The organism is Variovorax sp. NFACC27 (genome assembly GCF_048301545.1).
Lineage (GTDB): Bacteria > Pseudomonadota > Gammaproteobacteria > Burkholderiales > Burkholderiaceae_C > Variovorax > Variovorax gossypii.
The window spans coordinates 8,271,234-8,320,371 of the sequence record NZ_CP157613.1 but is presented as its reverse complement, the minus strand read 5'-3'; the positions used below and the strand labels follow the sequence as shown (position 1 = coordinate 8,320,371).

Annotated in this window: 44 protein-coding genes, 1 pseudogene and 1 riboswitch (1 of these 46 running past the window's edge); of the genes and pseudogenes, 31 read left to right on the top strand and 14 right to left on the bottom strand. The window is 68.3% G+C overall.

The genetic code is table 11. The features are described 5' to 3' along the window. Nucleotides 1–309 precede the first annotated feature (309 nt). From rpmH to ABL840_RS39050, 7 genes are all read left to right on the top strand, one after another. Nucleotides 310–444, top strand: coding sequence for a 50S ribosomal protein L34 (gene rpmH, locus ABL840_RS39080; RefSeq protein ID WP_007834827.1), 135 nt, complete (start codon nt 310–312; stop codon nt 442–444). 101 nt (nt 445–545) lie between these two features. Further along, nucleotides 546–965, top strand: coding sequence for a ribonuclease P protein component (locus ABL840_RS39075; RefSeq protein WP_093300326.1), 420 nt, complete (start codon nt 546–548; stop codon nt 963–965). After that, on the top strand, nt 962–1,249 hold the full coding sequence (yidD, locus tag ABL840_RS39070) for a membrane protein insertion efficiency factor YidD (RefSeq protein WP_093195819.1): 288 nt from the start codon (nt 962–964) through the stop codon (nt 1,247–1,249). The genes ABL840_RS39075 and yidD overlap by 4 nt, the downstream gene beginning before the upstream one ends. Continuing rightward, a complete protein-coding gene (gene yidC, locus ABL840_RS39065; RefSeq protein WP_093300325.1) occupies nt 1,246–2,940 on the top strand; it encodes a membrane protein insertase YidC in 1,695 nt (564 codons plus the stop codon). The genes yidD and yidC overlap by 4 nt, the downstream gene beginning before the upstream one ends. A 72-nt stretch (nt 2,941–3,012) precedes the next feature. After that, a complete protein-coding gene (gene mnmE, locus ABL840_RS39060) occupies nt 3,013–4,419 on the top strand; it encodes a tRNA uridine-5-carboxymethylaminomethyl(34) synthesis GTPase MnmE (RefSeq protein WP_093300324.1) in 1,407 nt (468 codons plus the stop codon). A 100-nt stretch (nt 4,420–4,519) separates the two neighbouring features. Next, a complete protein-coding gene (locus tag ABL840_RS39055; RefSeq protein ID WP_093195822.1) occupies nt 4,520–4,981 on the top strand; it encodes a Crp/Fnr family transcriptional regulator in 462 nt (153 codons plus the stop codon). A gap of 137 nt (nt 4,982–5,118) precedes the next feature. After that, a complete protein-coding gene (locus ABL840_RS39050; protein ID WP_093300323.1) occupies nt 5,119–6,114 on the top strand; it encodes a zinc ribbon domain-containing protein in 996 nt (331 codons plus the stop codon). Between the two features lie 38 nt (nt 6,115–6,152). Here the strand turns inward: ABL840_RS39050 and ABL840_RS39045 are convergent, their stop codons facing one another. After that, nucleotides 6,153–8,138 carry a monovalent cation:proton antiporter family protein gene (locus ABL840_RS39045; RefSeq protein ID WP_093195824.1) on the bottom strand — a complete coding sequence of 662 codons (1,986 nt, stop codon included), beginning with the start codon at nt 8,136–8,138 and terminating at the stop codon, nt 6,153–6,155. 116 nt (nt 8,139–8,254) lie between these two features. On the opposite strand from ABL840_RS39045, the gene ABL840_RS39040 reads away from it, so the two are divergent. The 4 genes from ABL840_RS39040 to ABL840_RS39025 are packed head-to-tail and all read left to right on the top strand — an operon-like array spanning nt 8,255 to nt 11,263. Beyond that, nucleotides 8,255–9,256: a KpsF/GutQ family sugar-phosphate isomerase gene (locus tag ABL840_RS39040; RefSeq protein WP_093195825.1), complete on the top strand. Its 1,002-nt coding sequence runs from the start codon at nt 8,255–8,257 to the stop codon at nt 9,254–9,256. Continuing rightward, the gene (locus tag ABL840_RS39035) at nt 9,256–9,804 is read left to right on the top strand and encodes a KdsC family phosphatase (RefSeq protein WP_093195826.1); all 549 of its coding nucleotides are present in this window, start codon (nt 9,256–9,258) and stop codon (nt 9,802–9,804) included. The genes ABL840_RS39040 and ABL840_RS39035 overlap by 1 nt, the downstream gene beginning before the upstream one ends. Continuing rightward, nucleotides 9,801–10,463, top strand: coding sequence for an LPS export ABC transporter periplasmic protein LptC (gene lptC / locus ABL840_RS39030; protein WP_093195827.1), 663 nt, complete (start codon nt 9,801–9,803; stop codon nt 10,461–10,463). Before ABL840_RS39035 ends, lptC begins: the two co-directional genes overlap by 4 nt. A 14-nt stretch (nt 10,464–10,477) precedes the next feature. Next, nucleotides 10,478–11,263 (top strand): SDR family oxidoreductase, encoded by a 786-nt coding sequence (locus ABL840_RS39025; RefSeq protein WP_093300322.1) that lies wholly within the window; start codon nt 10,478–10,480, stop codon nt 11,261–11,263. An 85-nt stretch (nt 11,264–11,348) separates the two neighbouring features. Here the strand turns inward: ABL840_RS39025 and ABL840_RS39020 are convergent, their stop codons facing one another. Then, nucleotides 11,349–11,885, bottom strand: coding sequence for an RNA recognition motif domain-containing protein (locus ABL840_RS39020; RefSeq protein ID WP_093300321.1), 537 nt, complete (start codon nt 11,883–11,885; stop codon nt 11,349–11,351). Nucleotides 11,886–12,158: 273 nt separating this feature from the next. Next, nucleotides 12,159–12,336: riboswitch (yybP-ykoY riboswitch) on the top strand. Nucleotides 12,337–12,353: 17 nt separating this feature from the next. Between ABL840_RS39020 and ABL840_RS39015 the strand changes: the two genes are divergently transcribed. The 4 genes from ABL840_RS39015 (at nt 12,354) to ABL840_RS39000 (ending at nt 15,504) form a co-directional block, all read left to right on the top strand. After that, nucleotides 12,354–12,917: a TMEM165/GDT1 family protein gene (locus ABL840_RS39015; protein ID WP_093195830.1), complete on the top strand. Its 564-nt coding sequence runs from the start codon at nt 12,354–12,356 to the stop codon at nt 12,915–12,917. 226 nt (nt 12,918–13,143) lie between these two features. Further along, nucleotides 13,144–14,307, top strand: coding sequence for a homoserine O-succinyltransferase MetX (gene metX, locus ABL840_RS39010; protein ID WP_093300319.1), 1,164 nt, complete (start codon nt 13,144–13,146; stop codon nt 14,305–14,307). Then, on the top strand, nt 14,304–14,894 hold the full coding sequence (gene metW / locus ABL840_RS39005) for a methionine biosynthesis protein MetW (protein WP_093195832.1): 591 nt from the start codon (nt 14,304–14,306) through the stop codon (nt 14,892–14,894). The genes metX and metW overlap by 4 nt, the downstream gene beginning before the upstream one ends. 22 nt (nt 14,895–14,916) lie before the next feature. Beyond that, nucleotides 14,917–15,504, top strand: a complete 588-nt coding sequence (locus ABL840_RS39000) for an IMPACT family protein (RefSeq protein WP_093300317.1) — start codon at nt 14,917–14,919, stop codon at nt 15,502–15,504. Here ABL840_RS39000 and ABL840_RS38995 read toward each other — a convergent pair. Beyond that, nucleotides 15,449–16,391: pseudogene (locus ABL840_RS38995) on the bottom strand (ion transporter). The gene ABL840_RS39000 and the pseudogene ABL840_RS38995 overlap by 56 nt on opposite strands. Nucleotides 16,392–16,506: 115 nt before the next feature. On the opposite strand from ABL840_RS38995, the gene ABL840_RS38990 reads away from it, so the two are divergent. Continuing rightward, nucleotides 16,507–17,028, top strand: coding sequence for a bactofilin family protein (locus ABL840_RS38990; RefSeq protein ID WP_093195835.1), 522 nt, complete (start codon nt 16,507–16,509; stop codon nt 17,026–17,028). Nucleotides 17,029–17,138: 110 nt separating this feature from the next. Here the strand turns inward: ABL840_RS38990 and ABL840_RS38985 are convergent, their stop codons facing one another. Further along, complete coding sequence (locus ABL840_RS38985; RefSeq protein WP_093300316.1) at nt 17,139–17,909, bottom strand: DUF72 domain-containing protein; 771 nt, start codon at nt 17,907–17,909, stop codon at nt 17,139–17,141. 95 nt (nt 17,910–18,004) lie between these two features. Between ABL840_RS38985 and ABL840_RS38980 the strand changes: the two genes are divergently transcribed. Then, nucleotides 18,005–19,516: a M20 family metallopeptidase gene (locus tag ABL840_RS38980; protein ID WP_093195837.1), complete on the top strand. Its 1,512-nt coding sequence runs from the start codon at nt 18,005–18,007 to the stop codon at nt 19,514–19,516. Further along, nucleotides 19,513–20,370 (top strand): alpha/beta hydrolase, encoded by an 858-nt coding sequence (locus ABL840_RS38975; protein WP_093300315.1) that lies wholly within the window; start codon nt 19,513–19,515, stop codon nt 20,368–20,370. The genes ABL840_RS38980 and ABL840_RS38975 overlap by 4 nt, the downstream gene beginning before the upstream one ends. On the opposite strand, the gene ABL840_RS38970 is transcribed toward ABL840_RS38975, so the two are convergent. From ABL840_RS38970 to ABL840_RS38945, 6 genes are all read right to left on the bottom strand, one after another. Beyond that, the gene (locus ABL840_RS38970) at nt 20,342–21,526 is read right to left on the bottom strand and encodes an MFS transporter (RefSeq protein ID WP_093300314.1); all 1,185 of its coding nucleotides are present in this window, start codon (nt 21,524–21,526) and stop codon (nt 20,342–20,344) included. The genes ABL840_RS38975 and ABL840_RS38970 overlap by 29 nt on opposite strands. Beyond that, nucleotides 21,523–24,456, bottom strand: a complete 2,934-nt coding sequence (locus ABL840_RS38965) for a DUF4132 domain-containing protein (protein ID WP_093300313.1) — start codon at nt 24,454–24,456, stop codon at nt 21,523–21,525. Before ABL840_RS38965 ends, ABL840_RS38970 begins: the two co-directional genes overlap by 4 nt. Before the next feature lie 102 nt (nt 24,457–24,558). Beyond that, a complete protein-coding gene (locus ABL840_RS38960; RefSeq protein WP_093300312.1) occupies nt 24,559–25,020 on the bottom strand; it encodes a YidB family protein in 462 nt (153 codons plus the stop codon). A 100-nt stretch (nt 25,021–25,120) separates the two neighbouring features. After that, nucleotides 25,121–26,479, bottom strand: a complete 1,359-nt coding sequence (locus ABL840_RS38955; protein WP_093195841.1) for a M20/M25/M40 family metallo-hydrolase — start codon at nt 26,477–26,479, stop codon at nt 25,121–25,123. Nucleotides 26,480–26,595: 116 nt separating this feature from the next. Further along, nucleotides 26,596–27,318, bottom strand: coding sequence for a 16S rRNA (uracil(1498)-N(3))-methyltransferase (locus ABL840_RS38950; protein WP_093300310.1), 723 nt, complete (start codon nt 27,316–27,318; stop codon nt 26,596–26,598). Between the two features lie 69 nt (nt 27,319–27,387). After that, entirely contained in the window at nt 27,388–28,539 is a 1,152-nt protein-coding gene (locus ABL840_RS38945) for a phosphotransferase (protein WP_093300309.1), read from the bottom strand. 234 nt (nt 28,540–28,773) lie between these two features. On the opposite strand from ABL840_RS38945, the gene ABL840_RS38940 reads away from it, so the two are divergent. The 3 genes from ABL840_RS38940 (at nt 28,774) to rsmA (ending at nt 33,699) form a co-directional block, all read left to right on the top strand. Then, nucleotides 28,774–31,359 (top strand): LPS-assembly protein LptD, encoded by a 2,586-nt coding sequence (locus ABL840_RS38940; protein WP_093195844.1) that lies wholly within the window; start codon nt 28,774–28,776, stop codon nt 31,357–31,359. Between the two features lie 21 nt (nt 31,360–31,380). Continuing rightward, nucleotides 31,381–32,790 carry a peptidylprolyl isomerase gene (locus tag ABL840_RS38935; RefSeq protein ID WP_093300307.1) on the top strand — a complete coding sequence of 470 codons (1,410 nt, stop codon included), beginning with the start codon at nt 31,381–31,383 and terminating at the stop codon, nt 32,788–32,790. A gap of 141 nt (nt 32,791–32,931) precedes the next feature. Continuing rightward, entirely contained in the window at nt 32,932–33,699 is a 768-nt protein-coding gene (gene rsmA, locus ABL840_RS38930; protein ID WP_093300306.1) for a 16S rRNA (adenine(1518)-N(6)/adenine(1519)-N(6))-dimethyltransferase RsmA, read from the top strand. An 80-nt stretch (nt 33,700–33,779) separates the two neighbouring features. Here rsmA and ABL840_RS38925 read toward each other — a convergent pair whose 3' ends face one another. From ABL840_RS38925 to ABL840_RS38910, 4 genes are all read right to left on the bottom strand, one after another. After that, nucleotides 33,780–34,022 (bottom strand): hypothetical protein, encoded by a 243-nt coding sequence (locus ABL840_RS38925; RefSeq protein WP_143042914.1) that lies wholly within the window; start codon nt 34,020–34,022, stop codon nt 33,780–33,782. Continuing rightward, nucleotides 34,001–34,426, bottom strand: coding sequence for a barstar family protein (locus ABL840_RS38920; RefSeq protein ID WP_086011111.1), 426 nt, complete (start codon nt 34,424–34,426; stop codon nt 34,001–34,003). The genes ABL840_RS38925 and ABL840_RS38920 overlap by 22 nt, the downstream gene beginning before the upstream one ends. A gap of 50 nt (nt 34,427–34,476) precedes the next feature. Further along, entirely contained in the window at nt 34,477–34,890 is a 414-nt protein-coding gene (locus tag ABL840_RS38915; protein WP_093195847.1) for a ribonuclease domain-containing protein, read from the bottom strand. Nucleotides 34,891–35,071: 181 nt separating this feature from the next. Beyond that, the gene (locus tag ABL840_RS38910) at nt 35,072–37,420 is read right to left on the bottom strand and encodes an NADP-dependent malic enzyme (RefSeq protein ID WP_093195848.1); all 2,349 of its coding nucleotides are present in this window, start codon (nt 37,418–37,420) and stop codon (nt 35,072–35,074) included. 180 nt (nt 37,421–37,600) lie between these two features. Between ABL840_RS38910 and ABL840_RS38905 the strand changes: the two genes are divergently transcribed. The 10 genes from ABL840_RS38905 to ABL840_RS38860 form a co-directional block, all read left to right on the top strand. Further along, nucleotides 37,601–38,653 carry an SPFH domain-containing protein gene (locus ABL840_RS38905; RefSeq protein WP_093195849.1) on the top strand — a complete coding sequence of 351 codons (1,053 nt, stop codon included), beginning with the start codon at nt 37,601–37,603 and terminating at the stop codon, nt 38,651–38,653. A gap of 106 nt (nt 38,654–38,759) precedes the next feature. Continuing rightward, nucleotides 38,760–40,241: a DUF4178 domain-containing protein gene (locus ABL840_RS38900; protein ID WP_093300304.1), complete on the top strand. Its 1,482-nt coding sequence runs from the start codon at nt 38,760–38,762 to the stop codon at nt 40,239–40,241. A gap of 51 nt (nt 40,242–40,292) precedes the next feature. Then, the gene (locus ABL840_RS38895) at nt 40,293–40,511 is read left to right on the top strand and encodes a DUF350 domain-containing protein (RefSeq protein ID WP_019653703.1); all 219 of its coding nucleotides are present in this window, start codon (nt 40,293–40,295) and stop codon (nt 40,509–40,511) included. After that, nucleotides 40,508–42,064 (top strand): polyamine aminopropyltransferase, encoded by a 1,557-nt coding sequence (locus ABL840_RS38890; RefSeq protein WP_371287130.1) that lies wholly within the window; start codon nt 40,508–40,510, stop codon nt 42,062–42,064. Before ABL840_RS38895 ends, ABL840_RS38890 begins: the two co-directional genes overlap by 4 nt. A 128-nt stretch (nt 42,065–42,192) precedes the next feature. After that, entirely contained in the window at nt 42,193–43,839 is a 1,647-nt protein-coding gene (locus tag ABL840_RS38885) for an FAD-dependent oxidoreductase (RefSeq protein WP_093300301.1), read from the top strand. Continuing rightward, entirely contained in the window at nt 43,836–44,981 is a 1,146-nt protein-coding gene (locus tag ABL840_RS38880) for a saccharopine dehydrogenase family protein (RefSeq protein WP_093300300.1), read from the top strand. Before ABL840_RS38885 ends, ABL840_RS38880 begins: the two co-directional genes overlap by 4 nt. Nucleotides 44,982–44,988: 7 nt before the next feature. Continuing rightward, nucleotides 44,989–45,468 carry a hypothetical protein gene (locus tag ABL840_RS38875; protein WP_418116156.1) on the top strand — a complete coding sequence of 160 codons (480 nt, stop codon included), beginning with the start codon at nt 44,989–44,991 and terminating at the stop codon, nt 45,466–45,468. After that, a complete protein-coding gene (locus ABL840_RS38870; RefSeq protein ID WP_093300298.1) occupies nt 45,465–45,842 on the top strand; it encodes a DoxX-like family protein in 378 nt (125 codons plus the stop codon). Before ABL840_RS38875 ends, ABL840_RS38870 begins: the two co-directional genes overlap by 4 nt. Further along, nucleotides 45,839–46,309, top strand: coding sequence for a DUF2269 family protein (locus tag ABL840_RS38865; protein WP_093195855.1), 471 nt, complete (start codon nt 45,839–45,841; stop codon nt 46,307–46,309). The genes ABL840_RS38870 and ABL840_RS38865 overlap by 4 nt, the downstream gene beginning before the upstream one ends. A 135-nt stretch (nt 46,310–46,444) precedes the next feature. After that, on the top strand, nt 46,445–49,138 hold the start of the coding sequence (locus ABL840_RS38860) for an alpha-2-macroglobulin family protein (RefSeq protein WP_093300297.1). Its footprint extends 3,330 nt past the window's final position; the window shows 2,694 of its 6,024 coding nt (coding positions 1–2,694); the start codon lies at nt 46,445–46,447; its stop codon lies beyond the right edge, outside the window.

Sequence of the window (49,138 nt, the reverse complement as noted above, 5' to 3'; positions counted from 1 at the left end):
GGGCGTATGAAAAAGTGATGAAACCCTCGGGCATTTTTTGGTATAGGTATTGTGGATATTCTCTGCTGGAAGGCGCCCGGCATTCTAACTTGTCAAAACCTTATCCACACGCTGCCCGGCACTTCGAAAGGCCCGCAAATCCGCTCGAAGATTGTTCCCGGAGCCAATGTTTGCGATAATTGCGGGTTTCCCTGAAAACCTCTTTGCGTCTTTCGGGGGTCATCCGAAACACGCTCGCCCCGGCGCCCCGCAGGTACTTCATGCTTTCAGCGCGAAGGGCCAGCGCGAACAGGGAAATAGGAAATCACCATGAAACGCACCTACCAAGCATCCAAAGTCCGCCGCGCCCGTACCCACGGCTTCCTGGTCCGCATGAAGACCCGCGGCGGCCGCGCCGTCATCAACGCACGCCGCGCCAAGGGCCGCAAGCGCTTGGCCGTCTGACGGCAACCCACCTGCCGTTGCCAGCAGCCGGCTCGTCAGCGCCCACTCCAACAGCCAGCGTGCCTGGCCCGAACAGGCGCGACGCAAGCGGCCCGGCTTCCATGCAGCGGCTCAAGACCCGCGCGCAATTCCAGGCCGTCCTCGCAGGTGCCACCGTGGCGCGCACTGCTCATTTCGCATTGCATTGCTGTGCGCTCGATCTCGCGTCGAGCGCACAGCCTTTGTTCGCGTCCGACGATGTCTGGCTGGGCGCCATGGTGCCCAAGCGCTGGGCACGCCGCGCGGTCACGCGCAACGCCATCAAGCGCCAGATCTATTCCGTGAGCGCCGAATCGGGCGCCGGGCTGCCTCGTGCAGCGCACGTGGTGCGGCTGCGCGCGGGCTTCGACCGCAAGGAATTCGTGAGCGCCTCCTCGGACAAGCTCAAGGCCGCCGTGCGCGCCGAACTCCAGCAACTGCTGGCCCGCGCCGCGCGCGCTCCCGCGGCGGGCTCGGCAGCGCCCTCTTCTTCCTCGCCATGAAACGCGTGCTGATCGGCCTCGTGAAGGCCTACCGCCTGCTGCTGAGCCCCTGGCTCGGCCAGTCGTGCCGCTTCACGCCGACCTGCTCCGTGTATTCGATCGAGGCGCTGGAAGTGCACGGCGCGCTCAAGGGCAGCTACCTCACCCTGCACCGCATCGCGCGCTGCCAGCCCTGGTGCCAGGGCGGCCACGATCCGGTTCCACCGAAATCGCAGCGTCGCACTGACAGGTCAGGATCGCTGTTTTCGTCTCTTCTCTCTTCCGACAAGAAGTCTTCGTCATGAACGATATCCGCCGCACGATACTGTGGGTGATTTTTGGTTTCTCGCTGGTGCTGCTGTGGGACCAATGGCAGGTCTTCAACGGCAACAAGCCGACCTTCCTGCCGTCGACCAAGCCGGCCGCCACGGCCGCGGCTCCCGCCGGCACCCCGGCGGCCAACAACGGCGTGCCGACCGCGTCCGGCAGCACCGGCGGCAACGCGGGCGCCGTGCCCACGCAGCCCGTTGCGGCCACGCCGCGCGAGCAGGTCAAGGTGACCACCGACCTGTTCAAGGCCACGATCGACAGCGAAGGTGCCACCGTCAACTACCTCGAGCTGCTGAAGTACGACGAGGCCGACCGCACCAAGCACGTGGTGCTGTTCGAGAACGGTTCGCCCGCCACCCGCTACATCGCGCAGACCGGCCTGCTGAACCAGGTCGACACCGGCGAGCGCTTCCCCAACCACCTGACGCAGATGACGCCGAAGGCCGGCCCGCGCGAGATGGCCGACGGCCAGAACACGCTGGAAGTGGGCTTTGAAAGCGCCCCCGTCGGCGGCCTGAAGTACATCAAGACCTATGTGTTCCACCGCGGCGACTACGTCATCGGCGTGCGCCACGAAGTGGTCAACGTGAGCGACCAGCCGCGCGACGCGCAGCTGTACCTGCAGCTGCTGCGTCACGGCACGGTGGCCGCCGGCACCATGTTCGGCACCAACACCTTCACGGGTCCCGCTGCGTACACCAACGAGAAGAAGTTCCACAAGCTCGACTTCAAGGACATTGCCAAGGGCAAGATCGAACCGCCGCCGCCGGCCAACGACGGCTGGATCGCGATGGTGCAGCATTACTTTGCGTCGGCCTGGCTGCTCAAGGGCGACCCGGCCAGCGAACAGCTGCGCCGCGAGTTCCGCGTGAAGGACCTGGGCGACAACCTCTTCACCGTCGCCATGGTGGCCACGCTGCCGAAGATCGCCCCGGGTGCCACGCAGGTCGTGAACAGCGCGTTGTTCGCCGGCCCCGAGGAAGAAAAGAAGCTCGAAGCCATCGCCCCGGGCCTGGACCTGGTGAAGGACTACGGCATCTTCGCGATCATCTCCAAGCCGCTGTACTGGCTGCTCACCCAGCTGCACGGCATCCTGGGCAACTGGGGCTGGTCGATCGTCGCGCTGGTGGTGCTGCTGAAGGCGGCCTTCTACTGGCTCAACGCCAAGGCCTACGCCAGCATGGCCAAGATGAAGGCCATCAACCCGAAGATCATGGAAATGCGCGAGCGGCTGAAGGACAAGCCGCAGGAAATGCAGCAGGAAATGATGCGGATCTACAAGACCGAGAAGGTCAATCCGATGGGCGGCTGCTTCCCGATCCTGATCCAGATCCCGGTGTTCATCGCGCTCTACTGGGTGCTGCTGTCGTCGGTCGAGATGCGCCACGCGCCCTGGATCGGCTGGATCACCGACCTGTCGGCACCCGACCCCTGGTACATCCTGCCGATCGTGATGACGGCCACCTCGCTGTTCCAGACCTGGCTCAACCCGACGCCGCCCGATCCGATGCAGGCCAAGCTGATGTGGATCATGCCGCTCGCGTTCAGTGTGATGTTCATCTTCTTCCCGGCCGGCCTGGTGCTGTACTGGATCACGAACAACGTGCTGTCGATCGCGCAGCAGTGGTTCATCAACAAGCGCCTGGGCGTGCTCGGCACCAAGTAGCCGCACTGCACTCCAGCCATCCTTCAAAGGGCCGCGTCAGCGGCCCTTTTTGCTGAAAGAATCCGCACCACCATGCTCGCCCGCACCTCCGATCCCATCGTCGCCATCGCCACTGCCTCGGGGCGCGGCGCGGTCGGCATCGTGCGCGTGTCGGGCGCGAGGCTGGCGCCGCTGGTCGACGCGATCTGCGGCCGCGCGCTCAAGCCGCGCGAGGCCACCTACCTGCCTTTCCGCGACGCGGACGGCGAACCCGTCGACCACGGCCTGGCCATCCACTTTCCCTCGCCGAACTCCTTCACCGGAGAAGACGTGCTCGAGCTGCAGGCCCATGGCGGCGCGGTGGTGCTGCAGCTGCTGCTGGCGCGCTGCCTCGAGGCGGCGGCGGAGCCCGACCCGATCACCGGCCGCCCCCGCCTGCCCGGCCTGCGCGTGGCCGAGCCCGGGGAGTTCAGCCAGCGGGCCTTCCTCAACGGCAAGATCGACCTGGCACAGGCCGAGGCCATTGCCGACCTGATCGACGCCAGCACCGAAGCCGCAGCGCGCAGCGCAGGGCGCTCGCTGTCGGGGGCCTTCTCGCGCGAGATCCACACGTTGCGCGACGCGCTGATCCACCTGCGCATGCTGGTGGAGGCCACGCTCGACTTTCCCGAGGAGGAAATCGACTTCCTGCAGAAGGCCGATGCGGCCGGGCAGCTGGCGAAGCTGCAGTCGCAACTTGCCGCCGTGCAGCAGCGAGCGCGCCAGGGCGCCTTGCTGCGCGAGGGCATCAAGGTCGTGATCGCGGGGCAGCCCAACGCGGGCAAGAGTTCGCTGCTCAATGCGCTGGCCGGCGCGGAGCTGGCCATCGTGAGCGCGGTGGCGGGCACCACGCGCGACGTGGTCTCGCAGACCATCCAGATCCACGGCGTGCCGCTGCACGTGGCCGACACCGCCGGCCTGCGCGAAAGCAGCGATGAGGTCGAGCAAATTGGCGTGGCGCGCGCCTGGGGGCAGATCGAGAGCGCCGATGCAGTGCTGTTCCTGCACGACCTGACGCGCGCGCACCTCGAAGACTACGCCGCCGCCGACGCGGAGATCCTGGCCGGTCTGCGGCAGAAGCTGCCTACGAGCGTGCCGGTGCTCGACGTCTGGAACAAGCAGGATGCGGCGCTCGCGGCCCATCCCGCACAGGGCATCGCCCTTTCCGCCAAGACCGGCCTGGGCATCGAAGCCCTGCGCGAGCAGCTGCTGGCCATGGCCGGCTGGCAGGCCGTGCCCGAGGGCGTGTACCTCGCGCGGGCGCGCCACGTGCAGGCGCTGGCGCGGGTCGAGACGCACCTGGCGCTGGCCGCCGACCATCTTGCGGCGCAGGCGCAACTGCTCGACCTGCTGGCCGAGGAGCTGCGGCTGGCGCAGAACGCCCTGAACGAGATCACCGGCGAGTTCGGCGCGGACGACCTGCTGGGAGTCATCTTTTCGCGCTTCTGCATTGGCAAATAGCCACAGATAGCGGCAGCGGCGCCGAAAAACGTAATCAGTTGTAGCCGAAGTTCGTGGCCATCGCGGATACTTCGGCACACATGCGGGGGCCGAGAAACACATGTCAATCCAGAACTTGAGCCGCGCCATCGCGGAGAACATCAACACCGACGCGTTCGCGTTGACGTTCAACGTCCAGCAGTGGGAAACGCTGGCGGGTTACCTGCAGCCGATCGAGACCGGCGTGGGCGACGTGCTGATCGAACAGGGCACGCCCGACCGTTCGGTGTTCTTCGTCGAGAGCGGCGCCATCAGCGTGCACCGCGTCAGCAGCAAGGAACAGATGAAGCTCGCCGTGCTCACCTCGGGCGCGGTGGTCGGCGAAGGCTCGTTCTTCTCGCGGCAGCCGCATTCGGCCAACGTGGTGGTCACGGGCGCGGGCCGCGTGTGGCGGCTCACGGCGATCCGCTTCGCCGAGATGAGCAACCGCCAGCCCAACATGGCTCTGGAGATCGCGATGGCGCTGGGCGCCGTGATCGCCAAGCGCATGGCGCATCGCTCCAAACGCGTCGCGGTGACCTGAAGAAAGAGGCACCTCCCGATTTCCCACATCGTCCGCCGCCGGATCGGTCTTCCGGATGCGGCCCGGCAAGCCAGCCAGTCAACCAACCAGTCAGCCGGTTTCCGTTCCGGACCCCGAGAGTAGTCAGTAAGTAAGCCATGGCCTTGATCTGTCCGGTCTGCAGCACGGAGAACCGTGACGGCGCGAATTTCTGCAGAAGTTGCGGCATCAGCCTGTCCGCCGCGGGAGACCGGATTCCGCCGCCGCCGAGCCCCGAGCGCGAATGGGCCACCACTGCGCCCGCACAGCTGCGCGCACCGACCATTCCGGCACCGCTGGACGAGCCCCCCGCCGCGCCGCCGCCGGCACGCCAGTCGTTCTTCAGCAGGTCGCCGGCCTCCGCGCCGCGGCACGACGACGAGGAGCAGACCGTCTTCATGCTCCATGACGACGGCTCGCCGCGCTCGTCCGCGCCGGCCAATTCACCCGATTCGCCTGCCTCGCCGCCCGGACTGGAATCGAGCTGGGCCATGGCGCCCGAAAGAACGAAGCGGCCACGCCGGGTCAGGATGCGGCGGCCCGCGCCGGTCGAACGCTCGCCGCGCTGGCGCGTCATCCTGCTGTGGCTGGGCCTGCTGGTGGTCGCGGTGGCGATGATCGTCGCGGGCTGGTACGGCTACGGAACGAGGAAGGCGCCCGCTACCGTCGAAGAGGCCGCCCCGGCCAGCGCGCCGGCGGCCCCCGCGGTGGTACCGTCGCCGCCGACCGAGCCGCCACCTCCCCCTCCCGAGGCCCCTGCCGCCGCGGCAGATGCCCAGGCGGCCGACCAGGCGACCGCGCCCGCCGCGGAAGCCGCGCCGGCTCCGGCGCCCAAGCCGGCCGCCAAGCCGCGCAAGCAGGCGACTCCCGCCGCGCAGCCTTCACCGGCCGCACCCGACGCCGCGCCCCAGGCAGCCGCCCCTGCTCCGCCGCCGGCACCGGCCGCCCCGGCCGAGCCCGCGGCCATGTGCGGCGACCGCAACTTCATCGCCAGGGCGCAATGCATGGCGGCGCAGTGCCTGAAGCCCGAGTACAAGGCTCACGCGCAGTGCGAAGCGGTGCGCCGCCAGCAGCGTCTCGAAGAGGAAAAGCGCAATCCGACGCTGATCAACTGAGGGCGCGAAAAGAGCGAGAGCGCCCGCCCGCTCGTCGATCAGCCCTTCTGCAGCCGCTCGACCGCCATCGCCAGCGCGGCCGGCTTGCCCGACAGCACCAGCGTGTCGCCGTCCGACAGCACCGTGTCGTCGGCCAGCGCAAGCGGCTGGCCGTCCTGCCGGCGCAGGCTGGCGACGCGCACGCCCAGCGTGTGCAGCGCCAGGCGCTCCAGCGTCTGGCCGACCGCCCTTGCACGGGCATCGAGCGTGAAGCTGTTGAGCCGCTCGTGGTCGATCTCGTCGGCGTTGTCGTCGTCGGCGCCGTGGAAGTAGCCGCGCAGCAGGTTGTAGCGCGCGTCGCGCTGGTCCTGAACCACGCGGATCACGCGTCGCATCGGCACGCCGACCAGCGCCAGCGCATGGCTCGCGAGCATCAGCGAGCCCTCGATGGCCTCGGGCACCACTTCGGTCGCGCCGGCGGCCTGCAGCTTCTCGAGGTCGTGATCGTCCTGCGTGCGCACGATCACCGGCACGTGCGGCGCGTGGGCGCGCGTGTTGGCCAGCACCTTCATCGCGCCGGGCACGTCGAGGTAGGTGACGACCACCGCGCTGGCGCGCGCCAGGCCCGCGGCCATCAGCGCCTGCAGCCGGGCGGCGTCGCCGAACACCACCGAGTCGCCGGCGGCGGCGGCCTGACGAACGCGGTCGGGGTCGAGGTCGAGCGCCATGTACGGAATGCCCTCGCGCTCCAGGATGCGCGCCAGGTTCTGGCCGCAGCGTCCGTAGCCGCAGATGATCACGTGCTGCGCCGTATTGATGGTCTTGCGCGCGATGGTCGTCATCTGCAGCGACTGCTGCAGCCAGTCGCTGGCCACGAGCTTTCGCACGATGGCGTTGCTGTACATGATGATGAAGGGCGTCGCCAGCATCGACAGCACCATCGACGCCAGCACCGGGTTGGCCAGCCATGGCGGCAGCAGGCTGCGTTCCTGCGCCAGCGTCAGCAGCACGAAGCCGAACTCGCCGGCCTGCGCGAGGTAGAGGCCGGTGCGCAGCGACACGCCCGAGGTGGCGCCGAGCACCCGCGCCAGCACCGTCACCAGCCCCAGCTTGAAGGCCAGCGGCACCAGCAGCAGCACGCCTACCAGCAGCCAGCGCTCGACCACGATGTGCCAGTCGAGCGACATGCCCACGGTGATGAAGAACAGCCCCAGCAGCACGTCGTGGAAGGGGCGGATGTCGGTCTCGACCTGGTGCTTGTATTCGGTCTCCGACACCAGCATGCCCGCGATGAAGGCGCCCAGCGCCAGGCTCAGGCCGGCCAGTTCGGTGAGCCAGGCCAGGCCCAGCGTGATCAGCAGCACGTTCAGGATGAAGAGCTCCTCGCTGCGGCGCCGCGCCACCAGCGTGAGCCACCAGCGCATCACGCGCGGGCCGCCGTAGAGCAGCACGCCGATCAGGAAGCTCGCCTTCAGCAGCGCCAGGCCCAGCGCCTTGGCCAGCGCCTCGGGCGGCGCGCCCAAGGCGGGAATCAGCACCAGCAGCGGCACCACCGCCAAGTCTTGAAACAGCAGCACGCCCATCACGCGCTTGCCGTGCTCGCTCTCCAGTTCGAGCCGCTCGGCCATCAGCTTGACCACGATGGCCGTGCTGCTCATGGTGAGGGCGCCCGAGAGCGCCAGCGCGGTCTGCCAGCCCAGGTGCCAGGCGGGCGGCAGCAGCCGGGCCAGCAGCAGCGCGCCGATCGTGGCGAGGGCCATCGTCAGCAGCACCTGCAGCAGGCCGAGGCCGAACACGTGCTTTCGCATCGCGCGCAGCTTGGGCAGGCTGAATTCCAGCCCGATCACGAACATGAGGAACACCACGCCGAATTCGCCCAGGTGCTGGATGCCTTCGGTGTTCTGGGCCAATGCGAAGGCGTGCGGCCCGATCAGCACGCCGGCCGAGAGGTACCCCAGCATCGGCGGCAGCTTGAGGGAGCGGCATGCCACAACGCCGATCACCGCGGCCAGCAAGTACAACAGCGTGAGATCGAACGAAGACATAGGCGCCGATGCTAGAGCAAGAGCCGTGCGCGACGGGCCCGGGAGGACACCGAGTGCCGCCCCGGGCTTGCCCGGAGCCGGGCGTGGGGCCACCCCTATCCCCGTAAAATCCGGCGATGAGCTCCCGTCCCGCCCCGGCCCCCGTGGTCGACCCCGAAGCCATCCTCGCTCGGGCACGCCTCACCTTCGACATCGAAGCCGAAGCCGTCTCCGGCCTGAAGACCCGCGTCGGCCCCAGCTTCGTCGAGGCCGTGCGCAAGATCCTCGAGGTGCGCGGCCGCGTGGTCGTGATGGGCATGGGCAAGAGCGGCCACGTCGGCCGCAAGATCGCCGCCACCCTCGCCTCCACCGGCACGCCCGCGATGTTCGTGCACCCGGCCGAGGCCAGCCACGGCGACCTCGGCATGATCAAGGCGGTCGACCTGGTGCTTGCCATCTCCAACAGCGGCGAGGTCGACGAGCTCACCGTCATCCTGCCGGTCGTCAAGCGCCAGGGCGTTCCCCTGATCGCCATGACCGGCCGCCCCGAATCCACCCTCGCCCGCCATGCCGACATCGTGATCGACGCGGGCGTGTCCAAGGAAGCCTGCCCGCTCAATCTCGCGCCCACCGCCAGCACCACCGCCCAGATGGCGATGGGCGACGCGCTGGCCGTGGCGCTGCTCGACGCGCGCGGCTTCGGCTCGGAAGACTTCGCGCGCTCGCACCCGGGCGGCGCGCTCGGACGCAAGCTGCTCACCCACGTGAGCGACGTCATGCGCTCCGACGAAGACGTTCCTCGCGTGGCGCCCGACGCCGGCATCGGCGAACTGATGCGCGCCATGAGCAACAAGGGCTTCGGCGCCGCGGCGGTGGTCGCGCCCGACGGCCGCGCGCTCGGCATCTTCACCGACGGCGACCTGCGCCGCCTGATCGAGGCCGGCGCCGACCTGCGCAGCCCGAAGGCGGCCGAGGTGATGCACCACAACCCGCGCACCATCCGCGTCGACGCGCTGGCGGTGGAGGCGGCCGAGCTCATGGAGCAATGCGGCATCACCCGCCTGTTCGTGATCGACGGCGAGGGTGTGATCGTCGGCGCCATCAATACCAACGACCTGATGCGCGCGAAGGTCATCTGATGCCGCTCGAGTTCCAGGCCGAGACATTGCTCGCCGCGCAGGACGTGCGCATCGTCTTCTTCGACATCGATGGCGTCCTGACCGACGGCGGCGTGTACTTCACCGAGCACGGCGAGACGCTCAAGCGCTTCAGCATCCTCGACGGCTACGGCCTGAAGCTGCTGCGCAAGGCGGGCATCGTGCCGGCCGTGATCACCGGGCGCGATTCCAAGCCGCTGCGCGTGCGGCTCGAGGCGCTGGGCATCGAGCACGTGCGCTACGGCACCGAAGACAAGCTGCCCGCTGCGCAGGCCATGCTCGACGAACTCGGCTTCACCTGGGCGCAGGCCGCGGCCATCGGCGACGACTGGCCCGACCTGCCGGTGCTCCTGCGCGTGGGCTTTGCCGCGGCGCCGGCCAATGCCCACGCGGAAGTGCGCGGCATCGCGCGCTACGTCACCCGCGCGCGCGGCGGCGAAGGTGCGGCGCGCGAGTTCTGCGACCTGCTGCTCACGGCCTGCGGCCAGTACCGCGTCATGCTCGACGCAGCCAGGGGCCCGAATACATGAACAACGCGAAACGCGCATGGGGCATGGTGCGCGACGTCCTCGACCGCGCCACGATCTACTTGCCGATCATCCTGACGGCCGCCGTTGCGCTCGGCACCTACTGGCTGGTGCGCAACGCGCCCAAGCTGCTGGAGCCCGCTCCCAAGGTCGCGCCCACGCACGAGCCCGACTACTTCATGCGCGACTTCGTCATCAAGAATTTCCTGCCCAACGGCGACCTGCGAAGCGAGTTGCACGGCGTCGAGGGCAGGCACTTCCCCGACACCGACACCATCGAGATCGACAAGGTGCGCATGCGCTCTGTGTCGCCCGAGGGGCTCGTGACGCGCGGCAGCGCCGACCGCGGCCTGTCGAACTCCGACGGCAGCGAAGTCCAGCTGTTCGGCAACGCGATCGTCATCCGCGATCCCTCCGTGACACCGAGTGGCAAGCCGACGCCGCGCCTCGAATTCCGCGGCGAGTTCCTGCACGCCTACGTCGATACCGAACGCGTCACGTCGAACAAGCCGGTCACGCTCATCCGGGGCACCGACCAGTTCACCGGCGACACGCTCGACTACGACAACCTGAGCGGCGTGGCCAACCTCAACGGTCGCGTGCGCGGCGTGCTGATTCCGTCGGCGGCCACGGCTGCTCCCACTCCTGCGAAGAAGCGCTGAGGACGACTTTTCTCATGGCCAACGGCTCCCCGCTCGTCTTCATCACCGGCGCCTCCAGCGGCATCGGCCAGGCGCTGGCCGTGAGCTTCTACGACGCGGGGTACCGCCTGGCGCTGGTCGCTCGGCGCACGGGAGAAATCGAAGCATGGGCGAGCGCCCGCCAGCTGGCCGCGGACCGCTACCGCGTCTACGGCGCCGACGTGGCGCAGACCGACAGCATCGTCGCCGCCGGCAAGGCCTGCATCGAGCAGCAGGGGCTGCCCGACGTGGTGATCGCCAATGCCGGCATCAGCGTGGGCGTCGATACCGCGGAGCGCGAGGACATCGACGTGATGGCGCGCACTTTCGCGACCAACAACGTGGGCTTGATGGCCACCTTTCATCCCTTCGTGCGGGCGATGGTCCAGCGCGGCAGCGGGCGGCTGGTGGGCATCGGCAGCGTGGCTTCGATCCGCGGGCTGCCGGGGCATGGCGCCTACTGCGCCAGCAAGGCCGGCGTGGTGGCGTACTGCGAGAGCCTGCGCGGCGAACTGCACAACAGCGGCGTCAAGGTCGTCACCCTCTGCCCGGGCTACATCGACACGCCGCTCACGCAGGGCAACCGCTATGGCATGCCCTTTCTCATGAAGGCGGAAGATTTCGCCGCCCAGGCGCTGCGTGCCATCGAGGCCGGCACCAGCTATCGCGTGATTCCCTGGCAGATGGGCGTGGTCGCCAAGATCATGCGCATGCTGCCCAACGCCGTGCTCGACCGCGCGGTGCAGGGGCGCGAACGCAAGAAGCGGAGCGGCGAAGCCTGAGCGCCGGCTGCGACTGGATCGACCATTGAAAAAGGCTCCCGAAGGAGCCTTTTCTCTATGTGTGCTTTTCTGGAGTGTGCAGGGTTCAGTAGCCGCTGTTGCCGCCGCCGTAACCACCGCCGCCACCGCCCGAACGGCCGCCGCCGCCGCCACGGGGACCAGCGCCGTAGGGGCTGCGGAAACCGCCATCGCCACCACCGCCGCCGCCGCCACCACTGCGGCCACCGCCGCCGTAGCCGCCACCACCGCCGGAGCGACCGCCACCACCGTAGCCGCCACCACCGCCGCCGCCGCCGTAGCCACCGCCACCACCGCCGCCATAACCACCACCGCCGCCGCCGTAGCCGCCACCACCGCTGCGCGGGGGACGTGCTTCCATCGGGCGTGCTTCGTTGACGACGACGCTGCGGCCACCCAGGGGCTGGCCGTTCATGCCGTTGATTGCGGCCTGTGCTTCCGCGTCACTGCCCATCTCGACGAAGCCGAAGCCCTTCGAGCGGCCGGTGTCACGTTCCATCATGACCTTGGCGCTGGTCACTGCGCCGAACTGCCCGAAGGCTTGTTCGAGATCTCCGTCGCGCACCGAGTAAGGCAGGTTGCCGACGTACAGTTTGTTGCCCATCAAGGGACTCCTATAAACACATCAAGAAAAGCGATGGAGTCCCGAAAGCATCACTCAAACGAGAGCCGTCGAGTCGCGCGAAACTGACCGATCACCGAACTGCCCCCCGACCAAATTGAAGAGGGAGGCTCGTGCATTATGGGTGAAATATCCGAATTGCAAGCGGGAATTTGCTTCTTGAGGTAGCACCTGTCAAAACTATTCGAAAGCTAGTGCCTACTTGCATGATTGAGCGAGGTCCTTCGCCCTACATCCGTGCGTCCATGTAGAATTCCGCTCGTCATTGGGGAGTAGCCGCCTTCCGATCTGCGAGAAGGGCCCGCGTCAACAGACTTGTCCTGTCCCACCAGGATATGGCGCGTGCAGTGAACACACCTGGCGAGACCTTTGACCGTGCAACTTCGGGAATATGGCCGAAGGTGTTGCACGGTCAATTGCGTCCTTCGGCCCAAGGAACCCCACGTCATCATGGAAGCTTTTCTCGTAGCAACGGGCGTCGTCGCGCTCGCGGAAATGGGCGACAAGACCCAGCTCCTGGCCCTCCTGCTCGCCGCCCGCTTCAGGAAACCCTGGCCCATCGTCCTCGGCATCTTCGCCGCCACAGTCATCAACCATGCCCTGGCGGGCGCCGTCGGCAACTACCTCACGCGCTGGCTCGGGCCCGAGGTGCTGCGGTGGATATTGGGCGGCTCGTTCATCGCCATGGCCGTCTGGATGCTCATCCCCGACAAGCTGGACGACGACGATGCCCCCGGCACATCGAAGTTCGGCGTCTTCGGCACCACGGTGATCGCCTTCTTCCTCGCCGAGATGGGCGACAAGACCCAGATCGCCACCGTCATGCTTGCAGCCCGCTTCACGCACGACTACTTCTGGGTGGTCGTGGGCACCACGCTGGGCATGATGCTGGCCAACGCGCCGGTGGTGTGGCTCGGCGAGAAGATCGTGCGGCGCGTGCCGATCAAGCTCGTGCACGGCGTCTCCGCCGCGATCTTCCTCGTGCTTGGCGTCCTCATGATCGTCGGCATATAGAAGAAACCCCGGCCCCTTTCGAGGAACACCGCGGAACCGGCTCCGCCGGGCCGCAGGTGTCGCCCCCTTCCCAAGGGGGTTGGCGAAGCGGCACGCAGTGCGCGCAGCCTGGGGGATATACTTGCCCTGCGCCGATTTGCTTCAGCTTGCGGGCGCTCTATAAATTCAGCTAAAGACAGGCGCGGCAGACCCGGCTCGTTTTTGGCGAGGCCGGGTTTTTTCATTCATGTCGTCGTCACCACCTCTGGTCGTCACTCCGCAGTCGATGCAGTTCGCAGGCCCGCTGGCCCTGCGCAGCGGCGCATCGATCAGCGACTACACGCTCGCCTACGAAACCTACGGCACCCTGAACGCCGAGCGCAGCAACGCCGTGCTCGTGTGCCATGCGCTCAACGCTTCGCACCACGTCGCGGGCGTCTACCAGGGCCAGGCGCGTTCAGAAGGCTGGTGGGACAACATGGTGGGCCCCGGCAAGCCGGTCGACACCGACCGCTTCTTCGTGATCGGCGTCAACAACCTCGGCTCCTGCTTCGGCTCGACCGGCCCGATGCACGTCAACCCCGCCACCGGCCGGGTCTACGGCGCCGACTTCCCCGTGGTGACGGTCGAGGACTGGGTCGACGCACAGGCCGCTCTGCTCGATGCGCTCGGCATCGAGACGCTCGCCGCCGTCATGGGCGGCAGCCTGGGCGGCATGCAGGCCCTCTCGTGGACGCTGCAGTACCCCGAGCGCGTGCGCCACGCCGTCGTGGTGGCCAGCGCCCCCAACCTCACGGCCGAGAACATCGCCTTCAACGAGGTGGCGCGCCGCGCCATCGTGACCGACCCCGACTTCCACGGCGGCCACTTCTACGAGCACGGCGTGGTGCCCAAGCGCGGCCTGCGCATCGCGCGGATGATCGGCCACATCACCTACCTCAGCGACGACGTGATGAACGCCAAGTTCGGCCGCATCCTGCGCAGCGCGGTCGAGGGCGAGGTGGCGGGCGCCGACTACCGCTATTCCACGCAGGACGTCGAGTTCCAGATCGAGAGCTACCTGCGCTACCAGGGCGACAAGTTCAGCGAATACTTCGACGCCAACACCTACCTGCTGATCACCCGCGCGCTCGACTACTTCGACCCTGCGCGCAGCCACGGCGGCAAGCTCAGCACCGCGCTGGCACAGGCCACCGCCAAGTTCCTGCTCGTGAGCTTCAAGACCGACTGGCGCTTCTCCCCCGCGCGCAGTCGCGAACTCGTCAAGGCGCTGCTCGACAACCGCCGCAACGTGAGCTACGCCGAGATCGACGCGCCCCACGGCCACGACGCCTTCCTGCTCGACGACGTGCGCTACATGGGCGTGGTGCGCTCCTATTTCGACCGCGTCGCCAAGGAGTTCCAGCAATGAGCGACCTCGAACACCAAAGACTCATCGCCGAACTGGTGCCCCAGGGTTCGCGCGTGCTCGACCTCGGCTGCGGCGACGGGGCCCTGCTCGACATGCTTCAGCGCGAGCGCGGCTGCACCGGCTACGGCGTGGAGATCGCCGACGGCAACGTGCTGCAGTGCATCCGCCGCGGCGTCGACGTGATCCAGCTCAACCTCGACGAAGGCCTCGCGATGTTCGACGACGCCTCCTTCGACGTGGTGCTTCAGATCGACACGCTGCAGCACCTGCGCAACGCCGAGGTGATGCTGCGCGAGACCGCGCGCGTGGGCCGCATCGGCATCGTCGCCTTTCCCAACTTCGCGCACTGGCCCAACCGCATGAGCGTGGCGCGCGGGCGCATGCCCGTCACCCGCCGCCTGCCCTACCAGTGGTACGACACGCCCAACATCCGCGTGGGCACCTTCAAGGACTTCGAGGTGCTGGCCGGCAAGAACAACCTGCGCATCCTCGACGCCTTCGGCCTGCAGGACGGCCGCGACGTGCGCTGGCTGCCCAACGCGCGCGCCAGCACGGCGGTCTTCAAGTTCGAGCGCGGCGGCGGGTAATCGCCGTGGAGCGCACCGCCGCATGAGCTTCACGCTCGCACAGCCGGTCCACAGCGAGCTCGTCATCAAGAAGAGCCGCTTCATCGGCTGCGTGCAGCCTGTGGCCGATCGCGCCGCGGCACTGGCCGTGGTCGCCTCCCTTCGCGCCGAGCACCCTGCGGCCGCGCACGTGTGCTGGGCCCTCATGGCCGGCGGCCAGTCGGCCGCGAACGACGACGGCGAGCCCGGCGGCACCGCGGGACGGCCGATGCTTGAAGTGCTGCGCCACCAGCAGGTCGAAGGCGCGCTCGCGACCGTGGTGCGCTACTTCGGCGGCGTGAAGCTGGGCGCGGGCGGCCTCGTGCGGGCCTACACGGATGCGGTCGCGCAGGCCCTGCTCGGCGCCACGCTGGTGCCGCTGCTGCGCCAGCGCAGCCTCCGGTGCTCGGTGCCCTACGCGCTCGAAGGACTGGTGCGTCGCGAACTCGCGGCCGCCGGCGCGGTGCTCGAGGCCGTGGAGCACGGCGACGACGTGGCCTTCGCCTTCTCGCTGCCCGAGCCCGATGCCGATGCCTTCATCGCGCGCCTCGGCGATGCTGCGCAAGGGCGCGTCGCCTGGCTGCAGGAGTGAGCCTCTTCGCCGGTACCGCGGGTGCCGGCTCCGCCATCGCGAGAATGCCGCGCGGAGCCAGCGGCACCGCGGCAGATTCGTCGTCGGTGCCGCGTCGTGCCATCTCGGCGGTCACGATGCCGGTCGGCACCGCGAGCACGCCCCAGCCCACGAGCATCATCACCGAGGCGATCGCGCGGCCCAGGTCGGTCTTGGGCACGAGGTCGCCGAAGCCCACGGTGGCCATGGTCGAGATCGCCCAGTAGATCGCCACCGGAATGCTCGTGAAGCCGTGCTGCGGCCCCTCGACCACGTACATCAGCGTGCCCATCACAAGCACCACCAGGATCACGAAGCCGACGAACACGGTGATCTTTCGCCGGCTCGCCGCCACCGGCCGACACCAGCGCGCGGTACTCCGCCGAGTAACGCGATAGTTTGAAGATGCGGAATACGCGCAGCAGACGCAGCACGCGCACGTCGATGAGGTAGCCCAGCCCCATCTCCGGCGCGAAGACCACGAGGAAGGTCGGCAGCAGCGCGAGCAGGTCGATCACGCCGTAGAAGCTCAGCGCATAGCGCAGCGGCTTGTTCACGCAGCACAGCCGTGCGATGTACTCCAGCGTGAAGAGGATGGTGAACACCCATTCGAGCACGTTGAAGACCGAGCGCCACTGCTCGCGTATGGACTGCACGCTGTCCAGGATCACCACCAGCACGCTGGTCACGATCACCGCGATCAGCGCCAGGTCGAACATCAGGCCCGCGCGCGTGTCGGCCTCGAAGATCACCGTGAAGAGAGTGCGCCGCCAGCCGTGCGCGGGCTTGTCGAAGCGCGAGTCCGTGGTGGACGAGATGGCGCGCGAAGCGTGCGTGTCGGAAGGAGATGCGGCGTTCGGACGGGTCATGGCGCCACATTGTCATGTGCGCGATCGACTTATTCAGTTACGCTTATTGCGCAATGAAGTGCCGCAGGCCGTGAGTGCGTTCTTACGATAGTCCCCTTTCTTGAGGAGCTCCCCTTTGGCTACACAGTCCCCCTTCTTCGGCAAGCGTGATCGAGACACCGACTCGTTGACATCGCGCCCCGCGCCGCTCGTCGGCTCGGGCACCAACCTCTCCGGAACCCCCGTCAATCCCTCTTCGCTCACCGCACAGCAAGGCGGCCTGAATGCTGCGGCGGCGAACGCGCCGGCGAAGGAAGGCGGCAGCAAGCTCACCGTCGGCCCGAACATCAAGCTCAAGGGCGTGGAGATCACGGACTGCGACACGCTCGTGGTCGAAGGCCTGGTCGAAGCCACCATGGACTCGCGCCTGATGCAGATCGCCGAACAGGGCGCGTTCAAGGGCTCGGCCGAGATCGACATCGCCGAGATCCGCGGCGTGTTCGACGGCAGCCTCACCGTGCGCGAGAAGCTCGTCATCCACTCGACCGGCAAGGTCACCGGCAAGATCCGCTACGGCAAGATCGTGATCGAGGAAGGCGGCCAGATCTCCGGCGAGATCGGCTTCGGCGCCAAGACCACTCTCCAAGCCGCTGCCTGAAGTCGGCCCCCCGGCTTTTCGCTCCGCTTCGCTGCGTGTAACTCCACCCCCGAGGGGGAGGCGCGGGCCGCCCTGGGAGCGGCCCGGCGGCGCCCGCAGGCGCTCTTTCCTTACACGGCAGGCGGGGTCCAGCCAAGACGCTCCAGCAAGGCACCGGCCGCGGCCGGTGCCTTTTCTTTGGCGCCGTTGATGAAGTAGACGAACACGTCGCGCTTCTTGGGCGACACGGCCCAGCCCTGCGCGCGTTCGGCCCATGTGTCGAGCGCCTTCGGCGCATAGCCCGCCTTCAGCTTGGCGTCGGCCATCATGAGCCGCGCATAGGCGAAATCGCCTTCGGGTTCCTCGAAGGACGGAAACTTGTCGGCGTCTGTGAACACCGTCGACACCTTGTACTTTTTCGCTAGCGCCTTGTAGGCGGGCACGATGAAGCTCTCGTGCCGCACGTCCATCACGTGCCGCAGCACGCGGCTGCCCTCCTTCTTCGGCAGCAGCGCGAGAAAAGCCTCGAAGTCCTCCGCATCGAACTGCTTGGTCGGCATGAACTGCCACACGATCGGCCCCAGCTTGTCGCCCAGCTCGGCCACGCCGCTGTCGATGAAGCGCTTGATGGAATCGCCCGCGCCCGAAAGAAGCTTGCGGTTGGTCGCGAAGCGCGAGGCCTTCATCGAGAACATGAAGTCGTCGGGCGTGTCGTCGTGCCACTTCCGGAAGGTCTCGGGCTTGAAGGTGCTGTAGTAGGTGCCGTTGATCTCGATGGCGCTGACCTTGCGGCTCGCGTAGTTCAGCTCCTTGGCGTGCGCGAGCCCCTTGGGGTAGAAGTTGTCGCGCCAGGGCTCGTAGGTCCAGCCGCCGATGCCCACCTTGATGTTTGCCTTGCTCACGTGGCCCTCCGGGTTGAGATCGCCCGCACTCTACGCGCGGTCGCTCCAAGGCGCAAAATGCGTCCTTTCTTTCGTCACCCGCGGAGAACCCACCGATGAACGCCCCCCTGCACCGCGAAATGCCCGCCGGCACGCTCGACGCCGAGCGCGCCCTGTCCGACGTCACCGCCCGATGGGACGGCGACATCGTCAAGCAACTCACCGACTACATCGGCATCCCGGCCAAGTCGCCCGGCTTCGACAAGGACTGGTCGGCCAACGGCTACCTCGAGACCGTGCTGCGCAACGCCGCCGCCTGGGTCGAGGCGCAGAAGGTCGAGGGCCTGAAGCTCGAGATCGTGCGCCTCGAGGGCCGCACGCCGGTGCTGTTCTTCGAAGTGCCGGCCTCCGGCACCGACATGGGCGAGACCGTGCTGATGTACGGCCACCTCGACAAGCAGCCCGAGTTCACCGGCTGGCGCAACGACCTCGGTCCCTGGACGCCCAAGTACGAGAACGGCCTGCTCTACGGCCGCGGCGGTGCCGACGATGGCTACGCGGTGTACGCCAGCATCGCCGCGCTGCAGGCGCTCAAGAGCCAGGGCGCGGCGCACCCGCGCATCGTGGGCCTGATCGAGACCTGCGAGGAAAGCGGCTCCTACGACCTGCTGCCGTATGTCGACGCGCTGCGTCCGCGCCTGGGCAACGTCGAGCTGGTGATCTGCCTCGACTCCGGTGCCGGCAACTACGACCAGCTGTGGCTCACCACCTCGCTGCGCGGCATGGCCAGCGGCACGCTCAAGGTCGAGGTGCTGACCGAAGGCATCCACTCGGGCGACGCCTCGGGCCTCGTGCCCTCGAGCTTCCGCATCATGCGGCAGGTGCTCGACCGCCTGGAAGACAGCGCCACCGGCCGCCTGCTGCCCGCGAGCTTCCACTGCGAGGTGCCGGCCGACCGGCTGGCGCAGGCCAAGGCCACCGCCGCCATCCTCGGCGAAGAGGTCTACAAGCGCTTCCCGTGGGCGCACTACGACTGCGGCGGCTCGACCGTGTTCGCGCTGCCCACCACCACCGACCCGGTCGAGGCCCTGCTCAACCGCACCTGGAAGCCCACGCTGTCGGTGACCGGCGCCGAAGGCTTCCCGGCGCTGAAGGACGCGGGCAACGTGCTGCGTCCCTACACCGCATTCAAGCTGTCGCTGCGCCTGCCTCCGCTGGTCGACGCGGCCGAGGCCGTGCAGAACCTCAAGACGCTGCTCGAGGACAACGCGCCCTACCAGGCCCGCGTGACCTTCGAGAGCAACGGCGGCGCCACCGGCTGGAACGCACCCACCATCACGCCGTGGTTCGAGGACGCGCTCAACAAGGCTTCGCGCGCGCACTTCGGCGCCTCCTGCGGCTACATCGGCCAGGGCGGCACCATTCCGCTGATGAACATGCTCAGCGCCGGCTTCCCGAAGGCGCAGATGATGGTCTGCGGCGTGCTCGGCCCAAAGAGCAACGCGCACGGCCCCAATGAGTTCCTGCATGTGCCCTACGCCAAGAAGCTCACCGCGGCCGTGGCCGAAGTGATCGCCGCATTGCCGGCCGCGCATCGCGCAGCAGCATCGGAGCCGGTGGCCGCTTGAGCGAGGCGCTGCCTCTGCCGCAGCGCGTGTCGCTGTCCACGCCCGACGGCGAGACGCTCGCACTGCGCCGGCTGCCGGCGCCCGGCCTGGCGCGTGCCGTGGTCGTCGTGGTCCACGGGCTCGGCGAGCACGCGGGCCGCTACCACGGGCTGGCCGAATGCCTGCACGAATGGGGCTTCGCGGTGTGGGCGCACGACCACTATGGGCACGGCGAATCCAGCGGCCCGCGCGGCGGCCTGCCGAGCGAACTGCGGCTGGTGGACGACCTCGCGCTGGTCATCGACGATGCGCGCCGCGAGAACCCCGGCCTGCCGGTGGTGCTGCTGGGCCACAGCCTGGGCGGGCTGGTCGTGGCGAGCCTCGTCGCGCGCGGCGTGCGGCACGTCAACGCGCTGGTGCTGTCCTCGCCGGGGCTCGACCCGGGCCTGAGCGGCTTCCAGAAGACGCTGCTCGCGGTGCTGCCGCGCATCGCGCCCGGCCTTCGCGTGGGCAACGGCCTCGACGACAACTTCCTCTCGCACGATCCGGCCGTGGTGCAGGCCTACCGCGACGATCCGCTCACGCACGACCGCATCGGCGGGCGCCTCGCGCGCTTCCTCGCGTACGAAGGCGAGACCGTGCTGCGACAGGCCCCGAACTGGCCCGTGCCGACGCTGCTGCTCTACGCCGGCGACGACCGCCTCGTGCGGCCCGCCGCGAGCCGTGCCTTCGCCGCGGCCACCGCGCCGGGCGGCAAGGTCGAGGCGCACTGCTTCGACACGCTGTACCACGAGATCTTCAACGAGCTCGAAGCCGATCCGGTCTTCGAAGCCCTGCAGCGCTGGCTCAACCGGCGCTTTCCGCCGCTGGCCTGACGGCGCGCATGCGGCGCGCCAGCCAGAGCAGCGCAGCGCCCGTCAGCACCACTGGCACCAGCGAGCCGAAGTTCAGAAGCCGCCAGCCCTGCGTGGTCACCAGCACGCCCGAGGCGAACGAGGTCAGCGCCAGCGTGGCGAACACGCAGAAGTTGAGCGCGCCCTGCGCGCGGTCGCGCTCCTCGGGCGCGTAGGCCGTGAGCGAAAGCGTGGTGCTGCCGGTGAAGAGGAAGTTCCAGCCCACGCCCAGCAGGAACAGCGCCACGATGAAGTGATGCAGTTCCACGCCCGAGAGCGCGATGGCGATGCAGCCGAGGTTGAGCAGCAGCCCCGCGCCCATCACCGGCAGCACGCCGAAGCGGCGGATCAGGTGGCCGGTGAAGAAGCCCGGCGCGAACATGCCGATCACGTGCCATTCGAGCACCAGCGCGGCGTCGGAGAACGGCAGGCTGCAGATCTGCATCGCGATCGGCGTCGCGGCCATCAGCAGGTTCATCACGCCGTAGCCCAGCGCGCCCGCCGCGGCCGCCACGATGAACACCGGCTGCCGCGCGATCTCCGCCAGCGAGCGCCCGCCGCCCGATTCCTTGCGCGAGGGCGCGGGCGGGAATGCGATGAAGTGCATCACCGCCATCGACAGCAGCGCCACCGCGGCCAGCGCGATGTAGGCGCCGGCGAAGGGCACGGCGAAGGCCTCGCGCGTGGCCTTCGCGAGGTTGGGCCCGGCCACGGCGCCGATCAGCCCGCCGGCCATCACCATCGACACCGCCTTCTCGCGCCACTCCGGCGCCGCCAGCTCGGCCGCGGCGAAGCGGTAGAGCCCGGCGTTGGCGTTGTAATAGCCCGCGATGACCGTGGCGAAGCACAGCAGCCAGAAGTTCCTCGTGACTGCGGCGAAGCAGCACAGCAGGGCCGACACCAGCGCCACCGCCAGCCCGGTCTGGAACGAGCCGCGCCGGCCGAAGCGCTGCTGCGTGCGCGCCACCAGCCCGGTGGAGAGCGCGCCGCCGATCACGTAGCTCATCACCGGCAGCGTGGCCATCCAGCCGTGCGGCGCGATGGCCAGGCCCACCAGCCCGTTGATGGCGATGAAGGTGACGTTGTTCGTCAGCAGCAGGCCCTGGCAGATGGCGAGCAGCCACAGGTTGCGGTTCATGGCGCTGTCTCCCGTATCGCGCGCTGCAGGTCGCGCTCGATCTCGCTGAAGGCGATGGGCGGCAGCTCGCCGAGCGTGCCTTCCTTGCCGTCGAGCACTACCCCGCGCACGGTCTGCAGTTCCTTGCCGTCGGGGCTGTCCTGCACGAACCAGCCCTCCTCCAGCACGAGGCAGATGCGTCCGCTGCCGGGCAGCGCCTTGTTGAAGCTGTTCACCATGCCGCCGTCGCCCACCTCGCGCTGCCAGCCGCGCGTTTCCAGGCCCATGAGGGCGGCGTTCGACACCGCGCGGCCGGCCCAGTGCGCAAGCTCGCGGCGTTCGCGCAGCGCCTCGTCGAGCATGAAGGACTGGCGCCCCAGCTGCTCGAAGGGCTGCAGGATCTCGTAGTCGGCCAGCACGGCGGCCCATGCGGCCGCGAGCGACGCGTCGAGCGCGGCGAAGTCCAGCGGATGCGGCAGGCCGATGCGCGCGTCGTCGGGCAGCTTCACCGGGTCGTCGTGAAGCTCCGTCAGTTCGCCTTCGGCCGTGACGCGGAAGGTGCCCTGGAGCCTGTCGGATGCGTCGAACAGCCCCCAGACCAGCGGCCGGCTGAAGACCCGCAGCACCGGGTGGTTGGCGAAGAAGGGCATGAATTCGTCGGGGCCCCAGCGCCGCTGCGCGCACATCGCGGCCTCCAGCCGCCTGATCTGCGTGGCGGCGACGGTCTTCGCGAGCTTGCGCAGTTCCTTGAGCTGGGTCGCCGCGGCGGCTGCCTTGCCGGCATCGTCGTTCGCGCCGGCCTTGGGCAGCGTCTTCAGCGCCTTGCCCCTGGCGTCGTGCACCACGGGCTGGAAGCCGTCATCCATGCGCACCTCGAAGCTGCGCGAGCCGAAATCGAGCGTGAGCCGCGCGCGGGCGTCGAGGCCGAGGTCGGGCACGGTGCGGTCGGCCAGCTGGTCGAGGCTCAGGCCGCGCTGCTCGGCCACTTCGCCGAGCATGCGGTCGGCGCGGGTGCGCAGGTCGTCGTAGCGGGTCTGGCGCGAGAGTTCGGCCAGGTGCATCAGCGCGGCGTCGCTGCCGATCTCGCCGAGCATCGCCATCGCGTCGTAGGCGCGCACGCGGTCGAGCCCCGCACGCCACTGGCGCAGCAGGCTGTAGAGCTGGCGCGCGGTTTCGCCGTCGCCGAGGCGGCCCTGCAGCGCGAACATCCAGCGTTCCTTGGGCGGCCGGCCGTTGCCGATCCACCAGGCCAGCAGCGCGCGGCCGAAGCGCGCCAGCGCGTCGGGCGCGAGCGCGTCCAGCAGCGGGGCGAGCCCCGGATAGGGTGCGTCGGCCTTGCCGAGCATCATCGCCATCAGCACGTCGGGCACCACGGCCTGCGGCAGCGCGAGGCCGCCTTCCTTGAGGATCAGGCGGGGCAGCGATTGCAGGGGCAGCGTCTTCGGCACGACGGGCAGGCTGTCGGGCAGCACGTCCTCGGGTGCGATGGACAGCAGCTGCGTCACCGCGCCGGCGGCTTTGGCACCGTAGGCGAGCGCCTGCGTGCGCACCGCGTCGGCGTGGCCCGTGTCGTGCAGCCAGCGCAACGCGGCCTGGGCCGATTCGTGCGCGGGGCCGGGCTCGCCCAGCGCGATGGGAACGAGGCCGCGCGCGGCCGCATCCGGATAGCGCTCCAGCCAGCCGGTCGCCTCGCGCCGCACCCAGCGGTTGGTGTGGAAGCCCTTGGCGATCCAGCCGGCGAGCGGATCCCACTCGATGACCGACGCCAGCTCGAACATCGCGCGCGAGCCCTGCTTGAGGAAACGCGGCAGCCCTGGCAGCGCATCCGCGCCGAGGGCATGGAGGATGGGCCGCACGCGCGCCACGTCGCCCATGAAGTGCTCGACGGCCGGCCCGTGCGTGAACGCCGCGACGGCCAGCGGCGCGGGCAGCTGCCAGATGTATTCGGCGACGCCCCAGCGCGAGCCCGGCAGCTGGCCGAAGTCCTCGGGGCCGGCGATCTCGTGGCGGCCGGCGATCGTGTCGTTGATGAGCTCGGGGCGCAGGCCCAGCATCCACAGTGCCTTGTGCGCGCTGCTGCCCTCGCGGATCGAGTCGGGGGCATCGGGCTGGTTGCGCGCGAACTCCTTCATCCACTGGTCCGATCGCTCGCGCGAGACGCGCACTTCGCGCGTCATCCAGTCGGACGACTCGCCCGTGGCCTGCAGGTATTGCGGCGGCTTCAGGTCGGCCCAGTGCAGCCGCGCCACAGGAGGCAGCGGCTGCAGCGCCAGCACCGGGATGACGGGCAGCGCCTGCCGGTTCTTCCATGGCGGGCGGCGCAGCAGCGCGGGCCAGGTATCGGCCGGGGCATCGGCCACGCCGCCGGAGCTGTCTTCCTGCAGCCGCGCGAGCGTCTTGCGCTGGGCCTCGTCGCAGGAGGCTTCGAGCGGCTTCTGCCACTCGGGGTTTGCGGCCAGCAGTTCCAGGATCAGCGCCGCGCCGGCCTGGTGCCGCGCCGGGTTCGCCGACAGCAGCTCGCGCAGCACGAAAAGAGGCCAGCGGGCCGCCTGTTTGACGAGCGCGTTCTTGCAGTCGATCTGCTTGACCTGGGCCACGAAGAAGCGCACCACCTCCGCGTCATGGATGGCCAGCAGATCGGTAACGGCTTCCTTGTGCGGCGAGGGCTCGAAGAGCAGCTCGGCCGCCGCGGCGCCGTGCATCTCGAGCATGCGCAGCCGCGCGGCGCGCGGCGGATAGAAGCTGGAGCGGTGGCGGCGGAAGAAGTCGAGGCTGTCGGCCAGGCTGCGCTCGTCGGAGAGCGAGCCGCCGCACTGGCCGCAGGGCCGGTCGTTGAACCGCGCGAGCGCCTCGCGCATGGCCTTGGACCACCGCACCTTGCCGTCGGGTCGCGCGTCCAGGCCGCCCTCTTTCTTCTCTTCTTCTTCCTTCGACTTGCGACTGCCCGCCATGCCATTGCTCTCCGTTGATGCCGCAGGGATTGTCGGCCAACACGCGCGGGGCAAAAAAAAGCGCCCTCGCGGGCGCCTGAACTCTGGAGAAGGCAGTCCGGGTCAGGACTGCTTGCCTTGCAGCAGACCGCTGAGCGAGCCCAGCAGGTCGTCGTGGTTGCCGAGGCCCTGGTCGGGAATCTTGCCGTGCGGCGTGAGCTGGTCGATGAGCGCCGGCAGCATGGTGGCCAGCATCGGCAGCAGCGTCTGCGCGTTGATGCCGAGCTTGGACGCGATGGACGCGATGGTGTCGCTGCCCAGTGCGTTCTGCAGCTGGTCGCCCGAGACGGGCTGGTTTTCTCCCTTGCCGATCCACGAGCCGATGACGTCGCCCATGCCGGCCTGCTCGAACTTCGCGACCAGGCCGCCGAGGCCGCCCACGCTGCCGTTGTTGGCGAGCAGGCCGCCCAGCGCGCCGGCCAGGCCTCCCAGATCGCCCAATCCGCCGAGGCCTCCACCTTGCGGTTGCTGCTGTTGCGCAGCTCCTCCGAGCACTTGACCGAGTACCGAATCGAGCAATCCCATGGCTGTTTCCTTGGTGTGTGACAGAACCGTCAGCATTGTTAAATGCCGCAGACCGTAAGTCGAAAGTGGCACGCCACTTTCGAACTGGCAACGTGACAAATTACTTGGTACGCGCCGTCCGTTTGGTGAGCAACGCGGGACTGACCCCCTGCACGCCCACCAGGCCGAGCACGGTGACCAGCGAATTCTGCGCGCCTTTCCATGCATCTGTCATGTCAATGGACTCGTTCAGCGAGTGGAATCCAGAGGCCTTGCCGCCCCCGCCCACGATGATGGCCGGCACTCCCAGCGAGATCGGCACGTTGGCGTCGGTGCTGCCGCCGCGCAGCAGCGTCTTGTGGCCGAAGGCCGCGTTCGAGCGGACCGCGGCCTCGACGATCGCCGAGTCCGGCGGCGTGCGGCCGCCGGGGCGCTCTCCGATGAGCCTGATGCTCACGCCCAGCGTGCTCACGTTCCAGCGTTTGTTCTCCTCGGCCACGGCTTCGTCGATGGCGGCCAGGATCTTCTTCTCGGTCTCGAGCAGCGAGCCCATGTCGTCCGAGCGGATGTCGATGGCCATGCGAGCATCCGGCGCGATGGTGTTGACCGAAGTGCCGCCGCCGACCGTGCCGACCGTGAACGTCGTCTTCGGGAAGCTCGGCGTGCGGATGTCGGCGATCTTCGCGATGGCGCGGCCCATGCCGTGGATCGCGCTGGGCACCAGCCCGAAGGCGCCGAAGCTGTGCCCGCCCGGCCCCTGGAACGTGACCTCGTAGCGATGGCTCGCGGTGCCCAGCACCAGCACCGAGCCCGGTGCCGAAGGCTCGAGCCCCACCATGCCGTCGATGTCGAGGTGGTCGCGGAAGATCGCCTTCATGCCGCGCAGGTTGCCGAGCTCTTCCTCGCCGACGTTGGCGACGAACATCAGGTCGCCCACCGTCTGCACCTTGTTGTCGTTCAGCACCTTGAGCCAGGACAACAGCACGGTCAGTCCGCGCGTGTCGTCCGCGATGCCCGGCGCGTGGAGCCGGCCGTCGCGCTCCTTCACCTTCACGTCGGTGCCGGCGGGGAACACGGTGTCGAGGTGGGCCGAGATCAGCAGCTTCGGGCCGTTGCCCGTGCCCTTGCGCACGCCGACCACGTTGCCTTCGGCGTCGATCTTCGCGCTGGTCAGGCCGAAGGCCTTCATGCGCGCGAGAAAGGCCTCGGCGCGCTTCTGCTCCTTGAAAGGCGGTGCCTCGATCTCGGTGAGCGCCTTCAGGTCTTCCACCGAGCGTTCATGGTCGGCCTTGACCGCATCCAGCAGCTTCTGGATGGCGGGCGAGGCCATGAGCTGGGTGTAGGCCCTGTCGACTTCCGGACTGACCTGCGCGGGCGTCGGAGCGACGGCCGGGCTCTGGGCGAGCGCGCCCTGCGTGGCGCACAGCAGCGCGGCAAGAACAAGGGGAGCAAGGCGCAGCGGGCCGGTCGGCTTGGACATGGGCTCAAAAGTCCTTCTTTTGTCTTAAAGAAGTAACGATTGTTTCCCAGGCTTTCCGCGCGCGCGTCGCGGAAAACACTCACCGGAACGGCGTTCCGGGTCTTTCCGTCCGGAGCCTAGAGGCCGGCCAGGGACACCAGCGCGGCCAGCGCCGCCGTTTCGGCGCGCAGCACGCGCGAGCCCAGGGTGACGGGGACGAAGCCCCGGGCGATGGCCTGCTGCTCCTCGGCGGCGCTCAGGCCGCCCTCGGGGCCGCTCAGCACGGTCACGCCCTGCCCGTTCGCGCCGATGCCGGCGAGACTTCGCGTGCCCTCGGCGAGGCTCAGGATGAGGCGCGCTGCAGGAGCTTCGGGGCCGCCCTGTGTCTCGAGCCAGGCGGAAAAGGACTGCACCGGATGGATCGCCGGCACGCGGTTGCGCCCGCACTGCTCGCAGGCCGCGACCGCGATGGCTTCCCAGTGCGCCCGCTTCTTCTCGGCGCGCTCGCCCGCCAGGCGCAGCACGCCGTGGGCCGTGGCCAGCGGCTGGATGCTCGCCACGCCGAGCTCGGTGGCTTTCTCGACCAGCCAGTCCATGCGTTCATTCGCCGGCATGCCGACCGCGAGGTGCACGGCGCGCGGCGCCTCGCGCTCCACGGCGAGGTGCGCGCCGACCGTCACCGAGACGTCGCTGCGGCCCATGCGCTCGACCGTGGCCGCGTACTCGCCGCCCGCGCCGTCGAACAGCGTGAGCGCGTCGCCGGGCTGCATCCGCAGCACCTGCACATGGCGGGCGGCGCCGGCCGGCAGCGCGAGGCTGGCGCCGGCGCTCAGGGGCACGGAGCAGTGAAAGCGCGGCATGCTACGAAATCGATAGCTGCGAACGACCGTTGCGCGGGCGTCACAGGGTGGCGTTTTTTCAGTTTTCCTTCAGACACGGCCGTAGGCGAAGCCGGTGATGGCCGAGTTGCCCTCGACTTCGTCGATCACGCGCGAGAGCGGCGTCAGCTCGGTGTAGCGGCTGGCGGTGGCGCGGATGTAGGCAATGAAGCGCGGCGTGTCGGCCAGGTACTTGGGCTTGCCGTCGCGCAGCGTGAGGCGCGCGAAGATGCCGGCGACCTTCAGGTGGCGCTGCAGGCCCATCCATTCGACCGCGCGGTAGAAGGCGCCGAAGTCCTCGTCGACAGGCAGGCCGGCCTTGCGCGCCGCCTGCCAGTAGCGCACGGTGATGTCGAGCACGAACTCCTCGTCCCAGCTCAGGAAGGCGTCGCGCATCAGGCTGGCGATGTCGTAGGTGATGGGGCCGTAGACCGCGTCCTGGAAGTCGAGCACGCCCAAGGCGGCGAGCGCCCCCTCGGGGGGCAGCGAGGACACGCCAGTGCCGAGCGTGGGGGCCTCACTTGCTCCGACCATGAGGTTGCGCGGCATGAAGTCGCGGTGCACGTAGACGCAGGGCGACGCGAGGTTGCTCTCGACGATCAGGTTGAAGCTGCGGTCGAGCCGCTCCTTCAGCTTGCCCTCGACGGCGATGCCCCGGTGGCGGCCGATGTACCACTCGGGGAAGAGCGACAGCTCGCGTTCGAGCAGCGCTCGGTCGTAGGGCGGCAGCACGCCGGGCTTGGAGGACAGCTGCCAGCGGATCAGCGCGTCGATGGCCTGGTCGTAGAGCGGGCGGGCGGCGCGGGGGCTGGCCGGGTCGATCACGTCCAGCATGGTCTGGCGGCCCAGGTCGTCGAGCAGGAGGAAGCCGTTGGGCTTGTCCCATTCGAGCACCGTGGGGGCGAGCACGCCGGCGGTGGCCATCAGCTGCGCCACCTGGACGAAGGGGGCGCTGTTTTCCTTCTCGGGCGGGGCGTCCATCACGATGCGCGTGGGCGCGGCCGGGTCGGTGGTGTCGAGGCGGAAGTAGCGGCGGAAGCTCGCGTCGACGGAGGCGAGCCGCACGGTCTCGGGCAGCAACCGGTGGGCGGGCGCGATGGCTGCCAGCCAGGCCCTGAACACTTCGGCTCGCTGCGGATCGGTCCAGGAAATGGGTTCGGCGAGGCTTGGGGCCAATGCGGCCGGGGGCGGGGGTGCTGTCATGGATAATCGATTCTACAAATCCGCCTGGCGCGGCAATCCCCTTTGGCCGGCCTCCGGCCGATGCGGATCGCCGCCGGCCCCTGCAACCCGCCGGCCTGCCGCGCCGTCCCCGACGACCTTTCGTTCCGAACCGATGTCTACGACCCAAAGCCCCCACGCTTGGCACCTTGTGCGCTCGCTGCTCTCCGCGGGAGAGTCGCCGGCATCCCTCGGAACCGTCGGGCGGGAGGCCTGATGAGCCGACGTCGTGTCGTCCTGCGGCGCTCCGGCCCGCCGCCGCTGCCGCTGGCAGTCCTGTCGCTGGCGCTGATGCACGCGCATGGCGCGTCCGCGCAGCCGGCCGGCAACCTCGAGGGGCCGCTCACGCTGAAGCGCACGCCGCTGCTGACCGAGACCCTGACGCCCGCCGATCGCAGCCAGATGCCCAGCCTGGTCACCGGCGACCGCATCTCCGGCCGGCCCGACCTCGAGACCGTGGTCGAGGGCAATGCCACGCTGCGGCGCGGCGCGGTGTCCATCACCGCCGACCGGCTCGAGTACTACCAGCCCGACGACCGCGCCAAGGCCACCGGCAACGTGCGGGTCAACCAGGCCGGCAACATCTATGAAGGCCCCGAGCTGCAGCTCAAGCTCGAGACCTTCGAGGGCTTCTTCAACAACGTGCGCTACAAGTTCCTCGCGAACGAGGCGCACGGCGAGGCCAAGCGCATCGACTTCGTCGACGCCAACGTGTCGATCGCCCGCGAAGCCACCTACACCACCTGCCGCCGCGAGGACTTCCCCGGCTGGATGCCGGCCTGGCTGCTGACCGCGACCTCGATCACCACCGACACCGAGGAAAACGAGGGCGTGGCCAAGAACGCGCGCCTGAGCTTCATGGGCATCACCACGCCGCCCATTCCGAGCGTGAGCTTCCCGCTGTCGAACGATCGCAAGAGCGGCCTGCTGCCGCCGACCATCGGCATCGACAACACCAACGGCATCGAGATCGCGCAGCCGTACTACTGGAACATCGCGCCGAACCGCGACGCGACGTTCACGCCGACGATCATGAGCAAGCGCGGCATCAATTTCAGCAACGAGTTCCGCTACCTCGAGAAGGAATACAAGGGAACGATCCGCTTCGACCTGATGGGCAGCGACCGCCTCGTGGGCGACCGCTACAACGAACTGCGCGCCAGCCAGCTCCAGCAGCTGATGAACGGGCAGATCACCGCCAGCAGCCTGACTCCCGCACCCAAGAACACGCGTCGCTGGGGCCTGTGGCTCAATCACCACCAGGACTTCGACGCCAAGGCGCTGGGCCTCGATTCGCTGTCGGCCAACATCAACATCAACCGGGTGAGCGACAACGACTACTGGCGCGACTTCACCCGCACGCCGTCGCTCGCGCAGCGCCAGCTGCCCAACGACGCATCGCTCAACTGGAGTAAGGGCGACTGGAGCGGCATGGTCCGGGCGCTGAAGTACCAGAACCTGCAGTACAACCTGTCGCCGATCGTGCCCGCGTACGACCGGATGCCGCAGATCACGGCCAACTACAACAAGTACGACTGGCACGGCTTCGACGTCGCGCTGAACCTGGACTACACGCGCTTCCGCGTGAACAGGCTCGCGGTGGGCCAGCTCGGCTACGACGTCACCCAGCAGTCGCAGCCCGACGGCGACCGCGCCATGGCCGTCGCCACGATCAGCCGGCCGTTCATCACGCCGAGCACGTACGTCATTCCCAAGCTGATCCTGAACGGGGCTTCGTACAACTACTACCTGCCGCAGGCGGACATCCCGAAGCTCACGATCAACGGCGTCCAGTACGTCAACGGTCAGGTCTACAACCCGAGTTCGCTGTATTTCTTCCCGACTTCCAGCAACCGGGTGGTGCCGACGTTCAGCCTCGACAGCGGCCTGACCTTCGAGCGGGACGCCAGCTACTTCGGGCGCGCCTTCCGCCAGACGCTGGAGCCGCGCGCGTACTACGTCTACACGCCGTACCGCAACCAGAGCATGCTGCCGAACTACGACTCGGCGGCCAACGACTTCAGCTTCGCGACCATCTACACCGAGAACGCGTTCTCGGGCGGCGACCGCATCTCGGACACCAACGCGCTCACGCTCGGCGTGACCTCCCGCCTGATCGATCCTGATACCGGCGCCGAAGCCGCGCGCTTCGGCATCGCGCAGCGGTTCCGCTTCAGCGACCAGAAGGTCACGCTGCCGGGCGGCACGCCGGTGACCGACCGCGCGAGCGACCTGCTGCTGGGCGCCACGATCAACTGGACGCCCAAGTGGAGCCTGGACACCCTCGTCCAGTACAACCCCGACACCCGCAAGTCGGAGCGTTCGGCCATCAGCGCGCGCTACAACCCCGAGCCGTACCACAACCTGAGCGCTGCCTTCCGCTACCAGGCGCCCACCACCCCGACGGCGACCGACGGCAACAAGTCGATCGACGTGGGCTGGCAGTGGCCGATCAACGACCTGTGGGGCGACAAGGGCAAGAACCTCGGCCCCGGCAAGGGCCAGGGCGGCGGACGCTGGTACGCGGTCGGCCGGCTCAACTACAGCCTGCAGGACAAGAAGCTCACGGACGGCGTGCTCGGCTTCGAGTACGACGGCTGCTGCTGGATCGGTCGCGTGGTGCTGCAGCGCACCACCACGGGCCTGGTGACGGCGAACACCCGCATCATGTTCCAGCTCGAATTCGTCGGTTTCTCCAGCATCGGCTCGAGCCCCATGCAGACCCTGCGGCAGAACATCCAGCGCTACGAACCCCTGCGCCAACCGGGCGAAGCGCCGAGCCGCTTCACCAATTACGACTGAGACGACTGACTGAGCGACGCAATGAAACACATCCGTTCCATCATCACCCTGGGCTGTCTCGCGGCAATCGCCGCCACGGCGGGGGCGCAGGGCTATCGTCCCGGTACCGGCATCACCGACATCATGCGCGCCGGGCCGCGCCTGGGGCCGCCGGCTGCGCGTCCCTCCGCCGCCGCTCCCGCGGCGGCGCCCGTGCAGCGCTCGGCCGAGTTCATCGTCGCGCTGGTCAATTCGGAGCCGATCACCAACACCGACGTGCAGACGCGCGTGTCGCGGCTGATCAAGGAGAACCCCGACGCCGAGCGCGTTCCCCGCGGTGAGCTCACGCGTCTCGTGCTCGAGCGGCTGATCACCGAGCGCGCGCAGCTCCAGCTCGCGAAGGAAAACGGCATCAAGGTCGACGAAGTGGCCATCGACCAGGCCGAGCAGACCGTGGCGCGCCAGAACGAGATCAGCCTGGTCGAGCTGCGCCGCCGCGTGGCTGCCGAAGGCATCGCGCAGCAGGATTTCCGCAACGACCTGCGCGACCAGCTGCTGCTCACGCGCCTGCGCGACCGCGAGGTCGAGGCGAAGGTCAAGGTCAGCGACGCCGAGGCCGACGAGTACCTGCGCGACCAGCGCAACACCTCCGTCAAGAATGCCGCACTCGAGAACCTGAACCTCGCGCAGGTGCTGGTGGCCGTTCCCGAGAACGCCACCGACGCGCAGGTGGCCACCGCGCAGAAGAAGGCGCAGGACGTCGCCCAGCGTGCCCGTGCCGGCGAAGACTTCGCCAAGCTTGTGCGCGAGAACTCCGACTCGCCCGACCGCGCCAACGGCGGCGCCATCGGCATGCGCAGCGCCGACCGCTATCCGTCGCTGTTCGTCGAGGCCACGCAGTCGACCGCCGTGAACGGCATCGCCGGTCCGGTGCGCTCCAGCGCGGGTTTCCATGTGCTCAAGGTGCTGGCCAAGGCCCAGATCGGCTCGGGCGACGTCACCGTGACCCAGACGCAGGTGCGCCACATCCTGCTGCTCAACGATCCCAAGCGCACCACGGCGCAGGCGGTTGCGCAGCTGGCCGAATTCAAGCGCCGCATCCAGGCCGGCTCGGCCGACTTCGCCGGCCTCGCCCGCGACAACTCGCAGGACGGCAGTGCCAAGGACGGCGGCGACCTCGGCTGGTCGCGCCCGGGCCAGTTCGTGCCCGAGTTCGAGGAAGCCATGGACCGGCTCTCCCCGGGCCAGATCAGCGACCCCGTGGTGTCGCGCTTCGGCGTCCACCTGATCCAGGTGGTGGGCCGTCGCGACTCCAAGCTCAGCCAGTCGGAACAGCGCGAAGCCGCGCGCGCCGCGCTGCGCGAACAGCGCGTGGAAGAGGCCTTCACCACCTGGGTGCAGGAAGTGCGCGCGCGCGCCTACGTCGAGTACCGCGAGCCCCCGCAGTCCTGATGGCACACCCCCAGGCTGCGCGCACTTCGTGTCGCTTCGCCAACCCCCTTGCAGGGGGCAACACCAGCGGCCCGGCAAAGCCGGTTCCGCGGTGTTCCTGGCACAGCATCCCTTTCTTCACATCGACGGTGGCTTGACGACATGGCGCAGCACATCGCCAGGAAGCGGTTCGGGCAGCATTTCCTGTCCGACGGCGGGATCATCGATGCGATCGTGCGCGAGATCGCGCCGCAGCCCGGCGATGCGATGGTCGAGATCGGCCCGGGGCTCGCGGCGCTGACGCAGCCGCTGGTGGAGCGGCTGGGCCGCCTCGCCGTGATCGAGCTCGACCGCGACCTGGCCAAGCGCCTGCGCGAGCATCCGCAGCTCGACGTGGTCGAGTCCGATGTGCTCAAGGTCGATTTCGCCCAACTGGCCGCGAGGTTTCCTGGCAAGCCGCTGCGCGTGGTGGGCAACCTGCCCTACAACATCTCCACGCCCATCCTGTTCCATCTGCTGGGCTGCGCCGGCCTGGTCGCCGACCAGCACTTCATGCTGCAGAAGGAAGTGATCGACCGCATGGTGGCGAAGCCCGCCACTTCGGACTACAGCCGCCTGAGCGTGATGCTGCAGTGGCGCTACGAGATGGAGAACGTGCTGTTCGTGCCGCCGGAGAGCTTCGATCCGCCGCCGCGCGTGGACAGCGCCGTGGTGCGGATGGTGCCGCTGGCGGTGCCGCCGGCTGTCGACGCACAGCTGCTGGGTGAGATCGTGCAGGTGGCTTTCAGCCAGCGCCGCAAGCTGCTGCGCCACACGCTGGGCAAGTGGCTGCAGGAGAAGGGCTTTGCCGGCGACTTCGACACCCAGCGGCGGGCCGAGGAAGTACCGGTGGCCGAATACGTGGCCCTGGCGCAGGCCGTGGCCCCATGAAAAAAGCCCGTCTGTGACGGGCTTTTTCTTTCAGCGGGACTGGCCAGGGCGGGGTTGCCGCGCAGCCTTGCGCAGGTCGGTCAGGCCGCGGCGAGCCAGTAACCTGCGTTGAAGGGGCTGCTCATGCGCAGCGCCAGGGGCGAAACGTCGACCAGTTTGTCGGTCGGCATCTTTTCGCCGGCCGGTTCGGTGGCAGCAGCAGCTGCTGCCGTCGCGGTGTTCACTTCGATGCCATCGAGGGTTTCAGCGTTCGGCTGAGCCTCGTTCGCCCGTTCTGCTTGGCTGGTGGATGCAGAACGGGCTACAGAAAAGAATAGAAGCACCGGAACGGGACCTTGCGGTCGCCCCAGTAGTCCGAGGCGTCGCGGAAGATGTCGAGCAGCTGCTCGCGGGCTTCCTTGTCGAACTTGGCGTTGGCGGGGATCTGCTCCAGCACGATGACGAATCCCGGCTGCGGGCCCGATTTATGCAACGGGTCGGTCATGCAGTCGTACAGCGCGTCGAAGTTCTTCCCGAAGTGGGCCGGGAACGTGAACTGCTGCGCGATCAGGTCGAGCACGTCCTGCTTGGTCTGGGCGTTGCCCAGGTTGGCGTACAGGAAGTGCTGGCCGGCCGCGTTGGCTGCGTCCTGCAGGTCGTTCACGCGGAACGCGCGGATCGATTGCACGATGTTCGGGCGTACGGCACGAAGGGATAAGGTCATCTCCGCTGGTCTTTCCATAGTCATCATCATTTCTTCGGGGCGCTTCGAGGCGCCGCTCAGGTCGTTTTCATCGCTCATGGCGCAATCCGTCTGAAGCTCGCGTAGTGGTCTGCGGTGTACCAGCAGGCCTCGGGCGCGGTGCGCTGCTCGCCGCCGCAGACGATCCGCCTTGCACCACGGTTGCGCGAACCGGGCGTCGTCACCGTGTATTCACGGTAGTGGCCGCGGCGTGCCGGCGGCAGAAGACGCTCGCGATTGCCGAACACCGTGCCGTCCTTGTCGTACCTGAAGGGGCCGCCATCGAGGATGGCGCGGTAGGTCTGCTGGCCCTGCGCCGGCAACTCTGCCAGCGCGATCGTTTCCTCGGCGGACGTTTTCCCGGTGCCGAACCATCCGCGGGCCTCGGCCCCCGTCGTCAACGCGACCAGCATCAGACTGGTGAGCGCAAACTTTGTGACAGAGGACGTGATCGAGGCGTAAGCCGCCATGGGGCACCACAAGAAAAGAGCGGGGGGTTCGAATTGGCGATCAACGTCGGGGTTAACCCGCAAATTCAAGCCCGCGAGTGTGCACCACGCTGGCGAAAATAGCAAGCGACTGCCCAAAGTTTGAGCAGTTGCGAGGGTATCGAATGGCTTTTTAAGTTGGCGGCCACTCTCGCCAAATGGCCTATCTCTCCGCGTTTGCGTCGGCGACGGTCAAGGCTGTCATGTTCACGATGCGCCGAACAGTCGCGCTCGCCGTGAGAATGTGCACAGGTTTGGCCGCACCGAGCAGAACCGGGCCGATGGCGATGTTGCCGCCCGCCGCCGTCTTGAGCAGGTTGTAGGAAATGTTGGCCGCGTCGATGTTCGGGAAAACCAGCAGATTGGCGTCGCCCGCCAGCGCACTGTGCGGCATGACGACGGCGCGCTGCTTGCTGTCCAGCGCCACGTCGCCGTGCATTTCGCCGTCCACCTCGAGCCAGGGGGCCTGCACGCGCAGCAGGTCGAGCGTCTTGCGCATCTTGATGGCGCTGGGGCCGTTGCTGGTGCCGAAGTTGGAGTGCGACAGCAGCGCCGCCTTCGGCTTCAGGCCGAAGCGCATCATTTCCTCGGCCGCCATGGTGGTGATCTCGGCCAGTTCCTCGGGCGAGGGGTCGTAGTTGACATGCGTGTCGACCAGGAAGACCTGGCGATCAGGCAGCAGCAGGCCGTTCATGCAGGCGTACACCGGCACGTCCTGCGGGGTGCTTTCGCAGCCGCCGGGGCGCTTGCCGATCACCTGGTCGATGTAGTGCAGATGGTTGGCCGTGGTGCCCCAGGTGCCGCAGATCAGGCCGTCGACCTCGCCCTTGTGCAGCAGCATCGAGCCGATCAGCGTCAGGCGCCGGCGCATCTCGATCTTGGCGACCTGCACGGTCACGCCCTTGCGCTCGGTCATGCGGTGGTAGGTCTGCCAGAACTCGCGGTAGCGGTGGTCCTGCTCGACGTTGACCACGTCGTAGTCCAGTTCTTCCTTCAGGCGCAGGCCGAATTTCTCGATGCGCTGGGCGATGATGGCCGGCCGGCCGATCAGCGTCGGGCGCGCCACGCCCTCGTCCACCACGATCTGGGCGGCGCGCAGCACGCGCTCTTCCTCGCCCTCCGAATAGGCCACGCGCTTCTTGCTCGCGCGCCTGGCGGCTTCGAAGATGGGCTTCATCGTGGTGCCCGAGGCGTAGACGAAGCTCTGCAGCTTGTCGCGGTAGGCGTCCATGTCCTTGATGGGGCGCTGCGCCACGCCGCTTTCCTCCGCCGCCTTGGCCACGGCCGGCGCGATCTTCATCATCAGGCGCGGATCGAAGGGCTTCGGAATCAGGTATTCGGGGCCGAAGGACAGCTTTTCACCGACGTAGGCGGCGGCCACGCGCTCGCTCTGCTCGGCCTGCGCCAGGTCGGCGATGGCGTGCACCGCGGCGATCTCCATCTCGTCGGTGATCGTCGTCGCGCCGCAGTCCAGGGCGCCGCGGAAGATGTACGGGAAGCACAGGACGTTGTTGACCTGGTTCGGGTAGTCGGTGCGGCCGGTGGCCATGATCACGTCGTCGCGCACCGCATGGGCGTCTTCCGGAGCGATCTCGGGGTTGGGGTTGGCCAGCGCGAAGATCACAGGGCGCTTGGCCATCTTCGCCACCATGGCGGGCTTGAGCACGCCGCCGGCCGACAGGCCCAGGAACACGTCGGCACCCTCGATCACCTCGGCGAGCGTGCGGGCGTCGGTCTTCTGCATGAACAGGCGCTTGTCGTCGTCCATCAGCTCGGTACGGCCTTCGTAGACCACGCCGGCCAGGTCGGTGACGAACACGTTCTCGCGCTTCAGGCCGACCTTCAGCAGCAGGTTCAGGCAGGCCAGCGCCGCGGCGCCGGCGCCCGAGGCGACCAGCTTGACTTCCTCGATCTTCTTGCCCGCGACCTTCAGGCCGTTGACCATGGCGGCCGCCACGGTGATGGCCGTGCCGTGCTGGTCGTCGTGGAACACCGGGATCTTCATGCGCTTGCGCAGCTCGCGCTCGACGTAGAAGCAGTCGGGGGCCTTGATGTCTTCCAGGTTGACGGCGCCGAAGGTGGGCTCCAGCGACGCGATGATGTCCACCAGCTTGGCCGGGTCCTTCTCGTCGATTTCGATGTCGAACACGTCGACGCCGGCGAACTTCTTGAAGAGGACGCCCTTGCCTTCCATCACCGGCTTGGAGGCCAGCGGACCGATGTCGCCCAGGCCCAGCACGGCGGTGCCGTTGCTGATGACGGCCACGAGGTTGCCGCGGGAGGTGTACTTGAAGGCGTTGGCGGGATCCTTGACGATCTCCTCGCAGGGAGCGGCCACGCCGGGCGAGTAGGCCAGCGACAGGTCGCGCTGGTTGACCATCTGCTTGGTCGCCGCGATGGCGATCTTGCCGGGAACGGGAAACTCGTGGTACTCGAGGGCGGCACGGCGCAGTTCTGCGCGTTTGTCTTCGGGCGTGGGAGTCGATGAGGTCGAAGGGGTCGAATCTGACATGTGCCGTAGCTCCTGGTGGCGCTTCTTCTGGGGGCGCCGATTGTAGACCTCGCGCATGACGCCATACGCCGCATGGCCAGTGGGCCCCATGACCAATAGCACGGGTGTTTCTCAATGCCGGTGTGGCAATATGCACAGTTCGGACAAAACCTGAAAAAACCTGACGAGGAGCGACCGATCATGGCCCTGATGGATTTCATCAAGAAGCAGTTCATCGACATCATCCAGTGGACCGAGACGGGCGACGGCACGCTCGCCTGGCGCTTCCCGATGGCGGAGATGGAAATCCAGAACGGCGCCTCGCTCACGGTGCGCGAGTCGCAGGTCGCCGTCTTCGTCAACGAAGGCAAGGTGGCCGACGTGTTCGGCCCCGGCATGTACAAGCTCACGACGCAGACGCTGCCCGTGCTCACGTACCTGAAGAACTGGGACAAGCTCTTCGAGTCCCCCTTCAAGAGCGACGTCTACTTCTTCAGCACCCGCCAGCAGGTCGACCAGAAGTGGGGCACGCCCCAGCCGATCACCATCCGCGACAAGGACTTCGGCGCCGTGCGCCTGCGGGCCTTCGGCAACTACTCCTTCCGCATCGGCGACGCCAAGGCCTTCCATACCGAGATTTCCGGCACGCGCGACATCTATTCCGTGGCCGACCTCGACGGCCAGCTGCGCGGCCTGGTGCTGCAGAACATCAGCAACGCCATCGCCTCCAGCGGCGTGCCCTTCCTCGACCTCGCGGCCAACCAGATCCAGTTCGCGCAGGCGCTCGCTGCCCAGCTGGTGCCCGAGTTCGAGAAGATCGGCATCAAGCTCGAGAACATCACGGTCCAGAATGTCTCGCTGCCCGAAGAGCTGCAGAAGATCCTCGACCAGAAGATCGGCATGGGCATGGTCGGCAACGACATGGGCAAGTTCATGCAGTACCAGACGGCGCAGGCCATTCCGAAGTTCGCCGAGGGCGCTGCCGCCGGCGGCAGCGGCATTGCCGGCGACGCGATGGGCCTGGGCGCCGGCGTGGCGCTCGGCCAGGTGCTGGCGCAAAACCTCGCGCAGGGCCTGAGCCCCAACGCGGCGGCTGCCGCTGCGGCACAGCAGCAGCAACCCGCGGTGGCCGTGGTGAGCGCCGCCGACGTGATGACCACGCTCGAGAAGCTGGGCGAGCTCAAGACCAAGGGCATCCTGACCCAGGAAGAGTTCGACGCCAAGAAGGCCGAACTGCTGAAGAAACTGGTCTGACGCGGCGCCATGTTCCGCATAGCGCCTGACGCCCCTTCGACGGGCGTCGGAAGCCTCGTTGGCTTGAAATACTCGTGGCCGCCCGTGCCATGGCTGATGAGACGCCATGGCTGAGGAAACCGGCAACCAACGCTACTACCGAGCGCCCTGCCCCGGCTGCGGGGCGCCGGTCGAATTCCGCTCGGCGCAATCGACGCACGCGGTCTGTCCCTACTGCCAGAGCACCGTCGTGCGCCAGGGCGACACGCTCGCGCGCACCGGCAAGATGGCGGAGCTGTTCGACGACTTCAGCCCGCTCCAGCTGTTCGCCGCCGGCCGCATCCAGGACAAGCCATTCACGCTGATCGGCCGGCTGCAATACACCTACCCCGGCGGGCGCTGGACCGAATGGATCGCGTCGCTCGACGGCGACCGCACCGGCATCCTGAGCGAGGACAACGGCGCCTACGTCTTCGCCCTGCCCTTCGACCTGCAGCGCACCGCGCCGCCGCCGGTCGACCTGCGCGTGGGCGCCACCAGCGCCTTCGCCGGCCAGAGCTACACCGTCACCTCGAACGAGCAGGTGGCACTGACCTCGGCCCAGGGCGAACTGCCGCACCTGCCCGAGCTGGGCCGCCAGTTCGCGATGGTCGAGCTGCGCAACGACCGCGGCCTGGTGCTCAGCATCGACTACGGCACGGCGAAGCCCAGCGCCTACCTCGGCCGCTCGGTGCAGCTCGAGGACCTGCAGCTCACCGGCCTGCGCGCCGAGTCCGCCAAGGACGAAAAGGGCCGCAGCTTCAACTGCCCCAACTGCGGCTCGCCCGTCACCGTCAACCTGGCGGACAGCAAGAGCATCACCTGCGGCTCGTGCAACAGCATCATCGACCTGTCGCAGGGCATCGGCGGCGAGCTGAAGCACGCCACGCAGGACGAGCCCGTGCGCCCGCTCATCGCGCTGGGCACCATGGGCCAGCTGCAGGGCGCGCAGTGGCAGGTGGTCGGCTTCCAGCACCGCATGGGCAGCGAGCCCGGCGACGACGAGCAGTTCGGCTGGGACGAATACCTGCTCTACAACAAGAAGCGGGGCTTCAGCTTCCTGGTCGACGCCGAGGACGGCTGGAGCATGGTCAAGCCGACCACCGGCGCGCCGGTGATGGCCGAGAACGGCAGCAGCGCCACCTACCTCGGCAAGCGCTACCAGCAGCAGTACGCCTACAACGCCGAGACCACCTACGTGGCGGGCGAGTTCTACTGGCAGGTCGAGCGCGGCCAGAAGACCTTCAACCGCGACTTCGCCAGTGGCGGCGCGCTGCTGTCGATGGAGCGCTCGACCAACGAGCTCACCTGGTCGTCGGGCAGCAAGATCGACAGCGGCGCGGTCGCCACCGCCTTCAAGCTCGACGCGAAGAAGGACATGTTCAAGCGCGCCGACGCGCTGCCCGTGAGCGCGGCCTCGAGCCTGGGCTGCGGCACGATCATCCTCATCATCGTGGTGATCATCATCCTGCTGATCATCCTGAGCACCTGCAGCAGCAGCTCGTCGGGCGGCTACCGCAGCTCCGGCGGCTCCTACGGCGGCTATTCGAGTGGCGGCGGCCACAAATGACGGCGAAGATGCACGCGATGTCTCTCATCATTACTACGACTGGAGGTCCCCATGGGATTTGAATGGCTGAAACCGGGCGTGGTCCTCGGATCGCTCGTGTACGCGCTGATCGGCGTCGTGATCTTCTGGCTCTGCTTCCTGATCATCGACAAGATCACGCCCTACGACCTGTGGGGCGAGATCGTCGAGAAGCAGAACGTGGCGCTGGGCCTCGTCGTGGCGGCAATGAGCCTGGGCATCAGCATCATCGTGGCTGCTGCAATCCATTGAGCGACGCGGCCCTGCCCGCGCGCACCCCGGACGCGCGGGGGCCGCAACCGATCGAGATCGCGCTGCTCGCCAGCGTGTTCGTGGTCGCCGCCTGCGGACTCGTCTACGAGCTCACGGCGGCCGCGCTCAGCTCCTACCTGCTGGGCGATTCGGTGCTGCAGTTCAGCACCATCATCGGCACCTACCTGTTCGCGATGGGCGTGGGCTCCTGGCTCTCACGCTATTTCGACCGACAGCTGCCGGCGCACTTCCTTCGCATCGAACTGCTGGTGGCGCTGATCGGCGGCGCGCTGCCGGCGATACTGTTCCTCGCCAACGCCTACGTGCCCGGCGCCTTCCGGCTGCTGCTGTACGGGCTCGTGATGGTCGTGGGCACGCTGGTGGGGCTCGAGATCCCGCTGGTGATGCGCATCCTGAAGCGCAACATTGTGCTCAAGAACCTGGTGTCGCAGGTGCTCACCTTCGACTACCTCGGCGCGCTGGCCGTGTCGGTGGCCTTCCCGCTCATCCTGGTGCCGCAGCTCGGCATGATCCGCACCGGCCTGCTGTTCGGCTTCATGAACGCGGCCGTGGCGGTCTGGGCGCTGTGGCTCTTCCGCCATGAGCTGCGCCGCGTGGGCGCGCATGCCGTCGCCTGCTTTCTCGCGCTGGCCGCGCTGGTGGCGGCCTTCGTCGGGGCCAACCACATCACCACGCTGGCCGAGGACAAGTTCTACCAGGACCGCATCGTCTTCAGCGCCACCTCGCCCTACCAGCGCATCGTGGTCACGCGCGGTCTGCTGGGGCACCGGCTGTTCCTCAACGGCAACCTGCAGTTCGCCGAGCGCGACGAATACCGCTATCACGAGGCGCTGGTGCATCCGGTGATGGCGGCGCAGGGCGCGCCGAAGAAGGTCGCGGTGCTCGGCGGCGGCGACGGCATGGCGGTGCGTGAAATTCTCAAGTACCCCTCGGTCGAATCGGTCACGCTGGTGGAGCTCGATCCGAACATGACGAAGCTCTTCACCGAGCACGAGACCCTGGCCGCGCTCAACGGCCATTCGCTTTCCTCGCCGAAGGTGAAGATCGTCAACACCGACGCCTTCCAGTGGCTGCAGCAGCCGGGGGACATGTTCGACGTGATCGTGGTCGACTTTCCGGACCCGACCAACTTCGCCATCGGCAAGCTCTACACCAACAGCTTCTACTCGCTGCTCGAGAAGCGCCTGTCGGCCAGCGGCTACGCGGTGATCCAGACCACCTCGCCGCTGGTGGCGCGCAAGAGCTACTGGACCGTGGCGGCCACCATCGAATCGGTGGGCCTGCGCGCCACGCCGTACCACGCGCACGTGCCCAGCTTCGGCGAATGGGGCTACATCATCGCGAGTCGCCGGCCGTACCGCATGCCCGATGCCCTGCCGACGGGCCTGCGATTCCTTTCCCCGACCACCCTGCCGCTGATGTTCGACTTTCCGCTCGACATGGCGCGCGTGCCGGCCGAAGTGAACCGGCTGTCGAACCAGATCCTCGTCACCACCTACGAACAGGAGTGGGGCAAGGTCATGGCGCACTGAATGATGCACTCCCCCAGGCTTCGCGCACTTCGTGTCGCTTCGCCACCCCCCTTCCAGGGGGCAACACCTGCGGCCCGGCAGAGCCGGTTCCGCGGTGTTCCTGGAACACGCCGAACAGGCAGGTGCGGATGAGGCGCCGTGGATTTCTCGGGGCTGCGGCGGGGGCCGCGGGTGCTCTCGCGCTCGCGGGCTGCGAGGCGCCTGCGCCGCCCATCGAAGGCGGCTTTACCGGCATCGACGTCAATCGCGGGCACGCGATGCGCGATGGCGCTCTCGGGAGCACGACGCTCGCCACGGTCAAGCGCACGCGCGTCGTCATCGCCGGCGGCGGCGTCGCGGGCCTCGCCGCGGCCCGTGCGCTGCGGCTCTCGGGCATCGACGACTTCGCGCTGCTCGAACTGGAGGACACCGCGGGAGGCAACGCGCGCGGCGGCATGGTCAACGGCATCGCCTGCCCGCTCGGCGCGCACTACCTGCCGGTGCCGGGCGACGACGCGCGCGAGGTGCAGGATCTGCTGGAAGAACTCGGCCTGCGCCGCCGCGTGGCGGGCCGCTGGGAATACGACGAGGTCACGCTCTGCCACAGCCCGCAGGAGCGCCTGTTCTTCCACGGCGAGTGGCAGGACGGGCTGCTGCCCGTGCACGGCGTGGGCGAAGCCACGCTCGCGCAATACCGCAAGTTCGCGCAGCGCATGGATGCGTTGCAGCACGCCGCGCACTTCGCCATTCCGACGCTCAAGGTCGCCGTCACGCCCGAGCTGCTGGCGCTCGACGCCCTCAGCTTCGAGAGCTGGCTCGACGCCGAAGGCTTCAGCGACGTGCAGCTGCGCTGGTACCTCGACTATTGCTGCCGCGACGACTACGGCGCCGGCATCGGGCAGGTGTCGGCCTGGGCCGGCATCCACTATTTTGCGAGCCGGCACGGCTTCCACGCGCCCGGCGATCCGACGGGCAGCGTCAACGATTCGAGCCCCGAGCGCGATGGCATCCTCACCTGGCCGGAGGGCAACGGCTGGCTCACGAAGCAGCTCGCCAGGCCGCTCGGCGAGCGCCTGCGCACCGGCAGCGTCGTCACGCGCATCGCCGAAGTGCGCGACGGCGTCGAGGTCGATGGGTGGGACGCGGCATCGAAATCCATGGTGCGCTGGCAGGCCGAGCGCTGCATCGTCGCGCTGCCCGTGTTCATCGCCGCGCGCGTGGTCCAGAACCCGCCCGAGGTTCTGAAGAACGCCGCGGCGCACGTTCGCTACGCGCCCTGGCTGGTGGCCAACATCCACCTGCGCGGCCCGCTGGCCGACCGCGTGGGCGCAGCGCCGAGCTGGGACAACGTGATCTACGGCACCAGGGGCCTCGGCTATGTCGACGCGCGGCACCAGACGCTGGACCCCACGCCGCGCGGCACCGTGCTGAGCTGGTACCGCCCGCTGGGCCCGAGCGGCTACGACACCGCCGACGGCCGCAAGCTGTTGCTGGAGCGCCCCTGGACCGGCTGGCGCGACGACCTGCTCGCAGAGCTGTCGGTGCCGCACCCCGACCTGCCCTCGCTGGTCTCGCGCATCGAGATCACGCGCTACGGGCACGCCATGTCCATCCCCAGGCCCGGCCTGCTGGCGCAGATCGGCTCGCAGCGCAGCGCGCCTGATGCGGCGCACCGCGGCAGCGTGGTGGCGGGCCGGCTGTCGTTCGCGCATGCGGACTGGTCGGGCTACTCGATCTTCGAAGAGGCTTTCACGCGCGGGCATGTCGCTGGAACGGACGCGGTGGCGGCGGCATGAAGGTCGTGGTGCTCGGCGGCTACGGCAACTTCGGCGCGCGCATCAGCCGCGCGCTGGCCGGCAGCCCCGGCATCGAACTGCTGGTGGCGGGGCGCGACGCTCAGCGCGCCACGGCCTTCGCGTCATCGCTGGGCGCGGCCGCGAGCGGCGTACGCATCGATGTGCAGGCCGCCGATCTCGCCGGCACCCTGCGCGGCCTTGGCGTGGAGCTGGTGATCCACACCGCCGGCCCCTTCCAGAACCAGGACTACCGCGTGCCGCAGGCCGTCGCGACGGCGGGTGCGCACTACATCGACCTGGCTGACGGACGGCGCTTCGTGTGCGACTTTCCTGCCGCTTTGGACGCCGCCTTTCGCAGCGCCAGCCGCACCGCGGTGAGCGGCGCCAGCACCGTGCCCGCACTGTCGTCCGCCGTGGTCGACCATCTCGCGGACGGCTGGCAGGGCATTCGCAGCATCGACATCTGCATCGCCCCGGCACAGGGCGCGCCGCGCGGCGAGGCCACGCTGGCCGGCGTGCTCGCGTACTGCGGCGAGCCGATCCGCGTCTGGCAGGAAGGCGGCTGGGTCGAGATGCCCGGCTGGGCCGATCCGGTGAAGGTCGAGTTCGCGCGCATGAAGCCGCGGCGCGGGGCGCTTTGCGACATTCCCGATCTGGAACTCTTTCCGGCGTGCTACGTTGGAGTGCAGTCGGTGATGTTCCGCGCTGCGCTCGAAGTCGGGCTGGCGCAGCGCGCCTTCGCCTTCCTGGCCTTCATGCGCCGCGCGGGACTGCTGCCGGCGCCGCAGAGGCTGGCGCCCCTGCTGCATTCCGCCGGTGGCGTGTTCGACGCGTTGGGCACGGCGCTGGGCGGAATGGTCGTGCGCGTCGAAGGCACCGATGCACAGGGCCGGCCGGCACGCCGTGCCTGGCACATCGCGGCCGACGACAACCATGGGCCGGAAATCCCGTGCATGGCCGCGATCCTGCTGGCGCGCCGGCTCGCGAACGGCGATTCAGCGCTGCCCGTTGGCGCGCATGCCTGCATGAGTCTGCTGGCTTTGCCGGAGTTCGAGCCGGAGTTCGCGCGCTGGGGCATGGTGACCGACGTGGTCGAAGAAGCGCCAATCACAGTGGCAGGCCATGGCGCACCGGCGATTTGAGTTCGACATGCCGGCGCCTGCCGACGTGGTATTCGACGCTTTCCACTACCACGTGTGGCGCGCACGCTGGGACTCGCTGGTCGGCAACGCCCGCGTGGTGGGCGGCGCGCCCTGTCCTTTTGTCGGGGCCGAGACGGAGAACACGGGCCACGGCTGGTTGCGCGGCTTGTCGATGCGAACGCGCTTCGTGAGCTTCGACCGACCGCATGTGGCTGCGGCCTCGATGGTCGGTCGCTCTTTCCCCTTCAGCCGCTGGGCCGCTTCCATGCGGCACCGCGATGCGCAGCCGGGCCATTCGGTTCTCATTTATGTCTACACCATCGAGGCGGGGCCGAAGGCGTTGCGCTGGTTGCTGGAGCCTGTGGTCGCGTGGGTCTTCGCACGGCAGACGCGGCGGCGCTTCGCGCGCATGCATGCGTTCCTGGCTAAGCATGCACATGAAGTCGTTGCGTGGCAGCGCACTGAGCACGGAGGCTCCTCCACGTGAAGGATTCCGCTGCGGAGGAACGCCTGCTGCGCTACAGCCTCGTCGCCGTCTGGCTGGTCACCGCCGTGGTCAGCCTCGTCGAACTGAACGGCCAGAGCCGTGACGTGCTGGCTGCCGCGGGCATCGCGTCGCCGCAGTGGCTGGTGCAGGGGCTGGTCGTCGGCGGCGCGGCGGCCGATCTCGCGGTCGGCATCGCGCTGTTGCGGTGGCCCGGGCGCGCCAGCTATGCCGCGGCCCTTGCCCTGATGCTCGTCATGACGCTGGTGGCGACGGTGCTGCAGCCCGGCCTGTGGCTGCATCCGCTGGGCCCGCTGCTGAAGAACCTTCCCATCGCCGCCCTGCTGTGGCACCTGCTTCGTCGCGCCGCGCCATGAACACCTACCTCGTCCTCAAGTGGCTGCACATCGTCTCCAGCGTGCTGATGGTCGGAACGGGGCTGGGCTCCGCCTTCTACATGTTCTTCGCCAACCGCAGCGGCAGCGTGCCCGCGCAGGCGGTGGTGAGCCGGCTGGTGGTGCGCGCCGACTGGTGGTTCACCACGCCCACCGTCATCCTGCAGCCGGCCACCGGCTTCGCGCTGGCGCACATGGCGGGCTTTCCGCTGTCCACGCCGTGGCTTGCGCTGTCGCTGGCGTTGTTCGTCTTCGCGGGCGCCTGCTGGCTGCCGGTGGTGTGGCTGCAGATCCGCATGGCGGCCATCGCGGCGCAGGCGCATCGCAATGCGGCGCCCTTGCCGCCGCTCTATGCGCGCTACCAACGCTGGTGGGAACTGCTGGGCTATCCGGCCTTCGCGGCCATGGTGGTCGTGTTCTACCTGATGGTGACCAAGCCCCAGCTATGAGCCGTTGAAATGAACTGATGAAAGAAGGCCCGGCGCGGGCCTGTGCGGTTTTCACGAAGACTTCACACACAGCGCGATTGCTTCACAGATGGCTCGCACACTCGCGGGCGCCAACAAAAACAGTGGGGAGCTTCCATGCTTCAAGTCGCCAACAGAAAACTCGCGTCGATCAGCGACGTGCTCTTCACCGGGCTGGGCCGCGCGCTCGGCTTCCTGCGTCCGCTGGCCCGCGGACTCATCGGTTCCTGGCGACCCCCGGGGTGGCTGCGCATCCTGGGCTCCTTCGTGCTCCTCGGCCTGCAGTGGCTGCAGCAGCGCCTCGCGTGGTTGGCGTTGCTGCTGCTGGTCGCGCTGGCTGGCTGGATCGTTCATCCCCATGTGATGAAGTGGTGGCACGGCCTCACGCCCGACCGCGTCGAGCCCGTGGTCGCCACCGCGAAGGCCGATTCGCCACAGCGCACGCAGATCGAATTCGACAAGGGCCCCAACCCCTACGTCATCAACTTCTCGGCCTCCGTTGCACCCATTGCGCGCGTCGGACAGGAAGCCACCGGTGTCACCATCGAGCCCGCCATCGCCGGTCGATGGACGTGGACAAAGCAGAACCGGCTCGAATTCCTGCCCGCCCAGGACTGGCCCGTCGGCCAGCCCTACAAGGTGCAGATTGCTGACAGCGCCCTCGCGCCGCACATCGAGCTGGCACAGCGCAAGTACGAGTTCACTTCGCCAGAGTTCACCGCCCAGTTCATAGGCGCCGAGTTCTACCAGGACCCGGTCCAGGCCAACGTGCGCCGCGCGCTCTTCCAGGTGCGCTTCTCGCACCCCGTCAACACGGCCGAGTTCGAGAAGCGCCTGGTGCTGACCTACGACCAGCCCTGCAGCAGCTCCTTCTTCAGCGTGGGCAAGTGCGCGAGCGAGAAGTTCACCGTCAGCTACGACAAGCTGCGCCTCATCGCCACGCTGCAGTCGGAGCCGCTGCCCATTCCCGAGAAGACGCGGCCCGCGATCCTGAGCCTCACGGCCGGCACGGTGGCGCAAAAGGGCGGACCGGCGCTTCGCAACGACCAGTCGCGCGCGGTCGACATTCCCGGCCTCTACAGCCTGTCCATCTCCGGCATCGAGCCCACCATCGTCACCGGCGAGAACGGCGAGCCCGAGCACGTGATGCAGGTCACCGCCTCCATGCCGGTGCACGAGCGCGAGATGGCGCGCGTGGTGCAGGCCTGGCTGCTGCCCGTGACGGAAGAGGCCAAGGGCGACCCGGATGACAAGTTCGACTGGTCCGCCGATCCGTCGAAGGTCACCGACGCCGTGCTGCGCCGCGCGAAGAAGCTCAACCTGCAGCCCATCGCCAGCGAGCGCGAGGTGACCGAGATGGTCAGCTTCCGCATGCCGCAGGCGGAGGGCGGGCGCTACCTGCTGGTGCGCGTGGCCAAGGGTCTGAAGACGCCCGGCGGCTACCAGCTGGGCGCAGCACGCCAGGACGTGCGCCTGCTCAAGACCTTCGCGCCCGAACTCACCATCATGAGCCAGGGCTCGCTGCTCGCGCTCTCGGGCGAACGCAAGCTGCCGATTCTCGTGCGCGACCTGCCCGGCATCCGCCTCGAAATCGGCCGCCTGCTGCCGCAGCAGCTGCAGCACCTGGTGACGCAGACCAACGGCGACTTCGCGCATCCGCAGTTCTACGGCGGCCTGCAGTCGGACAACCTCGTCGACCGCTTCCAGAAGGAGATTCCGCTGAGCATTCCCGCCGGCAAGGCGCACTACGAGACCGTCGACTTCGCCGAATACCTGCGCAGCGACGCGACCGATCGCCGTGGCGTGTTCCTGCTCAAGGTGCAGGGCTACGACCCCAAGGCGAAGAAGAAGCCGGAGGGCGAAGGCCAGCCGGAGGACGCGCAACAGCAACAGGAAGAGCAATCCTCCGAAGAGGAAGGCGGCGGTGAGAACGGCGAAGGCGGCAGCCCCGAGCAACAGGTCGACCAGCGCCTGGTGCTCGTCACCGACCTGGGCATCGTCGCCAAGAAGTCGCTCGACGGCACGCGCGACGTGTTCGTGCAAAGCATCGCCAGCGGCCAGCCCGTGGCCGGCGCGCTGGTGGAGGTGTGGGGCCGCAACGGCATGATCGTCGCGTCGCAGGCCACCGACGCGACGGGCGCGGCCAAGCTTCCCAACCTCGCCGGCTACCAGCGCGAGAAGGCGCCGGTGGTGCTGGTCGTGCGCAAGGACGGCGACCTGAGCTTCCTGCCCTTCAACCGCAGCGACCGCACGCTGGACATCTCCCGTTTCGACGTCGGCGGTCTGCGCGCGGCCGGCGTGCCGAACCAGATGACGGCTTATGTCTTCAGCGACCGCGGCATCTACCGCCCCGGCGACACCATGCACATCGCGATGATGGTGAAGGCCGGCAACTGGGGCACTTCTCTGCGCGACCTGCCGCTCGAAGCCGAGATCATCGACGCGCGCGGCCTCAGCGTGCGCCGCGAGAAGCTTCGGCTCGGCCCCGGCGGCGCGGCGGAAATCGCCCACACCACGCAGGACACCTCGCCCACCGGCAACTACGCCGTCAACCTCTACCTGCCGCGCCAGTCGTCGCCCGGCGCGCCCGAGGTCGAGAGCCTGCTGATCGGCAGCACCACCGTGAAGGTGCAGGAGTTCCTGCCCGACCGCACCAAGGTCACAGCCAAGCTCAGCAATGAAGTCGCCGAAGGCTGGGTGAGCCCCAAGGACCTGAAGGCGCAGATCGACGTGCAGAACCTCTTCGGCACGCCCGCGCCCGACCGCAAGGTGGAAGGCACGCTCACGCTGAGCCCCGGCTTCCCGGTGTTC

Excerpts from the sequence above, each read along its gene's own strand:
- rpmH (WP_007834827.1), top strand. The coding sequence starts at position 310 with ATGAAACGCACCTACCAAGCATCCAAAGTCCGCCGCGCCCGTACCCAC.
- ABL840_RS39075 (WP_093300326.1), top strand. The coding sequence starts at position 546 with ATGCAGCGGCTCAAGACCCGCGCGCAATTCCAGGCCGTCCTCGCAGGT.
- yidD (WP_093195819.1), top strand. The coding sequence starts at position 962 with ATGAAACGCGTGCTGATCGGCCTCGTGAAGGCCTACCGCCTGCTGCTG.
- yidC (WP_093300325.1), top strand. The coding sequence starts at position 1,246 with ATGAACGATATCCGCCGCACGATACTGTGGGTGATTTTTGGTTTCTCG.
- mnmE (WP_093300324.1), top strand. The coding sequence starts at position 3,013 with ATGCTCGCCCGCACCTCCGATCCCATCGTCGCCATCGCCACTGCCTCG.
- ABL840_RS39055 (WP_093195822.1), top strand. The coding sequence starts at position 4,520 with ATGTCAATCCAGAACTTGAGCCGCGCCATCGCGGAGAACATCAACACC.
- ABL840_RS39050 (WP_093300323.1), top strand. The coding sequence starts at position 5,119 with ATGGCCTTGATCTGTCCGGTCTGCAGCACGGAGAACCGTGACGGCGCG.
- ABL840_RS39045 (WP_093195824.1), bottom strand. The coding sequence starts at position 8,138 with ATGTCTTCGTTCGATCTCACGCTGTTGTACTTGCTGGCCGCGGTGATC.
- ABL840_RS39040 (WP_093195825.1), top strand. The coding sequence starts at position 8,255 with ATGAGCTCCCGTCCCGCCCCGGCCCCCGTGGTCGACCCCGAAGCCATC.
- ABL840_RS39035 (WP_093195826.1), top strand. The coding sequence starts at position 9,256 with ATGCCGCTCGAGTTCCAGGCCGAGACATTGCTCGCCGCGCAGGACGTG.
- lptC (WP_093195827.1), top strand. The coding sequence starts at position 9,801 with ATGAACAACGCGAAACGCGCATGGGGCATGGTGCGCGACGTCCTCGAC.
- ABL840_RS39025 (WP_093300322.1), top strand. The coding sequence starts at position 10,478 with ATGGCCAACGGCTCCCCGCTCGTCTTCATCACCGGCGCCTCCAGCGGC.
- ABL840_RS39020 (WP_093300321.1), bottom strand. The coding sequence starts at position 11,885 with ATGGGCAACAAACTGTACGTCGGCAACCTGCCTTACTCGGTGCGCGAC.
- ABL840_RS39015 (WP_093195830.1), top strand. The coding sequence starts at position 12,354 with ATGGAAGCTTTTCTCGTAGCAACGGGCGTCGTCGCGCTCGCGGAAATG.
- metX (WP_093300319.1), top strand. The coding sequence starts at position 13,144 with ATGTCGTCGTCACCACCTCTGGTCGTCACTCCGCAGTCGATGCAGTTC.
- metW (WP_093195832.1), top strand. The coding sequence starts at position 14,304 with ATGAGCGACCTCGAACACCAAAGACTCATCGCCGAACTGGTGCCCCAG.
- ABL840_RS39000 (WP_093300317.1), top strand. The coding sequence starts at position 14,917 with ATGAGCTTCACGCTCGCACAGCCGGTCCACAGCGAGCTCGTCATCAAG.
- ABL840_RS38980 (WP_093195837.1), top strand. The coding sequence starts at position 18,005 with ATGAACGCCCCCCTGCACCGCGAAATGCCCGCCGGCACGCTCGACGCC.
- ABL840_RS38970 (WP_093300314.1), bottom strand. The coding sequence starts at position 21,526 with ATGAACCGCAACCTGTGGCTGCTCGCCATCTGCCAGGGCCTGCTGCTG.
- ABL840_RS38965 (WP_093300313.1), bottom strand. The coding sequence starts at position 24,456 with ATGGCGGGCAGTCGCAAGTCGAAGGAAGAAGAAGAGAAGAAAGAGGGC.
- ABL840_RS38960 (WP_093300312.1), bottom strand. The coding sequence starts at position 25,020 with ATGGGATTGCTCGATTCGGTACTCGGTCAAGTGCTCGGAGGAGCTGCG.
- ABL840_RS38955 (WP_093195841.1), bottom strand. The coding sequence starts at position 26,479 with ATGTCCAAGCCGACCGGCCCGCTGCGCCTTGCTCCCCTTGTTCTTGCC.
- ABL840_RS38950 (WP_093300310.1), bottom strand. The coding sequence starts at position 27,318 with ATGCCGCGCTTTCACTGCTCCGTGCCCCTGAGCGCCGGCGCCAGCCTC.
- ABL840_RS38945 (WP_093300309.1), bottom strand. The coding sequence starts at position 28,539 with ATGACAGCACCCCCGCCCCCGGCCGCATTGGCCCCAAGCCTCGCCGAA.
- ABL840_RS38940 (WP_093195844.1), top strand. The coding sequence starts at position 28,774 with ATGAGCCGACGTCGTGTCGTCCTGCGGCGCTCCGGCCCGCCGCCGCTG.
- ABL840_RS38935 (WP_093300307.1), top strand. The coding sequence starts at position 31,381 with ATGAAACACATCCGTTCCATCATCACCCTGGGCTGTCTCGCGGCAATC.
- rsmA (WP_093300306.1), top strand. The coding sequence starts at position 32,932 with ATGGCGCAGCACATCGCCAGGAAGCGGTTCGGGCAGCATTTCCTGTCC.
- ABL840_RS38920 (WP_086011111.1), bottom strand. The coding sequence starts at position 34,426 with ATGACTATGGAAAGACCAGCGGAGATGACCTTATCCCTTCGTGCCGTA.
- ABL840_RS38915 (WP_093195847.1), bottom strand. The coding sequence starts at position 34,890 with ATGGCGGCTTACGCCTCGATCACGTCCTCTGTCACAAAGTTTGCGCTC.
- ABL840_RS38910 (WP_093195848.1), bottom strand. The coding sequence starts at position 37,420 with ATGTCAGATTCGACCCCTTCGACCTCATCGACTCCCACGCCCGAAGAC.
- ABL840_RS38905 (WP_093195849.1), top strand. The coding sequence starts at position 37,601 with ATGGCCCTGATGGATTTCATCAAGAAGCAGTTCATCGACATCATCCAG.
- ABL840_RS38900 (WP_093300304.1), top strand. The coding sequence starts at position 38,760 with ATGGCTGAGGAAACCGGCAACCAACGCTACTACCGAGCGCCCTGCCCC.
- ABL840_RS38895 (WP_019653703.1), top strand. The coding sequence starts at position 40,293 with ATGGGATTTGAATGGCTGAAACCGGGCGTGGTCCTCGGATCGCTCGTG.
- ABL840_RS38885 (WP_093300301.1), top strand. The coding sequence starts at position 42,193 with ATGAGGCGCCGTGGATTTCTCGGGGCTGCGGCGGGGGCCGCGGGTGCT.
- ABL840_RS38880 (WP_093300300.1), top strand. The coding sequence starts at position 43,836 with ATGAAGGTCGTGGTGCTCGGCGGCTACGGCAACTTCGGCGCGCGCATC.
- ABL840_RS38875 (WP_418116156.1), top strand. The coding sequence starts at position 44,989 with ATGCCGGCGCCTGCCGACGTGGTATTCGACGCTTTCCACTACCACGTG.
- ABL840_RS38865 (WP_093195855.1), top strand. The coding sequence starts at position 45,839 with ATGAACACCTACCTCGTCCTCAAGTGGCTGCACATCGTCTCCAGCGTG.